Origin of the sequence: Myroides odoratimimus, from assembly GCF_001485415.1 — a bacterium.
GTDB lineage: Bacteria > Bacteroidota > Bacteroidia > Flavobacteriales > Flavobacteriaceae > Flavobacterium > Flavobacterium odoratimimum.
Genome location: NZ_BCMQ01000002.1, coordinates 115,344 through 173,014 on the forward strand (window position 1 = coordinate 115,344; position 57,671 = coordinate 173,014).

The 57,671-nt window shown below is 34.4% G+C and carries 50 protein-coding genes (2 of these 50 cut by a window edge); 19 read left to right on the forward strand and 31 right to left on the reverse strand.

From position 1 onward, the window contains the following. The 15 genes in view from MODO_RS02710 to flxA are tightly spaced (at most 14 nt apart) and all read right to left on the reverse strand, a layout consistent with a single transcriptional unit that may run on beyond the window. Window positions 1–326, reverse strand: the 5' portion of a protein-coding gene (locus MODO_RS02710) for an acyl-CoA thioesterase (protein WP_006257923.1). It extends 121 nt beyond the left edge of the window; the window shows 326 of its 447 coding nt (coding positions 1–326); the start codon lies at window positions 324–326; the stop codon falls past the left edge of the window. Continuing rightward, window positions 301–1,566, reverse strand: coding sequence for an ABC transporter permease (locus MODO_RS02715; protein WP_016361600.1), 1,266 nt, complete (start codon window positions 1,564–1,566; stop codon window positions 301–303). The genes MODO_RS02710 and MODO_RS02715 overlap by 26 nt, the downstream gene beginning before the upstream one ends. Before the next feature lie 7 nt (window positions 1,567–1,573). After that, the gene (locus tag MODO_RS02720) at window positions 1,574–2,326 is read right to left on the reverse strand and encodes an ABC transporter ATP-binding protein (protein ID WP_006257921.1); all 753 of its coding nucleotides are present in this window, start codon (window positions 2,324–2,326) and stop codon (window positions 1,574–1,576) included. Beyond that, on the reverse strand, window positions 2,326–3,321 hold the full coding sequence (gene darH, locus MODO_RS02725; RefSeq protein WP_006257920.1) for a BtrH-related acyltransferase DarH: 996 nt from the start codon (window positions 3,319–3,321) through the stop codon (window positions 2,326–2,328). Before darH ends, MODO_RS02720 begins: the two co-directional genes overlap by 1 nt. A gap of 3 nt (window positions 3,322–3,324) precedes the next feature. Then, a complete protein-coding gene (gene DarG / locus MODO_RS02730; RefSeq protein ID WP_006257919.1) occupies window positions 3,325–3,732 on the reverse strand; it encodes a flexirubin biosynthesis protein DarG in 408 nt (135 codons plus the stop codon). A gap of 3 nt (window positions 3,733–3,735) precedes the next feature. Beyond that, the gene (locus MODO_RS02735; protein ID WP_006257918.1) at window positions 3,736–4,194 is read right to left on the reverse strand and encodes a hotdog family protein; all 459 of its coding nucleotides are present in this window, start codon (window positions 4,192–4,194) and stop codon (window positions 3,736–3,738) included. Beyond that, complete coding sequence (locus MODO_RS02740; protein WP_006257917.1) at window positions 4,195–4,635, reverse strand: hotdog family protein; 441 nt, start codon at window positions 4,633–4,635, stop codon at window positions 4,195–4,197. Beyond that, window positions 4,636–5,769 carry a dialkylresorcinol biosynthesis protein DarB gene (gene darB / locus MODO_RS02745; RefSeq protein ID WP_006257916.1) on the reverse strand — a complete coding sequence of 378 codons (1,134 nt, stop codon included), beginning with the start codon at window positions 5,767–5,769 and terminating at the stop codon, window positions 4,636–4,638. Window positions 5,770–5,777: 8 nt separating this feature from the next. Next, window positions 5,778–6,683 (reverse strand): flavodoxin, encoded by a 906-nt coding sequence (locus MODO_RS02750; protein ID WP_006257915.1) that lies wholly within the window; start codon window positions 6,681–6,683, stop codon window positions 5,778–5,780. Beyond that, entirely contained in the window at window positions 6,683–7,567 is an 885-nt protein-coding gene (locus MODO_RS02755; protein WP_006257914.1) for a lysophospholipid acyltransferase family protein, read from the reverse strand. Before MODO_RS02755 ends, MODO_RS02750 begins: the two co-directional genes overlap by 1 nt. 5 nt (window positions 7,568–7,572) lie before the next feature. Next, window positions 7,573–7,821, reverse strand: coding sequence for a phosphopantetheine-binding protein (locus tag MODO_RS02760; RefSeq protein WP_006257913.1), 249 nt, complete (start codon window positions 7,819–7,821; stop codon window positions 7,573–7,575). 8 nt (window positions 7,822–7,829) lie between these two features. Then, entirely contained in the window at window positions 7,830–9,050 is a 1,221-nt protein-coding gene (locus MODO_RS02765; RefSeq protein ID WP_006257912.1) for a beta-ketoacyl-[acyl-carrier-protein] synthase family protein, read from the reverse strand. 3 nt (window positions 9,051–9,053) lie between these two features. Further along, window positions 9,054–9,785 carry a flexirubin biosynthesis SDR family reductase FlxB gene (flxB, locus tag MODO_RS02770; protein WP_006257911.1) on the reverse strand — a complete coding sequence of 244 codons (732 nt, stop codon included), beginning with the start codon at window positions 9,783–9,785 and terminating at the stop codon, window positions 9,054–9,056. Between the two features lie 14 nt (window positions 9,786–9,799). Beyond that, a complete protein-coding gene (locus MODO_RS02775) occupies window positions 9,800–10,909 on the reverse strand; it encodes a WG repeat-containing protein (RefSeq protein ID WP_006257910.1) in 1,110 nt (369 codons plus the stop codon). A 9-nt stretch (window positions 10,910–10,918) separates the two neighbouring features. Further along, on the reverse strand, window positions 10,919–12,436 hold the full coding sequence (flxA, locus tag MODO_RS02780) for a flexirubin biosynthesis tyrosine ammonia-lyase FlxA (protein ID WP_006257909.1): 1,518 nt from the start codon (window positions 12,434–12,436) through the stop codon (window positions 10,919–10,921). A 116-nt stretch (window positions 12,437–12,552) separates the two neighbouring features. Between flxA and MODO_RS02785 the strand changes: the two genes are divergently transcribed. The 6 genes from MODO_RS02785 (at window position 12,553) to MODO_RS02810 (ending at window position 23,876) form a co-directional block, all read left to right on the forward strand. Continuing rightward, window positions 12,553–13,803: an NAD(P)/FAD-dependent oxidoreductase gene (locus MODO_RS02785; RefSeq protein ID WP_006257908.1), complete on the forward strand. Its 1,251-nt coding sequence runs from the start codon at window positions 12,553–12,555 to the stop codon at window positions 13,801–13,803. A gap of 2,764 nt (window positions 13,804–16,567) precedes the next feature. Continuing rightward, on the forward strand, window positions 16,568–16,987 hold the full coding sequence (gene ybeY, locus MODO_RS02790) for an rRNA maturation RNase YbeY (protein ID WP_006257906.1): 420 nt from the start codon (window positions 16,568–16,570) through the stop codon (window positions 16,985–16,987). 42 nt (window positions 16,988–17,029) lie between these two features. Then, complete coding sequence (mnmG, locus tag MODO_RS02795; RefSeq protein WP_006257905.1) at window positions 17,030–18,907, forward strand: tRNA uridine-5-carboxymethylaminomethyl(34) synthesis enzyme MnmG; 1,878 nt, start codon at window positions 17,030–17,032, stop codon at window positions 18,905–18,907. 888 nt (window positions 18,908–19,795) lie between these two features. Beyond that, entirely contained in the window at window positions 19,796–20,644 is an 849-nt protein-coding gene (locus MODO_RS02800) for a class I SAM-dependent methyltransferase (protein WP_006257904.1), read from the forward strand. A gap of 268 nt (window positions 20,645–20,912) precedes the next feature. Further along, window positions 20,913–21,503, forward strand: a complete 591-nt coding sequence (locus tag MODO_RS02805) for an OmpH/Skp family outer membrane protein (RefSeq protein WP_006257903.1) — start codon at window positions 20,913–20,915, stop codon at window positions 21,501–21,503. A gap of 93 nt (window positions 21,504–21,596) precedes the next feature. Continuing rightward, window positions 21,597–23,876, forward strand: coding sequence for a helix-turn-helix domain-containing protein (locus tag MODO_RS02810; protein ID WP_006257902.1), 2,280 nt, complete (start codon window positions 21,597–21,599; stop codon window positions 23,874–23,876). A 243-nt stretch (window positions 23,877–24,119) separates the two neighbouring features. On the opposite strand, the gene MODO_RS02815 is transcribed toward MODO_RS02810, so the two are convergent. Further along, window positions 24,120–25,268 carry a DNA polymerase III subunit gene (locus tag MODO_RS02815; RefSeq protein WP_006257901.1) on the reverse strand — a complete coding sequence of 383 codons (1,149 nt, stop codon included), beginning with the start codon at window positions 25,266–25,268 and terminating at the stop codon, window positions 24,120–24,122. 522 nt (window positions 25,269–25,790) lie between these two features. Here MODO_RS02815 and MODO_RS02820 point away from each other — a divergent pair. The 3 genes from MODO_RS02820 to MODO_RS02830 are packed head-to-tail and all read left to right on the forward strand — an operon-like array spanning window position 25,791 to window position 29,553. Beyond that, window positions 25,791–26,981, forward strand: a complete 1,191-nt coding sequence (locus MODO_RS02820; RefSeq protein WP_006257900.1) for a phosphoglycerate kinase — start codon at window positions 25,791–25,793, stop codon at window positions 26,979–26,981. Between the two features lie 55 nt (window positions 26,982–27,036). Next, complete coding sequence (locus MODO_RS02825) at window positions 27,037–28,545, forward strand: lytic transglycosylase domain-containing protein (protein WP_006257899.1); 1,509 nt, start codon at window positions 27,037–27,039, stop codon at window positions 28,543–28,545. A gap of 12 nt (window positions 28,546–28,557) precedes the next feature. Beyond that, window positions 28,558–29,553 carry a DUF4837 family protein gene (locus MODO_RS02830; RefSeq protein WP_225581450.1) on the forward strand — a complete coding sequence of 332 codons (996 nt, stop codon included), beginning with the start codon at window positions 28,558–28,560 and terminating at the stop codon, window positions 29,551–29,553. A 43-nt stretch (window positions 29,554–29,596) separates the two neighbouring features. Here the strand turns inward: MODO_RS02830 and MODO_RS02835 are convergent, their stop codons facing one another. The 7 genes from MODO_RS02835 to MODO_RS02865 form a co-directional block, all read right to left on the reverse strand. Further along, window positions 29,597–31,579: a KUP/HAK/KT family potassium transporter gene (locus MODO_RS02835; protein ID WP_006257897.1), complete on the reverse strand. Its 1,983-nt coding sequence runs from the start codon at window positions 31,577–31,579 to the stop codon at window positions 29,597–29,599. A gap of 98 nt (window positions 31,580–31,677) precedes the next feature. Further along, window positions 31,678–32,547 carry a tyrosine-protein phosphatase gene (locus MODO_RS02840; RefSeq protein ID WP_006257896.1) on the reverse strand — a complete coding sequence of 290 codons (870 nt, stop codon included), beginning with the start codon at window positions 32,545–32,547 and terminating at the stop codon, window positions 31,678–31,680. Window positions 32,548–32,798: 251 nt separating this feature from the next. After that, complete coding sequence (gene rnpA / locus MODO_RS02845; RefSeq protein ID WP_006257895.1) at window positions 32,799–33,200, reverse strand: ribonuclease P protein component; 402 nt, start codon at window positions 33,198–33,200, stop codon at window positions 32,799–32,801. A gap of 70 nt (window positions 33,201–33,270) precedes the next feature. Next, a complete protein-coding gene (locus MODO_RS02850; RefSeq protein WP_006257894.1) occupies window positions 33,271–35,193 on the reverse strand; it encodes a M1 family metallopeptidase in 1,923 nt (640 codons plus the stop codon). 54 nt (window positions 35,194–35,247) lie between these two features. Further along, the gene (locus tag MODO_RS02855) at window positions 35,248–36,861 is read right to left on the reverse strand and encodes a S8 family peptidase (RefSeq protein WP_006257893.1); all 1,614 of its coding nucleotides are present in this window, start codon (window positions 36,859–36,861) and stop codon (window positions 35,248–35,250) included. A 76-nt stretch (window positions 36,862–36,937) separates the two neighbouring features. Then, entirely contained in the window at window positions 36,938–37,798 is an 861-nt protein-coding gene (locus MODO_RS02860) for an MBL fold metallo-hydrolase (protein WP_006257892.1), read from the reverse strand. 461 nt (window positions 37,799–38,259) lie between these two features. Further along, window positions 38,260–38,784, reverse strand: a complete 525-nt coding sequence (locus tag MODO_RS02865; protein ID WP_006257891.1) for a transposase — start codon at window positions 38,782–38,784, stop codon at window positions 38,260–38,262. Window positions 38,785–39,525: 741 nt separating this feature from the next. On the opposite strand from MODO_RS02865, the gene MODO_RS02870 reads away from it, so the two are divergent. The 4 genes from MODO_RS02870 to sufD all read left to right on the forward strand — a co-directional run bounded on the left by MODO_RS02870 (window position 39,526) and on the right by sufD (window position 43,599). Next, window positions 39,526–39,855 carry a HesB/IscA family protein gene (locus MODO_RS02870; protein ID WP_006257890.1) on the forward strand — a complete coding sequence of 110 codons (330 nt, stop codon included), beginning with the start codon at window positions 39,526–39,528 and terminating at the stop codon, window positions 39,853–39,855. Window positions 39,856–39,960: 105 nt separating this feature from the next. Further along, window positions 39,961–41,409, forward strand: a complete 1,449-nt coding sequence (sufB, locus tag MODO_RS02875; RefSeq protein ID WP_036471293.1) for a Fe-S cluster assembly protein SufB — start codon at window positions 39,961–39,963, stop codon at window positions 41,407–41,409. Window positions 41,410–41,473: 64 nt separating this feature from the next. Continuing rightward, window positions 41,474–42,226 carry a Fe-S cluster assembly ATPase SufC gene (gene sufC, locus MODO_RS02880; RefSeq protein ID WP_006257888.1) on the forward strand — a complete coding sequence of 251 codons (753 nt, stop codon included), beginning with the start codon at window positions 41,474–41,476 and terminating at the stop codon, window positions 42,224–42,226. Between the two features lie 53 nt (window positions 42,227–42,279). Next, window positions 42,280–43,599 carry a Fe-S cluster assembly protein SufD gene (gene sufD, locus MODO_RS02885; protein ID WP_006257887.1) on the forward strand — a complete coding sequence of 440 codons (1,320 nt, stop codon included), beginning with the start codon at window positions 42,280–42,282 and terminating at the stop codon, window positions 43,597–43,599. A 705-nt stretch (window positions 43,600–44,304) separates the two neighbouring features. On the opposite strand, the gene MODO_RS02890 is transcribed toward sufD, so the two are convergent. From MODO_RS02890 to MODO_RS02915, 6 genes are all read right to left on the reverse strand, one after another. Next, a complete protein-coding gene (locus tag MODO_RS02890; protein ID WP_006257886.1) occupies window positions 44,305–45,999 on the reverse strand; it encodes a ribonucleoside-diphosphate reductase subunit alpha in 1,695 nt (564 codons plus the stop codon). Window positions 46,000–46,038: 39 nt separating this feature from the next. After that, window positions 46,039–47,016 carry a ribonucleotide-diphosphate reductase subunit beta gene (locus MODO_RS02895; protein WP_006257885.1) on the reverse strand — a complete coding sequence of 326 codons (978 nt, stop codon included), beginning with the start codon at window positions 47,014–47,016 and terminating at the stop codon, window positions 46,039–46,041. Between the two features lie 436 nt (window positions 47,017–47,452). Continuing rightward, window positions 47,453–48,493, reverse strand: coding sequence for a hemin-degrading factor (locus MODO_RS02900; RefSeq protein WP_006257884.1), 1,041 nt, complete (start codon window positions 48,491–48,493; stop codon window positions 47,453–47,455). An 11-nt stretch (window positions 48,494–48,504) separates the two neighbouring features. Then, on the reverse strand, window positions 48,505–49,281 hold the full coding sequence (locus MODO_RS02905; RefSeq protein WP_006257883.1) for a heme ABC transporter ATP-binding protein: 777 nt from the start codon (window positions 49,279–49,281) through the stop codon (window positions 48,505–48,507). A gap of 2 nt (window positions 49,282–49,283) precedes the next feature. After that, window positions 49,284–50,315 carry a FecCD family ABC transporter permease gene (locus MODO_RS02910; protein ID WP_006257882.1) on the reverse strand — a complete coding sequence of 344 codons (1,032 nt, stop codon included), beginning with the start codon at window positions 50,313–50,315 and terminating at the stop codon, window positions 49,284–49,286. Window positions 50,316–50,321: 6 nt separating this feature from the next. Continuing rightward, complete coding sequence (locus MODO_RS02915) at window positions 50,322–51,179, reverse strand: heme/hemin ABC transporter substrate-binding protein (protein ID WP_006257881.1); 858 nt, start codon at window positions 51,177–51,179, stop codon at window positions 50,322–50,324. A 188-nt stretch (window positions 51,180–51,367) separates the two neighbouring features. On the opposite strand from MODO_RS02915, the gene MODO_RS02920 reads away from it, so the two are divergent. Genes MODO_RS02920 through MODO_RS02940 form a run of 5 tightly spaced genes read left to right on the forward strand, consistent with a single transcriptional unit; the run spans window position 51,368 to window position 54,789 of the window. Continuing rightward, on the forward strand, window positions 51,368–52,582 hold the full coding sequence (locus MODO_RS02920) for an aminotransferase class V-fold PLP-dependent enzyme (protein ID WP_006257880.1): 1,215 nt from the start codon (window positions 51,368–51,370) through the stop codon (window positions 52,580–52,582). Window positions 52,583–52,608: 26 nt separating this feature from the next. Next, window positions 52,609–53,028, forward strand: coding sequence for a SufE family protein (locus MODO_RS02925; RefSeq protein WP_006257879.1), 420 nt, complete (start codon window positions 52,609–52,611; stop codon window positions 53,026–53,028). Between the two features lie 11 nt (window positions 53,029–53,039). Further along, complete coding sequence (locus tag MODO_RS02930) at window positions 53,040–53,360, forward strand: iron-sulfur cluster assembly protein (protein WP_006257878.1); 321 nt, start codon at window positions 53,040–53,042, stop codon at window positions 53,358–53,360. A gap of 2 nt (window positions 53,361–53,362) precedes the next feature. After that, window positions 53,363–53,878: a DUF2480 family protein gene (locus MODO_RS02935; protein ID WP_006257877.1), complete on the forward strand. Its 516-nt coding sequence runs from the start codon at window positions 53,363–53,365 to the stop codon at window positions 53,876–53,878. A 56-nt stretch (window positions 53,879–53,934) separates the two neighbouring features. Further along, window positions 53,935–54,789 carry a DUF3078 domain-containing protein gene (locus tag MODO_RS02940; protein ID WP_006257876.1) on the forward strand — a complete coding sequence of 285 codons (855 nt, stop codon included), beginning with the start codon at window positions 53,935–53,937 and terminating at the stop codon, window positions 54,787–54,789. A gap of 47 nt (window positions 54,790–54,836) precedes the next feature. Here the strand turns inward: MODO_RS02940 and asnA are convergent, their stop codons facing one another. Further along, on the reverse strand, window positions 54,837–55,841 hold the full coding sequence (asnA, locus tag MODO_RS02945) for an aspartate--ammonia ligase (protein ID WP_006257875.1): 1,005 nt from the start codon (window positions 55,839–55,841) through the stop codon (window positions 54,837–54,839). 262 nt (window positions 55,842–56,103) lie between these two features. After that, window positions 56,104–57,336: a GTPase HflX gene (gene hflX, locus MODO_RS02950; RefSeq protein ID WP_006257874.1), complete on the reverse strand. Its 1,233-nt coding sequence runs from the start codon at window positions 57,334–57,336 to the stop codon at window positions 56,104–56,106. A gap of 238 nt (window positions 57,337–57,574) precedes the next feature. On the opposite strand from hflX, the gene MODO_RS02955 reads away from it, so the two are divergent. Next, window positions 57,575–57,671, forward strand: partial view of a hypothetical protein gene (locus MODO_RS02955; protein WP_006257873.1) — the start only. 1,271 nt of this gene lie beyond the right edge of the window; only the first 97 of its 1,368 coding nucleotides appear in the window; it begins with the start codon at window positions 57,575–57,577; its stop codon lies off the right edge, out of view.

Consider the following 57,671-nt stretch of genomic DNA (forward strand, 5'->3'; position numbering starts at 1 on the left):
TGATTAAATATCTTAAATCTGAATATAATCTTAGCCGCCTGTGTATTGATATAACTCGTTTCTATACGCAATACATCCCCATACTTTACTGTTAGCTTATGTGAACAAGATGAAGATACAATAGGTGTCACATACCCATTATCAATAGCGTCTAAGTACGATATCTTATACTTGCGACCGAATGCTTCTCGACCATCCTCAAAATAGGTTAGATAGTTTCCATGCCACACAATACCTAAAGCATCCGTCTCATTAAAACGAACCCTTACTTCTGTTATCTCCACTAACGGAGATACTTCGTTATAAAGATCTTTTTTTCTTATCATAAAACAGAGCAATTAAAAGTATTAATAATGAGAACAAAAGTAGCAAAATAATCATATAGCGTGCTTGCCATAAGCCTCCATCCCTTAGTAGGATAGTATAGTACCCTTCTAATGCCCAATTCATAGGTGAGGCACTAGCGATATACTGCATAAAACTTGGCATCGCAAATGTAGGTACCCATACACCACTCACTGCTGCAAGTATAACTACAAACGTAGCTCCAAAAGGAGAGGACTGCTCTTGTGTCTTAGCTATTGTCCCTAACAATACACCTAGGGACACTGCAGCTAATCCTGAAAACAGTGTAACAATAGTAAGTCCAAATAGAGTATTACTAAACTCAAATGAAGCTAAACCTATCATTGGGAAGAGATACTTTCCTACTAAAATGATGAGGTAAAACTGCAATAAACATATCGTTAAATAAGTAAATACCTTCCCCCCTAAAGTAATCATAGACGAGGTAGGCATTGTATATAATCTAATATTTGTTCCTTGATTTTTTTCTTTGACAATATTCATCGCTAAGGGTACGATGATAAAGAAAATAGCAAATAGACTCCATGCAGGTACATTGTGTTGTACTGCATTTGGGATTTTATTAAACTCCTCATCTTTAGGCGCTATCTCTTTGAAGCTAATTAAGCTCTCCTGAGCGAATAATTCTTGTGGTTCTGAACTCTCGCTCAACTGAGTTGCAAAAGCACTGTATATCGTCTTATTCTCTATCGTAGCAACTATCTTATCTATTGCTCCTTTAATCCCTTCCTTAAAAGAAGTCTGTAGAGCAGGGTCAAAGTATAATTTAACTTCCTTCGGTGTGAATGTCTCTTGCGTACTAAGCGAATCTCCATCCATAAAGTGTGCGACTACACGATTAACATTACTATCTATGCGTTCTGTTAAACTACTACTTAGATGCTCAGGAATTACGATAGCCAACTGATATTGCCCTTTAAGTACAGCTTCTCTTGCTCCTTGTTCTGTCAAAGGGCTATTGTTCATCTCACTAATAAACTCAAATGTACCAGACTGTTTTACTTCAGTGATTAGCTTATTAGATATCTCGCCTTTATCATTATCAACCAATAGAATTTCCATCTTTTGGTTAGTGATGTTCTCATAGGTGTTATTCTGAATTAAGGTAACTGTAATTACTAAAAATACAGGCATCACAAAGAGTATTGCCAATCCACCAAAGTCGCGAATCAACAACAAGAATTCCTTGCGTATGGTCATCCACAGTTTATACATCATCTCTTAAATTCGTTCCTGTTAGAGATAAAAAAGCTTGCTCTAAAGTCTCTGTATTGGTTTGTTCTTTTAATTCTTCACTGGTACCTAGTGCATAGATAGTTCCCTTGTCAATAATAGCAATCTCTGTACACAATTCTTCTACCTCAGCCAGGTGATGTGAAGTATATAATATTGTCGTTCCTCCTTGGTGCAATTGCTTTAAGAAGTCAACAATAACGAGTCTTGATTGTAAGTCTACACCTACTGTTGGTTCATCCAAAAACAAGATACTCGGTTTATGCAATATTCCTGCTATTAGATTAACACGTCGCTTCATTCCACCAGAGAATGTATCAACTCTTTTGTGTTTAAAAGCTTCTAGTCCTAAATAATCAAAGTAGTAATTAATTCTTTCTTTGAGTGCCTTCCCTTTAAGTCCGTACATACTCCCCAAGAAACACAAGTTCTCGTAAGCAGTGAGGGTAGGGTATAAGGCATACTCCTGAGGGACTACACCTATCTGTTGTTTGATAATACTAGCATGTGTACGATATGACAATTCATTAACTAGTAACTTACCTGATGTAGGTTTAATCAAACCACATAACATAGATATCAATGTGGTCTTCCCAGCACCATTAGGCCCTAAGAAACCAAAGAATGTTCCTTTATCAATACAAAGTGTCAAGTCCTTTACAGAAAAGAACTCACTCCCTTCATATTTCTTATAGAGGCATTCGATATCTATTATCTTCTGTTGCATTATATTGCTTTTTTCAATTTTTTAAAGAATTGTTCTTCTCTATCTGCTAAACTTAATAGTTCTTTAGATAGCGCGATATATACATCATCTCCATTCTTTCTCTTCTTGTATACCCGAGCAGCATTAACTGCAAAGTCACGCCAACTATCACCGATAGCAGTCATCTCTTGAGACAATTCTATTAATCTAGTATTGCTTATTTTGTTCCCTGCTTCTTGTAAAAAGGCAGCATAGATAAATCTAAAACCTCCTCCTCCAGTACCAATTTCTTCTTGCATACGCACCATTTGCGCTAAGTAATGATTTGCTTTAGCTCCACCGACCTTCTTAGGCCACTTCACAATAGCTCTTGCTACCATACGCATTCCCTTTACACCAACAATAGGTACAGGAGCAAGCATATCTGTACAAGTCTTTCTGATCGCTTTTTTGATTGCTTTTTCCCAATCTATGGATTGAGGTATTTCTATAGGATAATAGATTTGTCCTTTAGGAGCAAAAGCCCCTTGTGCAAAACGTACACGCTCTAACTCTTGTGGAGTTAACACTGTCGTACTTTCCATCACAGGGTCACTTACTAAGAACCTTTCATCCTCTTTGCCATAAACAACTAAGTTATGTGCATTAAAATGGAATCTATATTCATCAGGAAAATAAGGTAAGTGATATACACCTACTTGTAATCCACATGGAATCCCTTCTGTTATCTTTTGTTCTAAGACTTGTTGTGCCTTAGCTTTATTAGAAAACTTAATACGCTTTACCTTTAGCCCTAATCGCTTTGCCAAACGATTAAAGATTAGCCCTGGTAAAGGGCGATAACTAATTGCAGGTGCATGATTTACTTTGATAAAAGGTAAATACACATAAAACAGACCAGAACCTAAACCAAAAGCCATTGGTTCGCTAATCTTTATCCCTTGATTAGTTAACAAATTTGAAGCAACACCGTTTTCACAGTGTGCTGATTGATGATGTATAAAATCTACAGTCATAACTTATTCCTTTCCCTTAAATGCTTTTAATTCAGCTACTGTGATACCAAAAGCATCTGCATATCTCTGTAATATCGTATTGCTTAATTTATTAAACACAGTTGGTTTAAAATGTCTTTTGACTCTCCACTTCCACATTGATACATAAGCACATAATGTTTGCATATCCATTCTATTCACTTCCATGTAGTACACAATAGGACTGTAAACACCATCTATCACTTGATGTCTCGCTTCATTCACTCTTTCTTCTATTTGAGACAGGGTAGCTTCTTGTACTATTGTTTTAGTTTCCCAACCTGAGCTTAATGCTGTCACATATTCTCCATCATCATTCACAGCATAGCACAGCTCCTTAATATCATTTTCTTTTAGACTACTCTTGTCTTGTGGTACATCAGACTCTTTCATAAGCTATTGTTTTTGTAGAAATAGATTGAGTTCAGCACTCATAATCTCATCCTCTCCTAATAAAGTACTAACCTGCATCACACAGATGACAGTATCTCCTCCATCTATTTTAGAAACCAAAGATCCCTTAGTAATAATCATTTCTCCGACCTTAGGTAGTTTATCTATCTTCACTTTTTTTATCGAACTAATAAAGCCTAGTACACTGACGTTCTCTCTTTCATTATCATTCTCATCAAAGAAAAATGACTGACCAACTATAGCAGCGCAAGTCTGAGCTGCATTCTCTATTAGTGCTACCTCTTGGAGTTCTCCTTTAGTGACGAATAAGTTATCTTCCTTTATTAAAAAAGTAGTACTTACCGTTTTACTCCCTATTTCACTAATGATATCTACCATAAGCATCGGTTCGCGATGAGGTAGATAATTTTGAATACTTACAGATCGAGTAGAACGTCCCATCTATTCTTCTTTAGCTAATACAGTCTTCATCGAACCTGAAGCAATTACTACTCCTTCACAATACGTAACTAATTCTACTAAGGTCACTCCCATAAATTCTTGTAGAATATCAACCTTTGTATATATTGTATCACCTACTTTAGGTAAGTTATGTATATCTATCTTCTTGATAGACCCAATATAGCCAACTGGTGCAGGCTCATTACGCAAATGAAACTGATACCCTGTATGCAGTGCTACAGACTGAGCCATATGTTCAATTATTCCTACCTCTCTCAGCACATCGCTATTTACACACAGATTATGTTCATCTATTGTTAGTCCAGCAGTTATACTAGTCTCAGTATATTCATACAAAGCATCTACCATAACTATTGGTTCACGTTGAGGTATCAACTGTTTGACTAAGTTGCGATCTATTATATCTACTAATTTATCCATCTATACCACTTTTAGATAAGCATATGCATAAGAGAATCTTCCACTCTCTGGAACGGACAACATAATGCGATCACCTGATTTTAATTTACCTGAATTCATCAGTTCTTCTAACATTAGATAAATCGAAGCTGACCCAACGTTACCAACACGCTTAAGGTTCATAAACCATTTGTCTTTTGTTATTTCTATACCTGCTTCAACAAATTTAGTATATAAATTATCTACAAAATAATGTGATGACACATGTGGCAAAAAATAGTCTATTTCGCCTGTTTTGACATCATATTTTTCCATTGCACGTTTCATACTATCCACACCTCTTTCCAATATATTGTCATTTAGTATCTTCACATCTTGTTTTAAAGAGAATACAGATTCAGTCAACCATTCACTAGAAGAATAATCACTCCAAGGTTTGATAGAACCATCTTCTTGTTTATCTCCTCCAGCATACATACACGCTTCTAATTCATAAGCGTATGAGTAAGCATCCATCCACAATACTTCTAGAGAAGTAGTATCTCTAGGCTTATCCTCTAATAATAAAGCTGCCGCTCCATCAGATAACATCCAGCGCAAAAAGTCTTTTTTAAATGCGATAATAGGAGTCTGTTCCAGTTCCTTTAGATTGTCTATCTCAGCTTCAAAGCGGTCTGCTTTCATCCATGAAGACACACGTTCAGATCCTGTACAAACAGCATTCTTAGAATTACCAGACTTCACTGACATATAACCAAATTTCAATGCACTCATCCCAGAACAACACACCCCAGAAGCAGAGTTTAGTTCTACTGATTTTGTTTTCATTAGACCATGTACCATAGCTGCATGAGAAGGCAACAAATGATCAGGTGTAGAAGTACCACATGACAATACCTCAATATCCCTTAAGGTAAATTGATTATCACATAATCCTTTTATTGATTCAAATGTCAAATCACTATTGTTATGTGTTACATAGCCATTACTATCAATAGCATAATAACGTTGTTCAATTCCATTGTTACGCAATACAATACGTCTCGCTTTTGATTCTTTATTGTCTATCTTACCTAATTTGGCTTCCATCTGATCATTATCAACAGCTTCATTAGGCAAAAACTTTGCACTTTTTGTTATATATACTTTATTCATAATAGTAACTAATCTATTCCTTGAAAATACTTTTCGTCCTTTTTTATCTTCCAATATTTCAATGGATATAACAAGAGGTGAATCATATGCACGATAGGTGAAATCAACCATATCGCGATAAATAAATAATAATTAAATATCTTTAATAATGTCTTTCTATTTTTACTCTTATAGATTAACGCTGACCATACCTTAAATATTCTATTGGCTTTCTTATCCATAGATACTAAAAAATGCCTAACTTCTACAGCCCCTATATTTACTAGCTCTGTCTGCATACCTTGATAATTTTCTTTAAAAAGATAATTTTTTATAACCGTTCCAAAACGGTTGCTATTCATTATCTCTTCATTTGATATACCTGGTTTAGGCAAAAAGCCCCAGACTCTGCGTTGCTTACCACTAAACATCCAATCGACAATCGTAATAACACTTACCAAATTAATATGTCTATCTACAAGTGCTATATTACCAACCAACTGTCCATTGACATCCTTCAATAGTTTTTTCATCTTTTCTTGTGCCATAACCCACATATTACGGCTACCACTCACTGTCACTACAGGAGTATTAGCAAAAATATGCTGTGCATATTCACTCTTTAAAAATGAATTAATCGGAATAGATGGGGAGAGATACCACACTTGATACCCTAATATGATTAAATCATACTTAGTGTTTAATATTTCATCAACAGGAGCAATTACAGGTTGTGCTATCTGTCTAAAAGATTCTGGAAAAACATTAAAGAAATCTTCTTTGTTCCAAGGAAATAAAAAGTCTTGTTCTAACTGTATTTTACAATACGTAATTTCTACATTATCATCTAACTGAATAGGCTCAGTAAGTCTGTCTAAGACACGCTTAAGCTGTCCTGACTGAGAATAATATAAAACAAGTACTTTTTTTTTCATTATTTCTTACTATCTGTATCCCAAAAATCATAGTAATTAAACCACTGTAATGGATACTTCTTTACAATCTGAGTAACACTGTCACAATATGATTTTAATAGATGCTGCGCATCTCTATGTTTTACCTCTGCACGTCTAGTGTACAAATGGTAGTGTAAATTAGCTTCCTTCATCACATATACATACGCAACAGGTACCTTCATACGAGAAGCTATACTAAATGGACCAGCTGGAAATACAGCTTGTTCACCTAAGAATTCCTCTGTCAAGACCTTTGTCCCTGGAAAATATCTATCTCCAGTAAAACAAATAATCTCGTTATTAGACAAACAATTATTAATCTCAAAAATGTGAGACATATCATCTTTGACAATAATAAAATTAAGGTTTGTCTTAATAGATATACTCTCAAAATACTCTTTGATAAATGAGTGCTCTCTATCCGTTGTTACCAAATTTATTTGACATTCAAAATCTATATCTGCAAAGAAATATTCTGCAACCTCAAAATTCCCCACATGAGCACTAATCAGAATTGCCCCTTTTTTTTCTTCTAATAATTGCTTTAATATTTCTATGCCATCAAATTCGTAAGTAAAACGGTTGCGTAAACCTAAAGAGATAGCTGTTTTATCAATAAGTACCTGTCCAAATCTAAAATAACTCATATACATCATCATTACAGATTTCACTATTGAATATCTATGCCTATGATGTAAATAATAGTATAATGACTTATTTGACTTCCATGCTGTTATTAAATAATAAAAAGCTACAAATACTAGAACACTATAAGCTGTTCTAATACCGAGCTTCTTTATACAAAAAACAAATATTCTATATCCTAAAAGTGTCCCTTTAGATTTACCTTGCCATTGTGTCATTTTAATTACTTAGCTGCAACTTTTGTTTCTATAAGTGTATAAAAATCTTGAAATGTTACAATATTTGCAAAATCAGCTTCTACTAACTTTACCCCAAAATTTGACTCTATTAACACAACTAAGTCTACGTAATCTAAACTATCTAAATCAAGACTTTCTTTCAAGTTATTATCATTTGCAATAACATCCTCATCTACTTCAAATTCTTCTATTAAAATTTGATTAATCTTTTCTAAAATCTCTTCGTGATTCATTTCTTACTTTATATTTTTTTAACTACTAATGCTGAATTTGTTCCACCAAATCCAAAAGAATTAGACAAATATATATCAAATTTTTTATCTAAAGTTTGGTTAATTATATTTAATCTACTCGAGTCTTCATCTGGATTTTTAAAATTCAGGTTAGGAGCAATAAAATCGTTATTCATCATTAACGTAGAATACACAATTTCTGAAGCACCTGCCATCCAACATTCATGTCCTGTAAGAGACTTTGTAGAACTCACAGCAGGAGAATATCCTTTAAATACTTCATGGATTGCTTTAGCCTCATTAGCATCTCCTAGTGGAGTAGAAGTAGCATGTGCATTCACATATCCTATTTCATCTATAGCAACTCCTGATTGTACTATAGCTCTATGCATAGCTGTAGCTGGTCCTTCTACGTTAGGTGTAGAAATATGACCTCCATTAGAAGAAAAGCTATATCCCATAACCTCTCCTAGAATAGTAGCTCCTCGCTTCATAGCTGATTCATAACTTTCTAAAATTACTGTCGCACCACCACCACTAGGTACCAAACCATTACGACTACTATCAAATGGTCTAGAAGCCTTATCTGGTGCTACTCCTTCTTCTGCAAACACTCCTAATCCATCAAAACTAGCCATAGCATAAGGGTTAATCTCCTGTGCACCTCCACATATAACGATGTCTTGTAGCCCTCCTTTGATCATTAAGTATCCTAAACCAATAGCATGTGATCCACTAGCACATGCTGCACTAATAGTCATGTTAATACCTTTTAGTTTAAAGATAGTTGATAGATTCATTGTCACTGTAGAATTCATAGATTTGAATATAGCGCCAGAACCTATTAAGGCAGTATCTTTCTTCTCTCTAAAAATATCTGTTGCTTCTATAACAGCCCTAGATACACTGTCATTTCCATAAAGAATACCTACCTCATTCTGCTCTAAATACGCATCTGTAATACCTGCATTCTTCAGTGCTTCCACTGTAGCTACATAAGCATACTCTGTCTCTTCTCCAATAGAAATACGCTGTCTCCTACTCAATTCATTCTTAAGATCTGGACGAGGCACCATACCTGTATAGGCAGATCTAAATCCCTTATTATGACGCTCCTGATCATAAATAATACCTGACTTACCTGTATACAATGATTGCTTTACTTCATCTAAGTTTAATCCTAGACAAGAGTAAATTCCCATACCTGTAATTACTACTCTATTATCCATATACTAAGAATATATACCTCCATTAATATTAATCACTTCTCCTGTGATATAACCTGCCTTATCAGAAGCTAAAAAACCTACTAAATCAGCTACTTCCTCTGCTTTTCCGAAGCGATTAGCAGGAATCATCTTCACTAATTCCTTTTGATCTAATTCAGCAGTCATATCAGACTCTATAAACCCAGGTGCCACAGCATTCACAGTTATATTTCTCTTTGCTACCTCTTGTGCTAATGCTTTAGTAGCTCCTATCACACCAGCCTTAGCAGCAGAGTAGTTTGTCTGTCCTGCTGTACCTTTTACACCTGATACAGATACAATATTAATTACACGGCCATATCTATTGCGCAACATCTTTTGCATAAAGAATTGCGTTACATTATAGAATCCATTTAAACTTGTTTGCAGTACTTTATTCCAATCTTCTAAAGGCATCCACATAAATAGACCATCACTAGTAATCCCCGCATTATTAACAATAACTTCTATTACAGCTGCAGGATTAGCCTCTACCCATTGTGTTAATACACTAACTACATTCTCATGATTACTAACATCAAACTTAATAATCTCTCCTGTTGATCCTAATTTATTTACTTCAGCTAAGGTCTCTAATGCCTTTTCTTCATTAGACTGATAATTAATTAATATATGATACTTTTTATCTGCTGCTAGACGCAAACATATTGCTCTACCTATTCCTCTTGATCCACCTGTAACTATAGCAGTTTTCATACTTTTAATAACTTTTATTTACTAAATAATTCTAAGTTGTCATACCATTTATTGCCTAACAACTCTCCTTGGGTATTGATATAGCCCCATTTACCCTTATATTTTACACGAGCTAGTCCATTAATAAATCCACTACCTCTCTTTCGATAAACATAGTTTCTAGCATTTATCTCATATTTAAAAGGGATTAACTCTTTACCCTCTTTATCTATAAAGCCCCACTTTTTATTGTAGCGAGCAGCAGCTAATCCTTCTGTTCCAAAAGCTAATACATAATCATACTTAAATGGTATTACTACCTCATTTTTAGTATTAACATAGCCCCATTCACCATTTACTCTAGCAGAGATTAATCCTTCAGATAATTCCCCCATGTTTTCATACATAAATGGGATAACCTCATGTCCGAGACTATTTATCATACCTACTAACTTTTCTTTTTTAGCAATGATATAATCCATATTCTCTATCGAAATAATCTTAGTTACTTCAGGTAATTCTATCTTCTGTTCATTGTTCCACAAATAAAATATCTCATTTTCTTTTACCCAAGTTATCCCATTGTGATATTCACCAACAGCATCATACATACACGATACTATAATATTACCTTTTGCATCGATTATACCCCATTTACCTTGAGATAATGCTTTAAAATATTCATCATTTAAATACATTATTTTCTCATAAGTAGGCGGTACTATGACTACTCCTTCCTGATTAATTAACCCTACTTTTTCTCCTGGTTTATAAAACGCTACTCCACCTTTAAAGTTATAAGTCTTTCCTAACGTTTTAAATGGTTGATTCTTCTTATCGATATAAAACCAATCTTTGTCATTCAACACCATCGCTATTCCATAATTAAAGTCTTTTACCTTATCATAAGAAGGCGATATAACCCATTCCCCTTTTTCATTAATAAACCCCCATTTATTTTTTTCAAAAACAGCAGCAAGTCCTTCATTAAAGCTTCTAGCTTCTTTAAACCTTGGTGGGATAACATGTACTCCCTTTTCATTAAGAAAACCTATCTTCCCCTTCTCCTTAAACAAGGCTAATCCTTGACTAAAACTACATATAGTAAGTAGTGATATACAGCATGTCAAAATAAACCTATTCATAGACAGATATTATTGTTTTAAATAATCTTTCACTTTTTGTAGATATGGATACATTACTACATCCTCAGCAAATGTTGGGATGATGTTACGTACTTCTTTATACCACTCTTGTGTTGGTAAAGATAAGTTATCTTTACAATTCAATGCATCTATTGCTTGAGCCAAAGTAATCATTTGAATAGATAATACTTCGAAGCTATTTTCTATCACCTTATCACATAATACAGCTGCATTAGTCCCCATACTTACGATATCCTGATTATCATTATTATTAGGAATACTGTGTACATACATAGAGGTAGATAATGTCTGACACTCTGCTGTAGTAGAAGTAGCAGTAAACTGTACTCCCTGCATCCCGAAGTTAAACCCAAGTTTACCCAGGTTTACGAATGGTGGTAACAGCTCATTAATCTTAGCATTCAAAAGATAGTTAAGTTGTCTCTCTGATAACATTGTCAATCTCGTCATCACTAACTTTAGTTTATCCATCTCTAACGAGACATAATCTCCGTGGAAGTTTCCTCCGTGATATACTTGTTTAGTCTCCATATCTACGATAGGATTATCATTAGCAGAGTTTATCTCGTTCTCTAATACTTTTTTTACCTCTTGTATGGTATCATACACAGGACCTAAGATCTGTGGTACACATCGGATAGAGTAGTACTCTTGTACTTTATCCTTGAAGATACTTTCTTGATTCTCTCCAGTATATAAATGTTCGGCTCTTTTTCGCGCCATTTTACTACTCACTAATGTATCTCGCATTGCCTTTGCGATATACTGTTGACCTTTGTGCTTTTTAGCTTGGTTAAGTTCTACAGAATAGTGGTCATCATACGCACTTACAAGCTCATTAATAGCACAAGACATCTTAATAGACCAATCTAATAATCTATTTGCATTTTGCCAATTCAGAATACCTATACCAGTCATAACAGAAGTACCATTCATAAGTGATATCCCTTCTCTAATGCGTATCTCTATTGGTTGTAGTCCTTCTAGTTCAAAGACTTCTTTTGTATCTCTTCTCTCTCCTTTATAGAATACTTCCCCTTCTCCAATTAATACTAATGCTAAATGCGCCAACTGTACCAAATCTCCACTAGCACCTACGCTACCATGAGCGAAAATCAATGGTGTAATATGACGATCTAATAACTCCTTCATCAAGGTAATAACAGTCAGGTTAACTCCTGAATATCCTAATGACAATGTATTCAAACGAGCTAATATAGCCGCTCTAACTTGTGCTACTGATAATGGTGTTCCGATACCTGAAGCATGACTTCTTATTAAATTATACTGTAGCTGAATACATTCCTCCTCTTGTATTCTATATTGAGCCATAGGGCCAAAACCAGTATTCACGCCATAGATTACTTTATTCTTTGAATAATCAAGTAAAAACGAGAAACTATTCTCTACACGTGTTACTAACTCTTTAGATAAAACTATTTCATTTTTATCATTTAGTATAGTTATAAAATTTTCTAAGGTTAAGAAGTCTTTTAAGATATTCATTATAAGTCTATTAATATTTTTTAATTAAATGCTTTCAAGAATTGAATATTGTCAATAACTTTGATAGTCATAATTTTAAGGCAAATTTAATACTATTAACAAAATAACAATATAAAATGTTAATTGAAAATGTAGATGTTCTAGTTATCGGTGCTGGACCATCTGGTAGTGTAGCTGCAAGTTACCTTCACAAGATGGGTATTAGTGTGAAAGTAGTAGAGAAAACTAAGTTTCCTCGAATAGTTGTAGGAGAGAGCCTTATCCCCAGAGTGATGGATCACTTCGCAGAAGCAGATCTATTCCCTTCTCTAGACAGTATGGGGTTCCAAAAAAAACCTGGTGCTCGTTTTATACGTGGTAAGGAGATTTGTATTTTTGACTTTAGCGATAAGTTTTCAGAAGGATGGGACTGGACTTGGCAAATCCCTCGTGCTGATTTTGACTTGGCTATTGCTAACGAAATGATTAAAAAAGGGGTTGATCTTGAATTCGAATCTGAAGTAACCCATATAGAATTTAAAGGCACAGACTCTATCACTACAGTGATTGACAAAAACAAACAAGAAAAACAAATACATGCCAAATTCTTAATTGATGCTAGTGGTTATGGTCGTGTATTACCACGTTTACTCAAGTTAGATGCGGCTTCGAAACTGAGCCCACATTCTGCAATATTTAGCCATATCAGAGATGTGAGGAGACCGGAAGGAGTAGAGGGTACACAAATCTCTTTTGACATTCTAGAAACAAAAGTGTGGCTATGGGTAATTCCATTCTCAAATGGTAATACTAGTGTAGGTATCGTAGGCCCTACAGACTTCATAGAATCATTATCGAATAACAATTCGACTAAAGAAGCACTAGAAAAAGCAATCACATTATCTGATTTCTATATAAAACGCTTTGGTGATTTACCATTCGAATTCGATCCAATTAAATTAGCCAACTATTCTATCAGTGTACAAAAAATGTTTGATGATGGCTATGTATTGACTGGTAATAGTACAGAATTCTTAGATCCTGTATTCTCTTCAGGAGTGTGTTTTGCAACAGAATCTGGTATGTTAGCAGCCAAACTAGCTATAAGACAAATCAAAGGAGAAAAAGTAGATTGGCAAGCTGAATATAGCGACCACATGAATAAAGGTATAGATGTATTCACAACCTATATTCAAGAATGGTATACGGGTAATCTACAAGAACTATTCTTCCACCAACCCGAAAATCCAGATGTAAAAAGGAAGATATGCTCTGTACTAGCAGGGTATGTATGGGATGATCAAAACCCTTTCGTTAAGAAACACAACAGTGTAATACGCAATATGGCACACCTTATCAAAATGGAAAAGGAAAGCAAAAACGTTTAAAATAATAGATAAAAAATAGCCGCTCTGTACAGAGTGGCTATTTTTTTGTGCCTATATATAGGTACACTAGAATCATTATTATAATCATATTTGATCAAAATGCCCTCTAATGGAGTGAATAGCGCTAATTGGTCAAAATGACTCTAAATGAAGTATATAAATAGTTATAACTAACTAAAACATAATAATATACACATTATCTTTTTTATTTTGTTCGGATAGTGTTCGGTAGTACCCAGTATTTACTTGGGATAGGAGGTGTTTTACCGAATCGTACTAAATCTCTACCCGAACAATCTACTAACTAAATACACTACATTTTCATCTACTAGAATTTAAAAAATCAAGAATATTCTTAATCCTAAATAGGCAAAATAATACCTTATTTTAAGGTCAAAAAAATGCGTTTTTTACTCTCAAAAAACACATCAAAAACTAGATCAAAATACAGTACCGAAATCTCTAAAAAAAGAGCAAAAAATACAGCTATAAAAGCTTGCTTAAAACTCAAAATAGAGAGCATATTTCAATAAAAAAATTATCTATTCGATAAAGAAATAAGAGGTAAAAACAATACAAAAATCTTAAAAAGACACTTCATTCTACCCCCCGTCATGGCTAAAAAAACTCCTGTCCATACCTCAAAAATGAGTACGTAATCTCTCCAATCTTACCCCAAATTCCACTAACCAACTAACCCAAATAATAACCTCGGGACACTTAATTTTGAACTCAAAAATACAATCGAAACTCTGTTTACATCCTCAATTAGGGGTATAAAAGGTGCTAAAACTCAGATAGTAACTAAGTTTACTATATTTCCTAATGTATTATAATACAGCGATTTATCTTCATACACCCCATTGTTAATAAGAAACAGTATAACACTGATATTAAACAAAGTAAGAACTAACAATTTGTGTTGATAACTGTAAAAAGTTTGAAAAAAGTATTTTTTGTTTATTTCAAAAAAATTACAATACAGCTCATGCACACATATTTGCAAATTTATTTTCTAAAACATATTGTGTGGATATTAAGATCAAAAGTATAGGTTGTGAACAGTTTTACACACCCTCATTTATCTAAAAATAACTGTTGATAACGAAAAAGTCTCTTGTTAATAACCAATCTAAACTATTTGTTTTAAATGATTTGGGAATTAACAACCTGTTGATAAGTATTAATAATTGATTTTATAGAATTTATAGAGAAAAGTTATTGTACATATTAACAGACAATACTATACTATTAGTTTATTTTAAAATTTTAAAAAATCTATTTCTATATATTATAGTTGTTAATAACGTTGATAAGTGTTTTTGTTTTTCATATTTGGTGTTATGTATTGTTGAGTGTGAAATATTGAAATTATAAGGCGTTGTTTTTTAAAGGAGACTTTAGAAGGATGACGGTTAAAATTTTCGAAGCCTCTGAGGTTTGCTTATAAATTTTTGATAGGGTAGTAGGTCGCTATATGAAAAATATAGACGGTTGGTTTTTTTGAAAAGTAGAAATGTTCCACGAGGAACATTCCGAAACATCGCCTTGTATTTTGCGTATATTTTCTGACAGTGGAAGTGAGGTAAAATATCTAAATTATGAGAGGTTGTTTTTAGTAAAATTTGGCTCTGATTTTTTAGTGTTTTTTGTATCGTTTTTAAGACTGTTTCTTGCCTATTTTTTTGCTGTGATTTTTAGGTTCGATTAGAGGGATTATTTTAGAATTTTATTTCTCTATTTTTTATTAGCAGGATCATATTTTTTGACTGAGAAATTTAAGAGGTAGGTTGTTTTCATATTGTTTAAAATCTCTGGTGATGTAATCCGATTTATTGATCCAGGTGATATTTATATTTTTCTTTAAAAGAGAAAATCTTAGTCTTTTTTGATTTTGTGTTTTTTTCTCCTTGAGTCTTTATTGATGAAATGCTAATTGTTCCTCGTGGAACATTTTTGAAGGTTTTTATATTTTTCTTTTTTCATTGGATTGATTTTAGACTTTACTCATTTTTTCTCATTGGTTGAGAAAAATTTGTCAAGTAGTATTTTTTTGTTTTTGCTAGTTAATAAAAATGCTTCTAGATTTTGATATTTGAGCTTGAGATTATTTTTCTTCAAAATATGAGTTTGTGGGGAGTATATTTTTTAAGAGAATTAAATTTCGTTGTTTTTGGTACATTTTTTCAACGCGCTGAGAATCGCGTATATTTTTTTTTCTGACGATTGGTACGTTTTATCGAAAATATGGAAAGGAGAGATTTTGAGCTTTTTTATTATTTTAGTTTCCTCATTGTTCTTCTTTTTTATTTTGACCTTGGATAAAAAAAGTGAAGCGTTGAGATTGTCATATTTTGTTTTTTGTTTCAAGTGAAAAAAAATAGAGTAGTGGTAGTGTGTTGTTTTTGTATCACTAGATATTTTTTCTAATTGTTATAGATCTAAGTAGGTGTTTCGTTTTCTATTTGCGTAACTTTGGAACTTGATAAGTCTGTATATTTTATACAGATCTTTTTTTACAAGAAAACAACGCTGTATAATTTCGATATATTATTTTATTGAAGTGTTAGTATTAAATATCAAAAGCTAAGCGGGTTGTTTTAGAATGGAGAAGGCTTTTTAAGTCTATTTTTAGGCATTAAAGCCTAAAGGATTAACTATCTGTGTTTTTAGTTTGTAAAATTGATATTTTAAGGGCTTTTTAAGTCTATTTTTTATTTTTCCGTGTACCTTTGCAACAATTATTTTTTAATAGAGAAAAAGAATGATATTTTTTAACTATGAAACTGATTTTCAATTAGTTGATGAGACTAAATACGAAGATTGGATTGAAGAGATAGTGACTTCAGAAGGATTGATCCCTGGGGATATCAGTTATATATTTTGTGACGATGCTTACTTACATGAGATTAATGTTAAGTATTTAGATCATGATACTTTGACAGATATTATCAGTTTTGATTATTGTGAAGGAAAGATTGTCTCAGGTGACATCTTTTTATCTATAGAGAGAGTACGTGATAATGCTAAGGACTTTAATGTTGATTTTGACGTTGAGTTACTAAGAGTTATGTCTCATGGTGTCTTACATTATTGTGGTTATAAGGATAAATCTCCTGAGGATGAACGCTTAATGCGTAGTAAAGAAGAAGAGAAAATGACTATGTTCCACGTGGAACAATAGTGTTTTTTCAAGTATTTTAATTTAAATGTTTCACGTGGAACAATGAGTATATTCGCTGATAAATATGATGTAATAGTAGTAGGTGGTGGGCACGCTGGTTCAGAAGCTGCTGCTGCTGCTGCAAATATGGGTTCTAAAACTTTATTGATTACAATGAGTTTGCAGAACATCGCTCAGATGTCTTGTAATCCTGCAATGGGAGGTATCGCAAAAGGGCAAATCGTAAGAGAGATAGATGCATTAGGAGGTTACTCTGGTATTGTATCTGATAAGACTGCGATCCAGTTTAAGATGCTTAATAAGTCTAAAGGACCTGCTATGTGGTCTCCTCGAGTGCAGTCTGACCGTATGCGTTTCTCTGAGACTTGGAGGCTTATGTTAGAGGGAACACCTAACCTTGATTTTTATCAAGATATGGTGAAATCTTTGATTATTAAGAATCATAAGATTGAAGGTGTAGTAACTAATCTTGGGTTAGAAATAAAGGCTAAGACTGTTATCTTAACTAATGGTACCTTCTTAAATGGGCTTATCCACATCGGAGAAAAACAGTTCGGTGGTGGTAGAGCTGGAGAGGGGGCTGCTTATGGAATAACAGAAGACCTAGTGAAAGCTGGTTTTACTTCTGGCAGAATGAAAACAGGTACACCTCCTAGGGTAGATGGTCGATCATTAGACTATAGTAAGATGGAAGTACAAGGTGGAGATATTAACCCTTCTAAGTTTTCTTACCTAGATGTGACACAACCATTAGTTCAACAAAGAGACTGTTTTATGACGTATACTTCTCCTGAAGTACACGATTTATTAAGAGAAGGATTTGATCGTTCTCCGATGTTTACAGGTAGAATTAAGAGTATAGGACCACGTTATTGTCCATCTATAGAAGATAAGATTAACCGTTTTGCTGATAAAGATAGACACCAAATATTCGTAGAACCTGAGGGGTGGAATACTTGTGAGATCTATGTAAATGGATTCTCTACTTCACTACCAGAAGACGTACAGTTTAAAGCTCTTCGTTCGGTAGCTGGGTTTGAGAATGCTAAGATATTTAGACCTGGGTATGCTATCGAGTACGATTATTTTCCACCTACGCAGTTAAAGCATACGCTTGAAACTAAGCTTGTAGAAGGACTATATTTCGCTGGGCAAATCAATGGTACTACAGGTTATGAAGAGGCAGCTGCACAAGGGCTAATGGCTGGTATGAATGCTGCTTTAAAAGTAAGAGAAGAAGGAGAATTAATCCTTAGAAGAGATGAAGCATATATAGGTGTATTGATAGATGATTTGATCACGAAGGGGACAGAAGAGCCTTATAGAATGTTTACATCTCGTGCGGAATACCGTACTTTATTACGTCAAGATAATGCTGATTTTAGATTAACACCGAAGTCTTATGAACTAGGCTTAGCGTCTGAAGAACGTATGAGAAGAATGGAACATAAGCAGACTGAAGCAGAAAACTTCGTTCAATTCTTTAAAGAAACAAGTGTGAAAACAGAGGAGGCTAATCCTATTTTAGAAGAGAAAGGATCGTCTCTAATGAGTCAACCTGATAAGATGTTTAAGGTATTCTCTCGTCCACAAATCGAGTTAGAAGATATCCTTAAATTCGAAAAGGTAAAAACTTATATAGACGAGCATGATCTAGATCAGGAGATCATAGAGCAAGCTGAAATCCAAGTGAAATACTCAGGGTATATAGAGAAAGAAAAGAACAATGCTGATAAACTTAATAGGTTAGAGGATGTAAGAATCCCTGCTAATTTCGATTATGATAAGATAGTATCTCTATCGTTTGAGTCACGTGAGAAGCTTAAAAATATTAAGCCTATTACGATATCTCAAGCTTCTCGTATCAGTGGTGTAACGCCTACAGATATCTCTATCTTGTTAATCCATATGGGTAGATAAGCAGGTTTAGCAGGCTTGAAAAAATATAGAAGGCTGGTATGTTCCACGTGGAACATACCAGCCTTTTTTTATGGATGGAACTGTATAGAATAATATAGAAGTAGTGTAGTAGGTACATATATTAGAGCATAGAGTAGGTAGACGTATAGTGTATCATATGTAAAGTTCAGAGTACTTATTTTGGCGTTATTATTAGCGGTTAAGGATATGGTATCCTCTCTATAGTTATTGTGTTTTGTATTGTAAAGGATAGTCTAATACTCTTGAATTTTTACTTTATAAGAGGTATTGAGTAGATAGTATTTGATGCTTTAGTTTTTACTTTCTTTTAAAGGAGAGGATGAGTTTATACCTTAATACTATATTAGAAAGTACTCTTATCTATATGCTTATTTACTTTCATAGTGATTATATAATTTTACTACACAGTACTAATTTGAGTAGATAAAAGAAAGTAGAATATTCGTAAGAGTTTATATTTATGTATAGTTATCTGGGTTGTCTTCTATCATTTTTTATTTAGAGAATAGGGGATAATATTATGTAATGAGTTAGTACTTTATGGGGGTATTATGATTGGCTATTTTAAAGAAGAAAAATGAAGTTTAATGAAAGGAAGGAACGAAGCTTTCTAGTTATCTACTTTATATTTTTAGTTAGAGTAATTGTTTAGGTTATCTATTTTAGTTTAGTACTTTTTGTTTTTTAAGTGAATTTTTAAGGGTTGTTATTCGACGTTAAATAATAACTTTAAGTAACATTTTTAGACTTAGGTTTTCTCTCTTTTTATTTTAAAATTCCCCTTAACTAAGTCATTATTTTTTTGTGGTTTTAGAATCATACCCGATATATGTTGTTTATATTTGTGTGGCTTTTAAAACTTCATTGATGGAAATTAATGCAACTATTAAATATATAGAAGTAGAAGATCATTCTGTTTCTAAAGAGAAATTTGAACTTTATTTAGATGAGAAGTTTCAGTTATTAAAAACTGAACCAGTTCCTGATTTGGATAAATTAGATAGTTATTATGAAAGCCCTGAATACATTTCTCATACAGATAGTAAAAAGACTTTCTTCGATAAAGTATATCAAACGATCAAATCAAAAGCTATACAGAATAAGTACAAAATACTTGAAGATATTAAAAGTGATCAAGGTGTACTTTTAGACATAGGATGTGGAACAGGGGAGTTTCTATTAGAAGGGAAAAGTAGAGGTTGGTCTGTTTTGGGCTTTGAACCAAATAATGGAGCTCGACAATTAAGCTTAAATAAAGGAATCACCTTAGTAGATTCTCTAGATGATATAGAAGATCATTCTGTAGATGTTATTACGATGTGGCATGTGTTAGAACATATACCTGATTTAGATAAACAGATAATGATGCTTCAACGTATATTAAAAAAAGAAGGAACACTGATTGTCGCTGTACCTAATTATAATTCTTACGACGCTAAGTATTATGGTGAATATTGGGCAGCTTATGATGTACCTCGTCACCTTTGGCATTTTTCTCAAAAGTCAATTCCATTACTTTTTAATCTTTACCAATTTGAATTAGTAGAAACATATCCAATGTTGTTCGATAGTTTTTATGTTTCACTTTTATCTGAACAATATAAAACAGGAAAGAAGAATTGGTTTAAAGCTTTTCGTGTTGGATTAAAATCAAATATTGAAGCAAGAGCAAATTTAGAGTACTCTTCACTGATTTATTACTTAAAAAAGAACTAAGCTACTTTTTAGTAGGATAAGATGTTTTTTTAGCTCTTTAGAAGTACTATTTCTTATTTTAAAGCGATTTAAGCGAGTTTCTACTTAGTAGTGATGTCTTTGTATTCCTTTTTTGAGATAATAGTTATTTTAGTGGTTTAAAAAAGGTGTTATGTATTAGGTTTATCTATATAGTTGAATGTATTTGATAGATTTTTATTATATCTTAATTATTTTTATTTAACTGTAAAAAGTTTATTACATTTACAACAGGTTTAAAAAAGCGAAAATGAAAAAAACTATTTTAATGCTAGGTATAGCTGGATTATTATTTTCATGTAATAATAATGCAACTCCTGCTACTGAATTCAAAACTGCTTATGTAGATTCTGCTAAGTTGATGAAGGAGTATGAAGAGATGAAGGATATGGAATCAAAATATAAGATCCAATCTGAAGAAAAAGGAAAAAGCTTAGAAGCTGAAGTTGCTAAGTTCCAACAAGAGGTTCAAAACTTCCAAGCTAATGCTCGTCAAAAAGGACAAGCATGGGCTGAGCAAACTGCTGCTAACCTTCAAAGAAAAGAGCAAGAATTACAGTTTAAACAACAAACTTTAATGCAAGCTTTACAAAAAGAGAGCGGTGAGGAAATGGAAGCTGTAGTGAAAAAAGTAAAAGAACATATCGCTGAGTATGCTAAAAAGAATAACTTAGACTATGTATTCAATACTGAGGATGCATCTACTGTTATCTATAGTAAAGACGGTAATGATGTTACTGAAATCATGATCAAAGAATTAAATGCTAAATATAAAGGTAGTGCTACTCCTGCTAAATTAGAGGAAACAAAACCTGCAGAAAGCAAAGAAGATAAAAAGTAATATCTTTGAATTACTTTAGAGAAAGCCCTTGTTTTAACAGGGGCTTTTTTCGTTTAGTACAGTTTTATTATCGTATTTTGTAAAAAAAAAGGAATGACTAATTTTTCAGAAGAAGCAGAATACGTTTTAAAGTTTATCAATGAGACGAATAGATCTCTTTTTTTGACAGGAAAGGCTGGTACTGGTAAAACTACCTTGTTAAAAGAAATTATTAATACTACACATAAGAATGCAGTAATAGTAGCTCCTACTGGGATAGCGGCTTTGAACGCAGGTGGAGTGACTATACATTCTTTTTTTCATTTGCCTTTTGCTGCTTTTGTTCCTGATACTAAGAATCCTCCTATTTTTACTGATACAATCAAGTTTGAAAATCGCGTATCGCTAAGGCGTCATATGCTGATGAGTAATGCTCGTAGAGCGTTGTTCTTAAACATGGATTTGTTGATTATAGACGAGGTCAGTATGTTGCGTGCAGATGTACTAGATGCGATGAACTTTATGTTACAGACTGTGCGTAAAAGTCAACAACCTTTTGGTGGAGTACAGGTTCTTTTTATAGGAGATTTATTACAGTTGCCACCCGTAGTCAAGAACCAAGAATGGGATGTGTTGAAGCGCTATTATGACGGGGTATATTTCTTCCATTCAGAAGTTGTTAGACAGTATCCTCCCTTGTATATCGAGTTAGAGAAAGTGTATAGACAGTCGGATCAAGTGTTTATTAACTTGCTAAATAATCTTCGCAATAATCGTGTATCTAGAGAGGATCTGGCACTCTTAAATCAGTATACCAACCCTAACTTTAATATAAAAGATAATCCTGGTTATATCACTCTAAGTACACATAATGCTAAGGCGGACAAGATTAATGAAGACGCACTTAGAGGATTGTTTACGAAGGAGTTTAGTTTTATGCCTGAAGTCGTGGGAGATTTTCCTGAAAAGATATATCCTATCGAGGCTAAAATGACGCTTAAAGAAGGTGCTCAGGTTATTTTTATTAAGAATGATATCTCTCCTGAGAAGCGATTCTACAACGGTAAAATGGGAATGGTGAAGACCTTGACTAAGCATGAGATATTCATAGAGTTTGAAAATAAAGAAGTCATTGAAGTAGAACGATACGAGTGGCAGAATATAAAATATACGGTTGACCCTAATACTAAGGAAATCGTAGAAGAGGTCTTAGGTACCTTTAGTCATTATCCGCTTAAGCTAGCATGGGCTATTACAGTGCATAAGAGTCAAGGGCTTACCTTTGATAAAGCTGTTTTAGACGTATCTAAGGTGTTTTTACCTGGGCAGGCTTATGTTGCCTTATCTAGACTTCGTTCGTTAGAAGGATTAGTTTTATTATCACCTATACAGATGAACGGCTTAGTCAATGATGAGGATGTAATGAGCTATGCAGAGAATAAGGCTGGTGCAGAAGAATTAAATCTGCAATTAAAGATAGAGACAAAGAACTTTCTTCGAAACTATCTGATACAGACCTATTCTTGGTTTAACCTTAGTACACAATGGCATACGCACCTTTATAGTTATAATGCCGAGGCGGAGAGAAGTAAGAAAAGTGCATTTATGGGCTGGGCTCAGCGTATGACAAATCACTTAGATGAAATGGTTGTTCACTCAGAGAAATTTGTCAATCAGTTAAGAGCGTTGTTTGAAGAAGAACCTTTCAGATTTGAGTTTACTAAAGAACGTGTACTTAAAGCGTATGATTACTTTTTCCCTCGTTTAGATCATATGGTTTTTGAGTTATTGTTCACTATAGCACAGGTAAAAACTGCGAAGAAATCAAAGGCGTTCTATGAAGAATTAGTACCGTTAGAAGAGTCGTTATTGAAGACGGTTATTCAGATGAAGAAGGCTTCTATTATGTTGAAGTTAATAGAAGAGGATAAGAAGATATGTAAGGAGAATCTGCGCTCACTAGAGATCAGCGAGTATAAGATTAACCATTTAGTCAATATCGCTAATCTGATAAGAAGTACTAAACTAGGAGTAGAAGAGGAGGAAGATATAGAAGTGTATTCTTCTAGTCCGAAGACGAAGTCGAAAGAGAAAAAGAAGTCTACGTTTGTCATTACCCTAGAGATGTGGAAAGAGAAGATGAGTATAGAAGATATTGCATTAACTAGAAAACTGACTACGACTACGATTTATTCTCATATCGGTAAGTTGATTATGGATGGGCATATTACCTTAGAGGAAGTATTGCCAAAAGAACGTATAGAGGAGTTAACCGCTTTATTTGAAAAGAGTAAGGGAATGACATTATCTGAGATTAAAGTGAATGCAGAAGAGGACTTCTCATGGGAAGAATTAAAGTTGTATCAACGTGCAATGGCTCAGAAAGAGGAGTAAGGTATATACTGAAGTAAACATACTGTCATTAGAGAATGAATCAAGTGTGGGGCTTATTTGCTTTTGCTTTGCTAGGGGAGTGCTTGCAGTATTCTAGCACATTCCTTCGACAAAACACCTGTTTTGCCTAGGATTCTCCAAGGAAAGTCCTAGGAATCTGCAAGAAAGTGCAAGCTAAAGCTATACTCTTCTAAATAGAAACAATAAAAAAACGGTCGTATTCATCGAATGCGACCGTTTTTATTACTTCTTATGTATTAACCGTGTTAGCTTTATAGATAGATCTGTGAAGATCATTTTAGCATTACCATTTCGTTCTATATGGTAGATAGCATCACCTAGCTCTTGGTATATTTCATTTATATTTTCTCCGTTGACAAAGGGAGCAAAGTTTTCTAGTTTAAACTTATCTACTGTCGTTTTATAATACACTAGTTCTGGAGTTTGATAGTTTAACAGCAGAGCCTGTCTGAATAGTTCTATACAGAACTCTATAAACTGTTTTTGCTGTTCACGCCCTAAAGCAGCTAGTTCCTCACTCCATTCTATTAATTCTTGAATTACTGCAGCATTTCCCTTGGCTCTAAAGGCTGCTCGTACCCATTGTACAAACCATTTCTCATAAGGTAAGGCATTCGCTTTATTATGCAGTAAGCTCAGTGCTTTATTATAACTTCCTTGCGATTGATTAGCGATCATGATGGCTTCCTGTGGATCACATTGCTCACGTTGTATTAAAGCTTCTTGTATTTCGATAGCGTTAAGCGGAGGAAACTTTAGTACTTGACATCTCGAGAGGATAGTCTGTAGAATATTCTTCTCGTTCTCTGCGATTAGGATAAACACTGTTTTAGCAGGTGGTTCTTCTAATAGCTTTAGTAGTTTATTAGAAGCCTCAGTATTTAGCTTATCTGCCATCCAAATGATCATAATCTTATAACCACCTTCAAAGGATTTTAAGGCAAGTTTCTTCAGTACTTCACTCGCTTCATCTACTCCTATTTGTCCTTGTTTATTCTGAATATCAATGTGGGTGTACCAATCGAAAAGGTTTCCGTATTTATTTGTTTTTAAAAAACTACGCCATTGTTCTGCGAATAGATCACTAGTAGCATTCCTTTTTACAGCTTCTGTCGTAGCTACAGGATACACAAAGTGTAAGTCTGGGTGAGCAAGATTGTTGAATTTGATATTACAGGCATCATTTCCTCCTGTGTTTTCATTACCCGTATTTTTGCATAGTAAATACTGTGCGTAGGCGATAGCCATAGGTAAAGTACCTGTACCTTCTCCACCAATAAATAACTGTGCATGAGGTACACGACCTGATGCAGCTGACTGTATCAAATGATTCTTTAAAAAGGATTGCCCTATAATATCTGAAAATTGCATAAGGCAAAGATAAATTAATTATCAAGTGTTTAAAATAATCAGATTCATAATTGTACAACTATTTTATTTCTGTTTAGAGAATATTTACCTTCACAAAATAAGGTTTGTTCTATAACAATGTATTGTAATGATACAGCTTATTATGGGGTACTAAATCTATGAAGTGATGATTAAGTCAATGTGTTTTGCGTTTAGTTTTGTGTTAGGAGTATCTATTTTGTTTGTTATTTAGAGTTTTTTAGACAAGTTCTAGTCTATAACTGTTCTAAAATTAAAAATAGTTTAAATATTTATTTGCCCTTATTATTTTGTATTTCTGTCTGTAAATACTATAATATTGAATAATAAATATATGTAAAGTGTAATATATTTATTAATAACTCTGTTTATTGGTGTATTTATAAAAGACTAATGAGTGTAATATGTTAAAATTTTCGTTTAACAATATAATAATCAGGTAGTCTGATATCGAAAAAGATTTATATTTGTGTAACTTATCGTAAAATATATAAAAAAGTAAAGATGAAATCTATTGATAGTTTTGATTTTAAAGATCAAAAGGTGTTGGTTAGAGTTGACTTTAATGTTCCCCTAGATGAGAATTTTAATGTTACAGATACAAATAGAATAGAGGCTGCAAAACCTACTATTGAAAAAATAGTAAAAGAGGGTGGTGTAGCTATCTTAATGTCTCACTTAGGAAGACCTAAGGGAGAGCGCAATGACAAGTATTCACTACGTCATATCGTTGCAAAAACAGAAGAGATTTTAGGACATAAAGTTACTTTTGTGAACGACTGTGTAGGAAGTACAGTTAAGGAAGCTATCGCAGCTAGTAAAGCTGGAGATATCATCTTATTAGAGAATCTACGTTTCTACGCAGAGGAAGAAAAAGGTGATGAAGGGTTCTCAAAACAATTAGCTGAGTTAGCTGATTTTTATGTGAATGATGCTTTTGGTACTGCACATAGAGCACATGCTTCTACTACTATCGTAGCGAAGTACTTTGCTGATAAAAAATGCTTTGGTTATTTATTAGCTAAAGAGATAGAGAGTTTAAATAAGGTATTGAATAGTACTGATAAGCCTGTTACAGCTGTATTAGGTGGTTCTAAAGTATCTTCTAAAATTACGATTATCGAGAATATCTTAGATAAGATAGATCACATGATTATCGGTGGAGGGATGACTTTTACGTTTATTAAAGCTCTAGGTGGTAAGATCGGTAATTCTATCTGCGAAGATGATAAGCTAGATTTAGCTTTAGATATTTTGAAAAAAGCGAAAGAGAAGAATGTACAAGTACACTTACCTGTGGATATTTTGGCTGCTGATGCATTCGCTGCTGATGCGAATGTACAAGTGGTAGCTGCTAATGAAATTCCTGAAGGATGGCAAGGTTTAGATGTAGGTCCTAAGACATTAGAGAGCTTAAAACCTGTGGTAGCTGAGTCAAAAATCATCTTGTGGAATGGTCCTTTAGGAGTATTCGAGATGGAGAAATTCGCGAATGGTACGATCGAGTTAGGTAACTTCATTGCTGAAGCTACTAAAAATGGTACTTTTTCATTAGTAGGAGGTGGAGACTCTGTAGCTGCTGTAAAACAGTTCGGTCTAGCGCCTAAGATGAGTTATGTTTCTACTGGAGGTGGAGCAATGTTGGAAATGTTGGAAGGTCAAGTATTACCAGGAATTAAAGCAATACAAGAATAATAGTAGGTCCCTATGTTTATATACCAAGCATAGGGATTTTATAATACATAGCGCGATGAATTACAAAGTATTAACTTTATTAGCATGCGGTCTTTTTTCGTACTCAGTCATGGGACAGAATGAGCCTAGTACGCTTACAGAAGTAGCAAAGAAAGAAATGAGCCCAGAGGTGTATCTGGACTCTATTAAAAAGACATTCGTTAACCATGCTAGTAGTGCCTCTATAGAGAAGCGCTGGTTGAATGAGTTATTGAACCAAGATTTATTTAATGAGCTAGAGAACGAGTTAGCTGATGCAAACTTTGACGAAGGAGATGTTCGTTTTGATGAATTACCTACTGAGCTTTTAAAAGAACGTTTAAAAAGATTAAATGAGAAAACACCTTTTAATGTTGAATACAATGAAACATTAGAGCGAGTGATTAAATCATTTTTAAAGAATAGAAAACGTTCTTTTGAGAGGTTATTAGGCTTATCAGAATACTATTTCCCGATGTTTGAGGAGCAATTAGCAAAACAAAATGTTCCTTTAGAGGTTAAGTATTTATCTATAGTAGAATCTGCACTTAATCCTGTAGCTCGTTCTAGAGTGGGAGCTACTGGTCTATGGCAATTCATGTATCCTACAGGTAAACAATATAATCTAGAAGTTACTTCTTATATAGACGATCGTATAGATCCATTAAAGTCATCTGAGGCAGCTGCTAAGTTTTTGTCAGACTTGTATGGTATGTTTGGTGATTGGGATTTAGTATTAGCATCATATAACGCTGGACCAGGTAACGTGAGTAAAGCGATTCGTCGTTCTAATGGATATACGAATTACTGGAATATTAGACCAAATCTTCCACGTGAAACACAAAACTATTTGCCTGCATTCTACGCTACTATGTATATTTTTGAATATGCAAAAGAGCATGGTATCACGTCTAAAAATGCACCTATAAAGGTAGTGGAGACTGATACAATAGCGATTAAGAAAACAATGTCTTTTGACCAAATCGCTAATTTATTAGATGTCTCTAAAGAAGAAATAGAGTTCTTAAACCCAACTTATAAGTTACAAGTGATTCCTTATGATAGTGGTAAGTTGAACTTCTTAAGACTACCTATAAAGAAAATAGGTTTAATGGCCTCTAATGAAGAAAAGATGTATGCTTATGTAGATTTTTTAGATTCTAAAAAGGAACAACCAAACTATGCTGTAGTTGCAGAATCTATAGTAGAAAGTAGCTCTGTTAATCCGCGTTATCACACGATACGCAAGGGTGAGAGTGTAGGTACTATTGCTAATAAATACGGTATTTCGGTTGCACAATTAAAGAAATTAAATAATCTAAAAGGAAATCTAATCTACCCTGGTAAGAAATTAGTAGTAGGTAAAAAAGCGGTGGCTCAAGCGTCAGGTGGTACTAAGAATAATTTCTATACTGTGCAGAGAGGAGATTCTTTATCCTCTATAAGTAAGAAGTTTGCTGGAGTGACTGTGTCTAAATTAAAGTCCTTAAATAATATGAAGGACTCAGATGACATTCGTCCAGGTATGAAGTTAAGACTTAATTAGAAGAAGATAAGAGTGAGGTATATTGGTTATGTATTGTTAGTATTGTTTGCACTCGTTGGGTGTAGAGACAGGTCTGCTAAGAATAGATCTAATAATCCTATGGATGAACCTCACCAGATACTTATAGTCATTAATGATAGACTATGGTATGGTAGTGTAGGGGATAGTATAAGAGAACATCTGGCTGTACCTATAGAAGGAATTACACCACCAGAGTCTACTTTTTCTTTAGAACAGATCTCACCTAATCTATTTTCTTCACGTACGAAGAATAGAAGAAATATAATCGTCTTTTCGGATAACTATAGTAACAATAGTTTTCTGTTTGAGAAAGATAAGTATACTGCTGGTCAGATGTACTTTACAGTAAGTGGAGATTCTAGAAAGGGACTAATAAGCGAGTTTAAGAAGAATTCAGACTCGATTGTGAGTTCTATTTTGCGCTCTGAGTTTGATGTCGTTGCAAAGCGTATTCTTGAAGGGAAGATAGTTGATATTGATTATTTTCAAGACAAGTTTCAAGTAAGCCTTAATTTGCCTACTACGTATAAGTTGGTTGGAAGTAATTACCACTTTGTATGGTTTAAAAAGAATATTGCTTCAGGTAATAGTAATATTCTGATTTACGATGTACCAATAGATAGAATTGAGAATACAGATGATACTATTCTAAATAACTTATTAGCAGTGAAGGATTCAGTGAATGGTAAGTACATACATTCTATAGAAGATAATTCGTATCTAAGGCTCAATGAAGGGTTTATTCCTAATAATAAAGAGTTTGTAAGACAAGGAAGAAAGGTCTATGAGTTCACTGGAGATTGGGACATGCATAATAGCTTTATGAGTGGTCCTTATATGAGTTATGTGTTCCGTGATGAATCAGCTAGTAGGTATCTGTTTATAGAAGGGTTAGTATATAATCCAGCTATGGGTAAGAGAGGTATCTTAATGGAAGTAGAATCAATCGTCAACTCATTAAAGTTTAATGAGAGCGAAACAAATTAAATAGAAGTAAAAAGGCGTTCATCACTGAACGCCTTTTTATGTTTTAATACCTTCTGTGTAGAGGTAATTCTTCTATAGGATTTATCACCATTGGGAATCGCTCTACGGTTACAGCACTACTGTCAAGCCCAAAGGCCTTTTCTTCTGACAAGGCTAACTTTTTAAGCCATTCATATAGTGTAAGTATGATTGTTTCATGAGCAGGTAGCTCATTATCATAAGACAGTTCTTTCTCTATCAATACATATTCAAAGTCTGTATAGATATTGTTTTTTTGTAAAGAGGTGTATTTACTGATTACATCTACTTCTCCTGTTTCTGTTAACTCTTTGAGTACTTGTTTCATGAGTACACTGATCTTTTGGTCATTTCTAAAACCTAGATAAAAGTCAACACGGATAATATTATCAGCACCTATCTTCTGTATTTTGTATTCTAAGTTATAAGGTTGATCACTTACATTGACATGTATAAACCAATAGTTATCTGCTCTTTTAGGTCTACGTTGTGTGATAGAATACAATGCTTTATATTCTATTTTAGAGCATGTATTGGAGTTGGTTAGATAGATTAGATTAGAAGCAAATTTAGGAATGCTTGTATCTCCACTGATATCTAGAAGAATGTCTTTATACTGTTCTATATTGACAAACTCAGTATAGTTCTTTCTTATCTTCTTCGCTAGGTAGTTTATAATCATCGTACCTGCTAGTAAAGACGCTATGATAACAGTAACATAACCACCATGAGTGAACTTCTGAACGTTAGCAATAAAGAATGAGACTTCTAAACTTAGGTATATTAATTCGACTAATACGATTACAACAATATGTACACGTTTTAGGTACATATAATAACCTAGTAAGATTGTAGTCATAATCATACATAAGGTAATCGCTAGTCCATATGCAGCTTCCATATTACCCGACTCTTCGAAGTGCAAGACTACGAATACACAGCCTAAGAATAGTAACCAGTTGATAGAAGGAATATATAGTTGACCTTTTACATTGGTTGGGAATTTTACTTTTACTTTTGGCCATAAGTTAAGTCTTATCGCTTCATTGATTAGTGTAAAGGATCCGCTTATTAGGGCTTGTGATGCGATTACAGCCGCTATTGTTGCAATGGCTATACCAAATGGTAAGAACCACTCAGGCATAACTAAAAAGAAAGGGTTTGCGGGGTTTTGATTATCTGGTGATAGTTGTAGTAGTGTTTGGTTAGAAAAGTTGATTAAATAAGCTCCTTGTCCAAAATAACACAACACTAGCATCGCTTTTACAAATGCCCAAGTGATGCGTATATTTTTTATCCCACAATGTCCTAGATCGCTATAAAGTGCTTCTGCACCTGTAGTACATAGAAAGACAAATCCCAATACAAAATATCCTTCTGAGTGTATAGAAAGTAAATGAACTGCATAATAAGGATTTAAAGCCTTTAGTACTGTAAGGTTATCCATTAAGTGAAATAGACCAATTATCCCTATCATTAAGAACCACAAAGTCATCATAGGGCCAAAGAATTTGCCAATAGCCTTGGTACCAAATTGTTGGATGACAAAGAGAATAAAGATAATCCCTATCACTATCGGAATAGTCTGTAGGTTTGGTTCATATATTCTAAGTCCTTCTATAGCTGATGATATTGAGATAGGAGGGGTGATAATACCATCGGCTAATAGTGCACTACCTCCAATAATAGCAGGAATGATTAACCAACGTTTCTTCAACCTCTTGACTAAAGTATAGAGTGAGAATATACCTCCTTCACCATTATTATCTGCCTTTAGGGTTAGAAAAACATACTTAATGGTCGTCTGTAAGGTTAAGGTCCAAAAAACGCATGAAATAGCTCCTAAGACAATATCCTCTCGGATAATCTCTTTTCCTATGATGGCTTTCATTACATAAAGTGGGGATGTACCAATGTCTCCATAGATAATACCTAAGGTCACCAGTAGTGTTCCTAAGGTTATTTTATTCAATTGAGAACTGTGGCCATGTGATGACTGTGCTTGCATAAAAGTGTCGGATTTAAACTTGTAATTTGTAACGATATGGTTACTAATAAGCTAATAGTCAGAATAGGAATATATACCACTCCATGGCTAGTCTTAGTTTAGTAAAGATATTTTGCTTTTAATAAAGCGATATCCACTTCTAATATTTCTGTTAGGTACTGTTCTACAGAATTATAATATTCTTCTATAGTATTCAATGCTTTTGCTAAGAATTGTTCTTGTACTGTGAATAGGGTTAGAAGTGTTTCGGCTTGTTGTGTTTCTAGATTAAATTGTTGTTGTATCTGTTGTATATCGAGATTGACATATTGATTAGTCAATAGGTAATCTTCTATCACTGTATGTTGATTCACGCCTAGAGCAGATAGGAGTAGAGCAGCAGCGAAGCCTGTTCTATCTTTACCTGCAGTACAGTTAAACATTAGTGGAGCCTCAGAACATTCTACCTCTCTAAAGAAAGCTTTGTATTGACTTTGGTTGTGGAGTACCAGTTGTTCATTGATATCCACTAAGAGTTTAGTAGCTAGGTTTATATCTCCCTTTTGTACGATCTGCATGACCTGATTCTTACTAAGATTACCAGGAGTGATCGGTAGAAGTACTTCATTAGTTACTGTTTTTGGTAACAGTGTTTTCTGCTCTTCACTTTCTTCTTCACTTCTAAAGTCTACTATTGTAGTCAGCGGAAGTGAGCTAAGGTAGTTTAAATCTACGTCAGTTAGGTTACTCAATTGTCCTGAGCGGAATAAGCACCCCCATTTGACTGTTTTGTTGTCCTCTGTTTGATATCCGCCTAGATCTCTGAAGTTAGACTGACCTTCTAAAGGTAGTTGGCGCAATCTGTTATTAGCTACTTCAAGAGCTTGGTGTGTAGTATTAAGGTCTAGAGTGCTTTTGTTAGGGGTAGAGATGTGTTCTACATCACTATCTGTTTCAATTAAACAATTTCCTTTTTCTAAATTTTGCATAGAGCTATCACTATTTTAAAGCCTGAACAAACTCAGGTATATTTATAACAATGCTTTTCTGAACTCTTACATGTAAGTAGCATTAGATGCTAGATATTGTAAAAATGATCAACTCAATCAAGAATAAATAATACCTTTAAACAATAAAAAGATACTTATTTATTAGTATTTAATGATTAATAATCAGAAAACTATTAAGTTAAGTGTATTTTTAATATAGTGCAAATATAAGGGGTAAAAAAGACAAACTATTAAGAGTTGTCTTCTTTTTTTTCTGTTGTAGCGTCTATGAATTTCTCGAAAAGCTTAATCATCTTCTCGTTTACATCTTTGAATGTTAATCTATCTTTAGATTGATAGAATAGCATCATTGCATAAGGCTTATCTATATTTTCTAGTAGTAAGTGTTTATTCTGCCTATATGCTTCGCGTAATAATCTTTTAAAATAGTTTCTATCTACCGCCTTTTTAAAATGGCGTTTAGATACAGACACTCCTACTTTTAGAGGGAGGTCTTCTTGATTAGCTATCTGTACGTATACCATTCTCAAAGGGTATTTACTCACAGTTTTGCCTGTTGTAAATAACTCTTCGATTACAGCCTTGCTTTTTAGCTTTTCCTTTTTAGGATAATTGTATTTTTTTTGTTCCATATAGCCTGCAAAGGTAGCAAAGGAATATGAAATATTTATAAATAAAATAGGCCGCTACTGCGGCCTATTTCTATTTTGTATAAATACTATTTTCTTGATTTACATCAGCCATAAACTGGCTTGGGTCGATTACTATTTTCTTAATAGCACCTTTTGGTTTATTGATTGTGAACTTATATTCTGGTTGAGCCCATCCCCATCCATCTAACACTGTTCTTTCGTATTGTACGTACTGGTTAGGTTTGATCCAGTGCATTGAAGTATAAGGAATGTAGAATGTTTCTATAGAACCATCTTCGTATTCTACTAAGATATCTAGAGGCATACCCATTCTTCCCATTCTACCTAAAGTAACTAAAGTTTGGTTTTTCTGTACCTCTTCTACGAATAGGATAGAGTAGTCTATCGTGTTGTTCGTCTGTGTCCAGTCGATTAAATATTGGTCTAATACAGCACCAGATACTTTCTCAGCTACACGCTTGAAGTCATTAGGAGTAGGGTGAGTGAACTTGTATTCATTATAGTACGTTCTCAGTGTAGTCATCATATTATCCCACCCGATTAAGTAAGCTAATTGAGTTAAGAAGATAGACCCTCTGCTGTATGCAGAAGTAGAATAAGCTCTATTGGTCAAGTAATGATCTGCATGTGTGCTTAATGGCTCTTGCATTCCCTTAGACACTAAGCTATAGTAGCTCTTATAAGTAGATCCGAACGGGTTCACATCTTCTTGTTGGTCTTTAGGTAAGATCTTTAGCATCGCTAGGTCAGAGATAAATGAAGTAAACCCTTCATCCATCCATTCGTGTTTCGTCTCATTAGTAGCTAAAGCATGTTGGAACCAACTGTGCGCTAACTCATGAGCTGTCACTCCTGCTAAGCTTGGGAATGATCTCTCGCCTGTGATTAGGGTACACATAGAGTATTCCATACCTCCATCACCACCTTGTATTACAGAGTATTGGTTATAAGGATAAGGACCTACATTCTCATTGAAGAATTTCATTAACTCTGCTGTTACAGGCTGTAGTTTTTTCCAGTTATCTATAATAGCAGGATTGTTTTTATATAAGAAGTGAAGTTTCACTCCATCAGGTCCATCATACGTATCGTGTATGAAGTTAGGGTCTGCTCCCCATGTAAAGTCTAGTACATTCTCAGCTTTAAAGTGCCATGTAAGCTCTTTACCTTTTTTGATAGAATTATCATCGATACCAGCATCTTGGTATCCATATCCTACCTCATTATTATTTACGATATTACCTGTACCACCCAAGATATAGTTTTTATCTAACGTAATTTTTACGTCGAAGTCACCCCATACACTGTGGAACTCTCTACCTAGATACTGCTCAGCATGCCATCCTTCGAAGTCATATTCAGCGATCTTAGGGAACCATTGAGACATAGACAGTGCTACACCCTCTTTAGAGTTTCTACCAGCTCTACGGATCATTACAGGAGCTTGTCCATCGAAGTTCATTGTGAATACAGTAGATGACTTAGGAGCGATAGGTTTTTTTAGAGTCACCTCTAGTATAGTACCTACTTCTTTCGTCTCTAAAGCCTCACCATCTTGCATCATTTTAGATACCTTTAAGTATCCTATTTCGTTGTCTTTTAGCTTTGTGATTCTACTTTCAAATACTTTTCTACCTCTCACTGTTTTAGTATCTACCATACGAGAGTCAGGATCAGCGATATTTGATAATAGCGCATCCATATCACTATTGGGTTGGAATGCGTTGTAGTAAAGGTGGAAGTATACTGCTTTTAAAGTATCAGGTGAATTGTTTGTGTAAGTTAACTTTTGAGTACCTGTGTATTGGTACTTTTTCACGTCCATCTTCACGTCCATTTTATAGTCAACATGTTGTTGCCAATAACCTGGATTAGGGTTGTTTTGAGCGATTGCGTCTATTAGGGCAATAGAGCAGATAGCTAGAGTTAGTAATATTTTTTTCATAATGTGTTTGAAATCAAAACTCCACATATATTATGCATAAATGTGGAGCTTTTTATATTAAGGGTTACTTAGTTACAAGTTTTATTTTTTAGCTTTTGATAATTTCTCAGCTAATAATAATGCATTGTACGCATTTACAAACTTACCAGAAGTAGAGATAGATTGGAAATTTCTGATTTCTTTTTTCTCACCTACTACTACGTCGAAGTTTACTGCTACACCTGAGTCCATGATGATTTTCTTCACTTCTCCAGCTGTAAACTCTGGGTAATAAGCTCTCACTAATGCTGCAACACCTGCTACGTTAGGAGAAGCCATAGAAGTACCTTGTAAGTACTCATAACTATTCGTTGGTACAGTAGCATAAATTTTCACTCCAGGAGCGAATACGTCTACATCATAATCACCATAGTTAGAGAAACGAGCCACCATATTTTTACCAAACTCTGGGTTAAGAGCTCCTACTACTAAGAAGTTGTTAGAGATCTCTGGTCCCATCTTTACGTTATCGTTAGGGTAGCGCTCTACACCTCCAGGGATGTTTAAGTCCATAGCATCATTACCTGCAGCTACTACGATAAGTACGTCTTTCTCTTCTGCATATTTAATAGCGTCACGTACCCACTGACTGTTTTCTTCATAGTATTTACCGAAGCTTCCGTTGATTACTTTAGCACCGTTATCTACTGCATATCTGATACCTAATGCGATATCTTTATCATACTCATCTCCATCAGGTACAGCTCTTACAGCCATGATCTCTGCTACGTCAGATGCTACACCGTCTCCACCTAAGTTATTACCACGAGTCTGAGCGATAATACCAGCTACGTGAGTACCATGTTTAGCCTCTTCTCTTACAGGTCCGATCACGTTGTTATCACCATAGATTCTATCATTGATATCTGTATGATCATCACCTACTATCTTTCTACCGTCGAACTCTAAGTTTAAGTGGTGTTTCGCTTTACTTTCTACACTGTTTTTGTAAGCTTCTAACCAAGACAACTCTCTTCCACCAGCTAAGATATTATACATAACATTTTTAGAGTGGATGATTTCTTCAGTCGCGTCTAATGGAATGCTGTTTAAGTCATCCATTGTGTAGTCCTTCTTATCTAGGTATTTTGCGATACGCTCATTTGCACGCAATAACATATCTACACGTAGTTTGCTCTCTTGGTTGCTTTTTACCTCTTCGTCGTATTCCTTCACAGCTCTTTTATACTGATCAGAACCATCATCACCTCTACGGATCACACGTACCATCTCTACATTTTCGTGTACAGACTGTCCTAAGAAGTTCCACCCGTGGATGTCATCGATGTATCCATTATTATCATCATCGATACCATTACCCGCTATTTCATTAGGGTTTGTCCAAACTTGAGTCTTTAAATCATCGTGATCAATCTCAACACCTGAATCCACAACTCCTACAATTACTTTCTTAGGTAATTTCTTTCCTTTAAGAATTTCTTCATACGCTCTGTCAACAGACATTCCAGGAACAGTATCATTAATGATGTCTAAATGACTCCATCTGCGTAATTGTTCTTCTGTAAGTTTTGTTGTTCTCTTCGGTAGATTATCTACACCCGAGATCGGTGTATTGGTAATCGTACTCGTTGTACCACAGCTAGTTAAAGCTAATGCTAAAGCAGCTGATAGGTATAAAGGTTTAATCAATCGCATTATAGTTAAATTTAAATTATCAATGTTATTCGTGCTAAAAATATAAATAAGTTACATCTTGAAAGTGTACTTAACACTAAATTAAGATTTCATTAGCTTTTAAATTCTCATTTAGTCTCACTCCTTTTTCAGTATGTTGCACAGTGATGATTTCATTATGAGCATCGTGTTCTAAGAACAAATACCAATTCTCATCAGCTGCCATCTTTAAGAATTTCTCTTTTTCGTCTAGTGTTAGCAGGGGTCTTGTATCGTATCCCATTACATAAGGAAGTGGGATATGTCCTACTGTAGGCAGTAGATCGGCTACATAAGCTATCTTTTTGCCTTTATAGTTCAGTATAGGGATCATTTGTTTCTCAGTATGTCCATCTGCGAAGAAGATATCAAAGCCTAATTCGGAGTTGTGCAGTATGTTTCCTTGAGCCTTTGGGATGAAGTGAAGTGCACCGCTATCCTGTATAGGAAGGATGTTCTCTGATAAGAAAGAAGCCTTCTCTCTCGCATTCGGTTTAGTTGCCCATTCCCAGTGATTCTCATTCGTCCAGTACTTCGCGTTTTTAAAAGCGTTTACATATCCTGTCTTATCACTATTCCAGTTTACAGCACCTCCTACGTGATCGAAGTGTAAGTGTGTCAAAAATACATCTGTGATATCATCTCTGTGAAAGCCATGCTTAGCTAGAGACTTATCTATGCTATGGTCACCCCATAGATTATAATAACCAAAGAATTTATCAGATTGTTTATTTCCCATACCCGTATCGATAAGGATCAGTCTGTTGCCCTCTTCGATAAGGAGTAGTCTAGCCCCTAAGTCGATGAGGTTATTAGCATCAGCAGGGTTGGTTTTGTTCCAAATCACTTTGGGAACAACGCCAAACATAGCACCACCGTCTAGTTTAAAGTTGCCACTTTCTATAGCGTATAGTTTCATAATTGTTTTAGTTTATTTGAGTTAGGTGCAAATTACTAAAATTATTTCTCCTAGTCTCTCTTTTTTGCAAAAGTCTGTCACTGACCTTGGTATAGCAGAGGATCTAATCGGTTATCTAAGGAAGTGATACTAGTATATAGATGCTTCGGGTAGAGATTTAGTACGGTTCGGTAAAAGGGTACTTATCCCAAGTAAACACTGCTTATTACCGAACAGCTTCCGAACAATTTTTGAATAAAACGATATAAAGTGCTTATTAATAGTTGGTTATGCTTAAATGAAATGACCAAAGCAAGGCAATCTCTCCAATATTAACCAAAAAGGGCAAAAGAGGGCGATAGTTAATGAAGAATTTAGAATTGTATTGTAATTAAAGTAGAGACGGATTATTATCCGTGTCCAGAAAGTAGCCATATCAATGTACACACTGATTATCATCCGTGTCAAACAAAATAACAATATCAAAACTCATTATAAAACCTGTCCTTATTCCAACGTGAAGGATTAGTATGAATATAATTAGCAATATTATTATATGCAGAAGCTGCTCTGATTATATGGTCATGATATCCATCTTGCCAAAAGAACGCTATACCAAGACTTTTAGCATCTTTCTTTACTCCAACTTTAAACCCCTTTATTATATTTCCTAAACTTCCAGATACGCTTTTAAATTCCTTGTTATTATCAATTTTCTTAGTATTATAATTACCTCTATTAATATGCAAGATACCATGCACATGATTTGGCATTACAATAAATGCATCCAAAACAACAAATGGGTAATAATGAGGGATACTGAACCAACAATTTAAAACACATTTCCCTAAATCATTTAAGTACATCTTATCTTGAAATATATACCCAAAATAATGTTTCATATCTCTTGTACAAATAGTAATAAAATATGTCCCATCATTTGTATAGTCCCACCATTTAGCTCTATTTGAAGACCTATTATACACGCCTTTAAACTTCTTATTCATAATTTTTTTTATGATTAAACATAGCAAAAAGCAATCCTTACTGATATGTATATTAAATGTTTACAATTTATTAATATTGATTTATATCTATCCTTTTCGTGTTTAATGTAGTTTTTTAAATTCTTTGGGTGACACGGATAATAATCCGTCTCTACTTTGATATTGATTGGGTTTGTTTGACTTGGATGATGATTTGTTTATTTGACTTGGATGATGATTTGTTTATTTGACACGGATGATAATCCGTCTCTACTTTATTGACGATACAATTAACTGACCTACTTTTTGGACACGAATGATCTGTCTCTACATTGATTGGGGTTGTTTGATATGGGGGGAGGGGGACTTCTTCTTTTTAATGGATATTTAGAGATAGAGATTTGTTATTTTTCGCTTTTATATTTTATTGATAAAGGATAACTTTGTCTTTTTGAAAAAATATTGCCTTGATTTGTTCAATACATTCTTTTAAATGTCCTTGAATAGTATAATTAAAGGTACAATATTTGCAATAAAGTATTTTAGTAGAGCAAAATAATCGAATTAAGTGATTAGTTTTCAGTAGGTTTTTTACTAAAGTAGTTAGGAAAGAATATCAAAAAAGGAGTTCTAACGATAGTTTTTATCGATATTAGTATTAAAACTTCTAATCGTTATAAATATGTTAGTTAGTACAAGAAACCATTTTTTTATAATACCTTTGTAAATCAAATTTTAGAACTAATCTATTTTAAAAAAGGTATGATAAAAGTTTCAGATATAGCGAGTAAACGCGTGGCCCTTTTGATGGAAGATGAAGGGTTTAACCATACTACAGATTATGTACGTGTAGGAGTGACTAGCGGAGGATGTTCCGGACTTTCGTATCAATTAAAATTTGATCACGAGATAGGAGAAGACGATAAGGTTTTCGAAGACAATGGTGTAAGAATCGCTGTGGATAAGAAAAGCTTTTTGTACCTAGTAGGAACGACTTTAGAGTATTCTGGAGGATTGAACGGTAAAGGTTTTTATTTCAACAATCCAAATGCAAGTAGAACTTGCGGATGTGGAGAAAGCTTTTCATTATAAGACCTCAAGGTAGAAAGGCGGATGTACGTCTGTCTTTCTTTCCTTTTGATAATTAGTTTAATAAAAGAAGCGTACGAGAAAGTAGTGGCTTTTAAGTATAAATATATGAGTAAGTATACAGAAGAAGATTTAAAGAAAGAATTAGAAACCAAGGAGTATGAGTATGGATTCTATACAGATATAGAGTCAGAGACATTTCCTGTTGGGTTAAATGAAGATATTGTTAGAGCGATCTCTGCTAAGAAAGGTGAGCCTGAGTGGATGACTGATTGGAGATTAGAAGCATTCCGTATTTGGGAATCGATGGTGGAGCCAGAATGGGCTAATGTGAACTATACTAAACCTGATTTTCAAGCTATATCTTACTACTCTGCACCTAAGAAGAAGGATGAGTATAAGAGCTTAGATGAGGTGGATCCAGAACTGATAGAGACTTTTAATAAACTTGGTATTTCGCTTAACGAACAGAAGCGTCTTACTGGTGTAGCGATGGATATCGTGATGGACTCTGTGTCTGTAGCGACTACATTTAAAGATACTCTAGCTGAGAAAGGTATTATATTCTGTTCTATCTCTGAGGCGATCAAGACTCACCCAGAGTTAGTGAAGAAATATTTAGGTACTGTGGTACCACAGACAGATAACTTCTATGCGGCGCTGAACTCTGCAGTATTCTCTGATGGTTCATTCTGTTATATTCCTAAGGGTGTTCGTTGTCCTATGGAGTTGTCTACATACTTCCGTATTAACCAAGCTGGTACAGGTCAGTTTGAGCGTACATTAGTGATCGCTGATGAGGGTAGTTATGTTTCTTACTTAGAGGGATGTACGGCACCATCACGTGACGAGAACCAATTACACGCTGCTGTAGTAGAGCTTATCGCTATGGATGATGCTGAGATTAAGTATTCTACTGTTCAGAACTGGTTCCCTGGAGACAGTGAAGGAAAAGGTGGAGTATTTAACTTCGTGACTAAACGTGGTCTATGTGAGAAGAATGCTAAAATCTCGTGGACACAAGTAGAGACAGGATCTGCTGTGACATGGAAGTACCCATCATGTATATTAAAAGGGGATAACTCTATCGGAGAGTTTTACTCTATCGCTGTGACGAATAATTTCCAACAAGCGGATACAGGTACTAAGATGATACACTTAGGTAAGAATACGAAGTCTACTATTATTTCGAAAGGTATATCTGCTGGTAAATCTCAAAATAGTTATAGAGGATTGGTTCATATGGGACCTAGAGCTGAGAATGCTCGTAACTTCTCTCAATGTGACTCTTTATTAATGGGTAATGAGTGTGGTGCTCATACATTCCCTTATATCGAGGCTAAGAATACTACTGCTCAGATTGAGCATGAGGCAACAACTAGTAAGATTGGTGAAGACCAAATCTTCTATTGTAACCAACGTGGTATTCCTACAGAAAAAGCGATTGCACTTATCGTTAATGGATTCTCTAAAGATGTGTTGAATAAGTTGCCAATGGAGTTCGCTGTAGAAGCACAAAAATTATTAGAGATTTCTTTAGAAGGAAGTGTAGGTTAATCTACGCCTAAACTAAAGAGTTCAAAAAATCAGATTACCTCAACAAAATTAAATAAGACAATTTATGTTACAGATAAAAAATTTACACGCAAGTGTTGAAGATAAAGAAATATTAAAAGGAATTAACTTAGAAGTAAAAGCTGGTGAAGTACACGCTATCATGGGACCTAACGGTGCTGGTAAGAGTACATTATCATCTGTGATCACTGGTAATGAAGCATTCGAAGTTACTGAAGGAGAGATTCTTTTAGAAGGAGAAGAGTTAGGAGAATTAGGACCAGAAGAAAGAGCTCATAAAGGGGTGTTCTTATCGTTCCAATATCCTGTAGAGATTCCTGGTGTTTCTGTAACTAACTTTATGAAAACAGCAATCAACGAATCACGTAAAGCACAAGGATTAGAAGAAATGCCTGCGAACGAGATGTTGAAAAAAATCAAGGAGAAAGCGGAGTTATTAGAGATCGATAGAAAGTTCTTATCTCGTTCTCTTAACGAAGGATTCTCTGGTGGTGAGAAAAAACGTAATGAGATCTTCCAGATGGCTATGTTAGAGCCTAAGTTAGCTATCCTAGATGAGACTGACTCAGGACTAGATATCGATGCTCTACGTATCGTAGCTAATGGAGTGAACAAACTAAAAAGTGAAGATAACGCAGTAGTGTTAATTACGCACTACCAACGTTTATTAGACTATATCGTGCCAGATTTCGTACACGTATTATACGATGGTAAAATCGTTAAGACAGGAGGTAAAGAATTGGCATTGGAATTAGAAGAAAAAGGATACGATTGGATCAAAGCTTCTTTAGAGAAGTAAGAATACTAGATTTCAAGAATCAATCATTTTAATCTAATTGCAAAGAAAGAATTATGGAGCTTAAAGATAAATTAATTACGTCTTTTGTGGCTTTTGAACAAGGTTTAAAAGGTGAACATGAAGGTTTACACGATATTCGTTTAGAAGCATTAAAGACATTCGAAGATAAAGGATTTCCTACTAAGAAAGTAGAAGCGTGGAAGTACACTTCATTGAATTCAATTTTAAAGAATGAATTTCGCGTATTACAGAAAGAGGAGACAGCGATAGAGTATAAAGATGTAAAGAAATACTTCTTAAGTGATTCTGACACGTATAAATTGGTGTTTATCAATGGAGTGTTCAGTTCTCATTTATCATCTACTACTCATGATGGTTTAGACGTATGTTTAATGTCATCTGCACTGACTAAGCCTAAATATAAAATGGTGATCGATGCCTTTTATAACAATACGGCTGATAAGACAGATAGTATGACGGCGTTAAACACAGCTTTTGCTACTGAGGGAGCATTTATTAATATTCCTAAGAGTAAAGTAGTGGCTAAGCCGATAGAGATTATATACTTCTCTACGGTAGCGGATAAAGCTCTGTTAGTACAACCTCGTAACTTAGTAGTAGTAGGAGAGAATGCTCATGTACAGATCGTAGAAAGACATCAGAACTTGACTAACTCTACTGTACTTACTAATGCTGTAACTGAGATCGTAGCGCATAAACGTGCTATCGTAGATTTCTATAAGTTACAGAATGATAATGAAGAAGCTACACTAGTAGACAATACATATATTACTCAGAAGCAAGAGAGTAGAGTTTCTGTTCATACTTTCTCATTCGGAGGTAAGTTGATTAGAAATAACTTAAACTTCTATCAAGACGGAGAGCGCATTGATAGTACGTTAAAAGGTGTGACACTAATCAGTGATAAACAACACGTGGATCACTACACATTAGTATCTCATAACCAACCTAACTGTGAGAGCCACCAGAACTACAAAGGTATCTATGATGGTAATTCTACAGGAGTATTTAATGGTAAGATCTATGTAGATAAAATAGCACAGAAAACAGATGGTTTCCAACAGAGTAATAATATCTTACTAAGTGAAAAAGCTAATATCTATGCTAAACCACAGTTAGAAATCTTCGCTGATGATGTGAAGTGTTCGCATGGATGTACTATAGGGCAGCTTAATGAAGATGCGATGTTCTATATGCGTCAAAGAGGAATTCCTAAGAAAGAAGCAAAAGCATTACTAATGTATGCTTTCACAGATGAAGTAATGGAGTCTGTAAAAGTACCTGAGTTAAAATCTAAGGTAGCAAAAGTAATTGCTGGTAAATTAGGAGTATCTATGGGATTTGAAATTTAATTTCACGTTTTTTATACTTGGTCAAATATAAAAGAGACTGCCTTAGGCAGTCTCTTTTTGCATTTATTAAATGCTATGGTCATATTGGTTAGGTATGATAATAAAAACGACCTAGCTATTGGGGGAGCTAGGTCGCTTAAGAAAAAGAAAGTTTGTTGTTTTTGTTGTACAAAGTATATTTCATATATCGTGCCAAAAAATGTAACGTGCTGTGTTTTAGTGTTTGAGGGTATAAAGTGTTGTTTTTTTAACTATATTTTAAGAGATTACTAGTATTCGTATTTTTATACTGCAATTAAATGTCAGTATAGCTGAATTGCTATTGTGTATTGCTGCTAGTGAGTAAATAAGAAAAGGGTATTGCACAGAGCGTGTTTAGAGGTGTTAATATGCTGTTTTTCGACAATTACTTATATAGTTGCTTTTAGTAAGAGATATTGGCTTAAAAGGTACTATATGATGCTGTGGTATGTGTCCCACTTTATGCGACCATAATAGGCTAGAAGTATGCATATACAATCATAAAAGTCAGTGTAGAGAATAAAGAAAGTATGAAGTGATAGTTTTGTCTACAGAATTATAGTTCATACGTTCTTTGACATACTGTATACTACGATGAGGTAGAAGAGTAGGGATATAAAAAGAGAGAACCCTCTGTGTGAAGATTCTCTCTTTATAGATTATAAGATAATTTAGATTGAGTTCTTAAGATTCGCAACTGCTACAAGTCACTAGGTTAGTTACCATCTCTTTAGAGACACTCTGACTACGCTGGTAGTACAATGTTTTAACTCCTAGTTTCCACGCTTCGATCATTAGGTTGTTTACTTCCTTGATCGGTAGAGCAGAAGGGATGTTTAGATTTAAGCTTTGTGCTTGGTCTACGTACTTCTGTCTTACAGCAGCTTGTTGTATGATTTCAAGTTGACTGATTTCTTTGAATGTCTTGAATACTGCTTTTTCTTCTTCAGTAAGACCTTCTATCTGCTGTACACTACCACCGTTAAGCATGATAGTTCTCCATGTTTCTTCGTTGTCTAGACCTTTTTCTTCTAGTAACTTCGTTAAGTATTTATTCTTACGCATGAAGTTTCCTTTAGATAGTCCTGCTTTGTAATAGTTACTACTAAAAGGTTCTATACCTGGAGAAGTCTGTCCTAAGATAGCAGATGATGATGTAGTAGGAGCGATAGCCATAGTAGTCGTGTTACGTCTACCATATCCTTTCATGATTTCTGGTTCACCATAGATGCGTGCTAATTCTTGAGACGCTTTGTCCGCTTTAGCACTGATATTATCGAATATTTGATTCGTAAGCATTTTAGCTTGTAGTCCTTCGAATGGGATCATATTCTTCTGTAAGTATGAGTGCCATCCTAGTACTCCTAAACCTAATGCTCTATGGCGTTTAGCAAAACGATTAGCAGCAGCTAAATAGTAGTTTCCTTCTGTTTTTTCTATAAACTCTTGAAGTACTGCGTCTAAGAAGTAGATCGCTAGTTTAACAGCTTCTGTGTCTTTCCACTCGTCGTATAACTCTAGGTTCATAGAAGATAAACAACAGATGAACGATTCGTCATCAGATGAAGGCAACATGATTTCAGAACAAAGGTTACTTGCGTTTACACGCATATTTAGGTCTTTGTACACTTGTGGTTTATGTCCATTCACGTTATCAGAGAAGAATAAGTATGGCATACCTTTTTGTTGACGACTCTCTAGTACTTTAGCCCATAACTGTCTCTTCTCTCTATCCCCGTCTATCATCTCTTGCATCCAGTAGTCTGGTATACATACTCCATAGAATAGGTTCTGAATAGGGTTACCGATGTTTTTTATATTTAAGAATTCTTCACAGTCAGGATGGTCTATGTCTAGGTATGCTGCAAAAGCACCTCTACGTACCCCTCCTTGTGATATGGTGTCCATCGCTGTATCGAACAACTTCATAAAGCTTACAGCGCCGCTACTCTTACCATTATCTGTTACAGCACTTCCTCTCTCACGAAGCGCTCCAAAGTAACCTGATGTACCACCACCAATTTTGGTTTGCATAATTACTTCACCAAGTTTGTGTGTGATTCCCTCTATACCATCTGGAATATGTACGTTAAAACAAGAAATAGGCAGACCTCTCTCTGTACCCATATTAGCCCAGATAGGAGAGCTCAGACTCATCCATCCACGTTCTATCATCTCTTGGAATGATTCTTTTAATTCGGGTTTATACAGTCTTCTGGCAGCAGCTGATGCGATACGGTCGATAGCACCTTCTACTGTTTCTCCTTTAAGCAAGTATCCTCTATTAAGGATTTGTTCACTTTCGGAGTTTTTCCACCAAAGTTTTTCTGTTAGGTTATCGTTGTCTTCTGTCAATAATGGTAATGAGAAATTGTTCATAGAATTCTTTTAGATTTTTTTGATAGTGAATTTTTTGGTTTAGAATAGGTCGTCTGCAGAGAAACTCTTATCGTGCTTAGTATAGTCAACAGGTCTCTTAGCGAAGAAATCATCTAAACTGTTTGCGAACACTTCTTCTTCGAACCAAGCCATTGGTTTGTATTGTTCGTGGGTGATATTAAATACCTTTTTAAGGCCGATCTTTTGCATACTTTCGTCTACTCTGAACTTCATGAAGTTTAATAGATCTGCTTTGTTTACCGTTTCTATTTCTCCTGTGCTGAATATCCAGTCTAGGATTCTGCTTTCAATCTCGATAGATTTATGGATTACTTCATTCACATGATTGATTAACTCATCATCAAAGAAGTCTGGGAACTCGTCTCTAATCACATTAACGATATAAATACCTGCGTTAGCATGTACTTGCTCGTCTACTGATGTCCATGCAATGATGTTGCTCACATTCTTCATTAGTCCTTTAAAACGAGTAAAAGATAAGATGATGGCGAACTGGCTGAACAGAGATACGTTCTCAATCAATAAAGAGAATAAGATAAGAGATACTACATACTTTTTGCGGTCAGTATAGTTACCAGAGTTCTCTAATACTTCTGATAAGTATTCAACTCTTTCTTTAATAACAGGTACAGTTAATAAGTTCTCGAACTCGTCATTATATCCTAATACATCTAATAATCTAGAATATGCTTCTGAGTGTCTAAACTCACATTCTGCAAATGTACTTCCTAGTCCATTAAATTCTGGTTTAGGGAAGTGTAAGTATAAGTTTCCCCAAAAGGTCTTAACCGCAACTTCTATCTGCGCAATAGCTAATAAACTGTGCTTGATAGCTAGTTGTTCTTCTTTCGTTAAGTGTGAGTGGAAATCTTGTGTATCAGCTGTGAAGTCAACTTCACTATGTACCCAAAATGATTTATTAATTGCATCTGTGAATTGGTAAATTCCAGGATACTCAAACGGTTTGTAGTTTACTCTTTTATCAAAAATCGACATAGCTTAATTTTATTAGATTATATAATTAGGATAACCTTCTTCTAGTTAAAACGTCAAGTGAGTGTACTTTTTAAAAGTGATGAACACTTGTGAACACTGCGATAGCCTTGTGTGTAAGTAGATAAGATTGACGAAGTTATCTTAGCTAATTTACTGTTTACTAATAACTAAATCAATATAAAATGTTTGAAAATCATAATTAGTTATTAAACATCTGTTGATAACTATTATTTGTTGAAATGTTGTGATTGTCGATTTTATGGTGATATCATTTAAGAGTAGGTTTATTGTGATGATATTGTCTTAATGCCATTTTGTTATTCCTAGTTTTTACAGAATAGTCTTAAAAAATATGTAATTTTCTATTTCTGTTGAATAGAAGGGCACCTACTGAAAATAAAAAAAGTGGAAGGTATGCCTTCCACTTTTTAGTATATTAAGCTAGTTTAGCAACTAGTTCTCTCCATTGTTCTAATTCAGGTATTCCTGGTTTTCTCTTACCAAAGAACTGGACGATGATTTCGCCAATCTCGTTGAATACTTCTACAGAAGTTACGATACCATCTTCTGTTGGTTTGCGCACTATCCATGTCTGTGCTATTTTATCCATATCTAGGTGCATATTGAAGTCTGGGTCTAGTACATTGTACCAGTTCTGATGCCACATCGTTCTTTTTACTTCACCTGTGTGAATCTGGATATTACCTCTATTCCCTACAAAGACCATAATAGGTGTCTGAGCTTCTGAAGCACCTTCTAACAAGGTTACGATAGCATCTTTAGTAATCTGCTTAGCGTAGTACTCATCTGGAGCTAATCTTAATGCTTGGGTACGAGTTAGGTTGTATTTCTTTAATAGTGAAAAGAAGTTATGTGTATCTTTTAGTTCTTTCCACTCTGTTCTGAATCCTTCTACATCTATCTCTTCATCTAATCTTTCGTCTAGATTATGTAAGTAAGGTTCTGTTGTTTCTTCAGTTGATTGGTTCTCTGAAGTATATTTTTTTACTAACGCATGGAATGCTTCTTCGTTGCTCTGAGGTACTAAATAAATCTTGTGAATAGCTTCACCGTCTTTACCAAAGAACTGTAAACTCATTCTGTCTTTGTCTCCTGCTTTCTCTACTACTGCGAATACTTTCTTCCAGTGGCTTAAGAATATTCTTAGATCAATATCAGGATTAACGAATAAACCAGCGTGAGGGCTACTAAAATCAGGGTTAGCATACACACCTTTTCTCTCATGTACACATTCGTCATTACGTGTAAGTGCCATTACTTTTCCTAAAGTTTCTACTTCAGATAGTATGGCTTCAAATTCAGGTTTTAATCTTGTAACAGATTCTCCTATTTGTGTAGCAAGCAGTTCCATTTCACTAGCGTTAAGTTCTTTGGCTGCATTGCGTATTCTAATATGTGGATTGGTCACCTTTAGAGCGTCCCAACGTTCTTTTAATGTTTGTGTGCTTGTACTCATAATTATTGTTTTTAGATACCAAATATTATTAAAGGATTATTGCTAACAGGGTTTTTAGTTACTACACATGGGAAGTTATATACCTCAGAGATGATCTCTTGAGTTAATACTTCTGCAGGTGTGTCATAGATTACTTTTTTCCCTTTTTGTAGCAAGAGTATTTTATCAGCATACTGTGCTGCTAAATTTAGATCATGTATTACTACGATAGCTGTATTTCCTTTAGACGTAAATTCTTTAATGATATCCATGATACGATGCTGATGTAGTACATCTAGATTGTTCAATGGTTCGTCTAAGAATAACAGCTTATTCTCAACATTATTGTTTAACTGTGATAATACTCTAGCTAAGTGGACACGTTGTTTCTCTCCACCAGACAGATGATTATACTCTCTGTGCTGTAGTGGACAGATGTCGATACAGTCCATACTCTGCTGTACTGCAGTCTTGTCTTCTTCTGTAGGGATGTGGTCAAAGTAAGGATATCTACCCATCATCACTACGTCTTCTACGTTTAAGGGGATATCTCCATTGTGATGTTGTGAAAACTTAGCTTTGTGCTTTGGTAGTTCTTTCGTACACCATTTAGGGTATTCACATGATTTCAATAAAACCTTGTTTCCTTTTTCGTGTAATTCGTCAGCAAGTATACTTAAGAATGTAGACTTACCAGCTCCATTAGGACCTAATATCGCAATAAACTCACCTTCTTTACATTCGAAATCTATATCGTTGATGATATAATTTCCTTTTGCTAAATAGTTTATTTTAAAAGCTTCAATCATAATTAGAGTGATTTTTTAAACTTGATTAATATAGCAATAAATACTGGTGCTCCCATAATCGAAGTAAGAATACCTATCGGAATCTCTGAAGGCGGCACTAGTGTTCTGCTTATTGTATCTGCAACTAATAATAATATACTACCACATAGTGTAGACAGGGGTAGGATAAAGTAATAGTTCGATTTAAAAACAAGTCTAAGTATATATGGAACTATTAATCCTACGAATCCTATAGTTCCAGTGAATGCTACTATGGTACCTACCATAAGGGCAGATAATAGTACTATTTTTTTCTTTGTTTTCTCTACTGGTATTCCTAAGTGGGTAGCATCTCGTTCTCCTAGCATCATAGCATTTAAAGCTTTTCCCTTGTTGATTAACAAGGTTATAGATACTAGTATTACTACTGCAAGGATACTAACTTTAGTCCAAGTCGCTCCTGCTAAGCTACCTAAGGTCCAGAATGTCAGGTTTCTTAACTCTTCGTCGCTTGATAGATAAGTAAGCAAGCCTGTCGCAGCACCTGTTAGGGAAGTAATAGCTACTCCTGATAATAGTAAGACACTGATATTCGTCTTACCTGCTGTGGTGGACATTTTATACACAAAAGTCATCGTGATGATGGCTCCTATAAAGCTCATGATACTCAGTAGTGAGTAGTGTACAGCTTCTGGGATCAAGGATTTAATGTGAGATCCTAAAACAATAGTAACTGCTGCAAATAATACAGAGCCAGCTGTAATACCTATAAGGTCAGGTGAGGCAAGGGGATTCTTAAACATCCCTTGAAGTGTTGTTCCGGCAAGAGATAGTCCAGCGCCAGTTAAGATTGCCATTAGAACTCTGGGAAGTCGGACATCAAAAAATACATAATAGTCGCTTGGATTTACCTCTTGCTTAGTGAACAATATTTGGTATAAAGTCTGAAATGATCCAGACTCAAATTGATAAACTCCTATGAATATAGACGCAATGGCTATTACAATTAAGATAACAGATAATACTATTGCGTAAAAAGAGAGTTTGGTTTTCATTATAATTTATTCAGATAGTAATTGATTTAATTCTTTCGCTGCTTGACCTACTCTTGGACCGAATCCACTTAATAATAAGCCATCCATTGCAATTACTTTTTTGTTTTTACCAGCATTCGTTTTGTTGATACCGTCGATTTTTAATACTCCATCGATACCTCCCATACTTTGTAATCCTGTTGTGAACATTAGGATATAGTCTGGGTTACTGTTTAGTAATGATTCTGGTGTAAGAGGTTTGAAATCTTCAAATTCTGTTACAGCATTTTGTCCTCCTGCTAGACCTACTATATTGTTTACTGGTGTTTTGTCTCCTGCTACAAGAAGTGTTGCAGCTCCACGAGCATAGATGAACAATACCTTAGGTTTGTTTTCAAATGAAGGAAGATCTTGTAAATCTTGATCTATTTTGTCTAGAAGTGGTTGGTAGTTTTCATTGTTTAATGATTTAGCTACTGTTTTTATTAATGTTTTTGTTCCTTCTAAAGAGAACTCTTGTTTAATAACTTCTAAGCGTATTTTTGTTTTTTCTAATTGACTTTTAAAGTCATCATTAAGGTCTTTTTCTGTAGCATATATAATCGTTGGTTTTAACGCCATAATGCTTTCGATAGATATTTTAGAAGTATGTCCTAGATCTTGAGCTGTTGTTTTAATGTTCTCAGGATAAGTACTAGTTACATCTACTGCTATTATATTTTCTTTTTCTCCAAGAGCAACAAGTGTTTCTGTAATTGCTCCATTTAGAGAAATAATTCTTTCTTTTACTTGAGTCGTTTCAACTGGTGTAGACTCTTGTTCTTTTTTAGAATTACAGCTCATCATTGCTGTAACGATTAGGAATAAAGCTGTTAGTTTTTTCATTTGAGTTGTTTATTTGAAATAGTTCTAAATTATGGCAAAAATAGAATCTTTTTTACGCGTTACAAAACATATTTAGATTAATTTTAAATTAATATTTAGTAGGCTAAAGTATAGTTATCCTTATCTTTGCTTTTACATTTGCATACTAAAGAAGTATGACGAGTATTTTTAATTAAATGAAAAGTAATATGTTAGATATAAAGGAGGTACGTAAGAATTTTCCAATTCTTACTCAATCAGTAAATGGCAAGCCTTTAGTTTATTTTGACAACGCAGCTACTGCACAAAAGCCAAAAGTGGTAGAGGATGCAATTGTTAAATATTACGAAACTATCAATGCAAATATTCATAGAGGTGTGCATACACTAAGCCAATTGGCTACTGATGCGTATGAAGAAGCTCGTAAAAAAGTACAAGCTCATGTGAATGCTAAGCATGATTATGAAGTACTGTTTACTGCAGGGACTACGTTTGGAATAAACTTGGTGGCAAGTGGTTTTGGTAGTTTACTTAAGGAAGGTGATGAGGTGCTTATTTCAGCTATGGAGCACCATTCTAATATTGTGCCATGGCAGTTCGCTTGTGAACGTTCAGGAGCTACATTGAAAGTTATTCCAATGAATCAGGATGGTGATTTAATTATGGAAGAATTTGACAAGCTATTAAACTCTAATACAAAAGTAGTAGCTGTAACCCATATTTCTAATGCGCTTGGTACTATCAACCCAATTAAGGAAATTATAGCTAAAGCTCATCAAGTGGGAGCTGCTGTATTAATTGATGGTGCTCAAGCAACACCGCATATTAAACCTGATGTACAAGACCTTGATTGTGATTTCTATGTTTTTTCAGGACATAAGGTGTGTGGACCAACAGGTACTGGAGTTCTTTATGGAAAAGAAGAATGGTTAAACAAACTACCACCTTATCAAGGAGGAGGAGAGATGATCAAGACTGTTACTTTTGAAAAGACTACGTATGCATGTCTACCACATAAATTTGAAGCAGGTACGCCGAATATTGCTGGAGGGATTGTGTTAGGAGTTGCTTTAGATTATCTAAATGGAATAGGGTTTGATAAAATAGCAGCCTATGAACATGAACTTTTAGAGTATGGAACAAAACGTTTATCTGAAATAGAAGGACTTAAAATATACGGAACTGCTAAAGAGAAGACCTCTGTGATTTCTTTTAATCTAGAAGGTATTCATCCTTATGATGTTGGAGTTATCGTTGATAAACTTGGTGTAGCTGTGCGTACAGGGCATCATTGTACACAACCTATTATGGACTTTTTTGGCATTCCAGGTACGATTAGAGCTTCATTTGCTTTCTATAATACAAAAGAAGAGATCGATGTATTGGTAGAAGCAGTGAAGAAAGCACAAATGATGTTATCATAATAAGTAAATAAAGAAAATATAACGATATGACAATTAAAGAAATTCAAGAAGAGATAATTGACGATTTTTCAATGTTCGACGATTGGATGCAACGTTATGAATATATTATAGAATTAGGGAAAACCCTTCCGTTAATCGATCCTCAGTATCAAGTAGAAGAGAACTTGATTAAAGGATGTCAATCACAAGTGTGGTTGTATGCAGAATTACAAGATGGTAAGGTCGTTTTTACGGCAAATAGTGATGCTATTTTGACTAAAGGAATTATTGCTATTTTGATTCGAGTGTTTTCAGGACAGAGAACAGAAGATATTCTAAATGCAGATATGTCTTTTATTGACGAGATAGGTCTAAAAGAACATTTGTCTCCGACTAGAGCGAATGGATTAGTTTCAATGATCAAACAAATTAAAATGTATGCTTTAGCTTATCAAGCTAAACAATAAATTTATAGAATATGGAAGAAGTAGATGTACAACAATTAGGGGAGAATATAGTTAAGGTTCTTAAAACTATATATGACCCAGAGATTCCTGTAGATATATATGAGTTAGGATTGATTTATGATGTTTTTGTTAATGAAAATTACGACGTTAAGATTTTAATGACATTAACTTCACCTAACTGTCCTGTAGCAGAGACTTTACCAATGGAAGTAGAGGAGAAGGTAAGATCAATAGACAATGTAAAAAGTGTTGAGATTGAATTAACTTTTGAGCCATCTTGGACAAAAGATTTAATGAGTGAAGAGGCTAAATTAGAGTTAGGAATGCTTTAATTATGGAGGGAGAAATTGTAAATAAGGTTGCTAATAGCGCTCTTAAAGTTTTTGACTTAGAAGAGTTGTATCCTACGAATCCTCGTATGGATATAGATATAGCACAATGGTTATACGAAGGATTTGTTCTTAGAGAGAAAGAATTCAGAGCTTCATTAAAAGAAGTAGATTGGTCTATTTATGAGAATGCCTATGTAGGACTTTTCTGTTCTACAGACGCTATTCTTCCAGGATGGGCATATATGCTTTTGACCAGTCATCTTCAACCAGTTGCGAAACGTATATTTTTAGGTGATAGAGCACATTTGGAAAAATCTATTTATCAGGAATTATTATTTTCTTTAGATTATTCTCAATATGCAGATTTACCAGTAATTATTAAAGGTTGTTCAAAGAAAGAAATCCCAGAGGAGGCGTATGTTTTAGCAACACAATTAATGATGAATCATGCACGTTCAGTGATGTTTGGAGAAGCATGTTCTGCAGTACCTGTGTATAAACGTACAATTAAAAAGTAGTTCATTCTTTGCTATTTTAACTTATTGTTATTATTTTTGATTAAAATTTTAACAATATGAAGAGACTTTTATTAGGAGTGTGCGCTTTCTTAGCAGTGTATTCAGCTCAGGCTCAGGAAACTGAGGCTAATACAGCAACAGAAGCTGTTAGCCCATGGACAAGAACGGGTAATTTTACTTTTTTACTTAACCAATCTAGCTTCTCAAATTGGCAAGCAGGTGGAGATAATAACGTATCTGGAAGTTTTAAAGTGAATTACGATTTCAATTACAAACAAGGTGATTGGAACTGGGATAATAAAATAATTGCTAGTTATGGTCTTACTAAGTTAAAAGGGCAAGATCAGAAAAAAACGGATGATAGATTAGAGTTTAACTCTTTACTAGGTAAAAAAGCTCAAGGTAATTGGTTCTATTCTGCATTCTTGAATTTCAAGACTCAGATGGATCGAGGGATAGATAAAGATGGAGTATACAACTCACACTTTATGTCTCCAGCTTACTTACAAGTAGGACCTGGTATGTTGTGGAAAAAGAGTGATAATTTGAAAGTGAATATAGCACCAGCTACTTCGCGTTTCATTTTTGTTCATGACCACTTTACAGAGTTTGGTGATGCTTTTGGTGTTGAAAAAGGTAAATCAATGAAATACCAACTGGGGATGTCTGTTAATGGATACTACAAATTCGACATTATGGAGAATGTATCTGTTGAGAATATCTTAAACTTATATTCTAACTATCTGAAAAAACCAGAGAATGTGGTAATTGATTATCAGTTGAATGTAGTGATGAAGATTAATAAATATCTTTCTACAAACTTTACATTCCAAACAATCTATGATGACTTAGCTTATAAAGGCTTCCAAGTTAGAGAAATGGTTGGAGTAGGAGTAAACTACAACTTCTAAGAGAATATATATAAAGAAAAGGTTGGCATCTGCCAACCTTTTCTTTATTATAATAGGTTAATCCCTTTTAGTTCAGCTTCTTTTCTTACTTGTTCTGGCCAGATACTCGCTTGTACTTCTCCAATATGCTTTTTGCGTAATAAAAACATACAAATTCTCGACTGACCAAGACCTCCACCTATACAAAGAGGTAACTTGTCCTCAAGTAATAAGCTGTGATATAACAATGATTTTTTATCTAAAGCTCCTGCTAACTCTAATTGATGTTCTAAAGCTTCTTTGTCTACTCTAATTCCCATAGAAGATAGTTCTAATGATTTACCATGAACAGGGTTCCAAACTAGTAAATCTCCATTTAGTCCTTTATAACCATCTTCTGTAGGAGTAGTCCAATCATCATAGTCAGCAGATCGGCTATCATGCGGAATGCCATTAGATAGCTTTCCTCCAATTCCTATAATAAAAATAGCTCCATATTCTTTCGCTATTGCATGTTCTCTTTCTTTTGGAGCAAGAGTAGGGTATAGTTGTAAAAGTTGCTCAGAATGGATAAAAGACAGTTTTTTAGGTAGGATAGGTTCTATTCCTAGTTCTTCATATATTCTGTGTTCTGTGTCTAGCAATGTTTGATAGATCGAACGTACTATATTTTTCAAATAACTTAATGTTCTATCTGCTTTTTCAATACGTAACTCCCAGTCCCATTGATCTACATAGATAGAGTGTATAGGACTACTATCTTCGTCAGGACGAAGAGCTTTCATATCTGTTAGAATTCCCTCATGAGCATCTAACTCTAGCTCTTGTAGTCTTATTCTTTTCCATTTTGCTAATGAGTGAACTACTACACCGCGATTGTTATTTAGAAATTTTACAGGGAATGACACTGGACGCTCTATACCGTTTAAATCATCATTAATACCTGTGCCTTCATTTACGATCATAGGTGATGATATAGGGTATAGGTTAAGTGCGTCACATAGTCCTTTAGAGAATTGTTCTTTGACTAATGCAATGGATTTTTCTGTTTGTAAAATTTCTTTTTTGCTCATGATTTTTTGTTTTTGAATTTGTTTTAAAATAAAAAAGGCTCCTCAGAGAGGAGCCTTTAAACGGATAATGAAATAATATATAATTAACTTAAATCAATGCCAATAGGATTCCTCTTCGAGTCGTAGAAACGATTCAAATTATTATTAGAGAAATTATTGTTCATTGATAAATACATATAATCAGCTTTTTAGCAATACTGTAAAAATAGAAAAAATATTATTATCTAATCTTCTTTTACTAATTAATTTATAAACAAATATTTTATTCTTCTTCTGAAGATTCAATTAAATGGTCATAATCTGGGAATAAAAAGTTGTTGTAAGGGAAACGTGTAATGTGGATTTCACGTACTGCTTCGTAAACTTTCTTTCTAAACTCTTCAAAGTTTTCTTTGTTTGTTGCTGAGATAAAAATAGCATTGTTTTCACCTACTTTATTCATCCAAGTCTTCTTCCATTCTTCTATTGAATAGTGTTTAGAAGTGCGTTCTGTCATTAGATCGTCTTCTTCGATTCTCTCAGGTTGATAAGCATCTATTTTGTTAAATATCATAATAGTAGGCTTGTCATTACTCTTGATATCTTTAAGGATCTCATTTACAGATTCGATGTGATCTACGAAGTCATGATGAGAAATATCTACCACGTGTAATAATAGATCTGCTTCTCTTACTTCATCTAAGGTACTTTTAAATGACTCGACTAACTGAGTAGGTAGTTTACGAATAAACCCTACAGTATCTGACAATAAGAATGGCAAGTTACCAATTACGATTTTACGTACAGTAGTATCTAGCGTTGCAAACAACTTATTCTCTACGAATACTTCACTTTTACCTACAGCATTCATTAGTGTAGACTTACCCACGTTAGTATATCCTACTAAGGCTACTCGTACCATTGCTCCACGGTTTCCTCTTTGAGAAGCCATTTGCTTATCGATTACCTTTAATTTATCTCTTAAAAGGGTAATACGGTCACGTACGATACGTCTATCTGTTTCTATCTCTGTCTCTCCAGGACCTCTCATTCCGATACCTCCACGTTGTCTTTCTAAGTGCGTCCACATACCAGATAGTCTAGGTAATAAATACTGGAATTGTGCTAGCTCTACTTGAGTTCTTGCATACGAAGTTTGTGCTCTTTGCGCAAAGATGTCTAGGATTAGGTTAGTACGATCTAGTACTTTACAGTCTAGCTCCCTAGAAATATTCTTTTGTTGAGCAGGCGATAGTTCATCATCGAATATCACGGTATGAATATCGTTCTCTACAATATAATTATGAATTTCTTGCATCTTCCCAGTACCAACAAAGGTCTTAGGGTTCGGCTTGTCCATTTTCTGTGTAAAACGCTTATATACTTGTCCTCCTGCAGTAAATGTCAAAAACTCTAATTCGTCTAAATACTCATTTAGCTTTGATTCATCTTGATCTTGTGTAATGATTCCAACGATTACAGAACGTTCAAAATTTATTTCTTCTCTATCAATCATATAAACTATATTATAGTGCAAAATTACTAAAATTGTAAGACTAAATAAGTAGATACTTTAAAATACTGTCTTTTAATTTGTTATCACTACCCTTAAAACGTGGAATATTATGAAAACATTTACTCTTTTTATGAAATCAAATAACTTTTACTCTTTGTTTTTCAGTATCTTGCTATAGATTGTTATGGTACATTTTTTGCCATTATAGAAGAAGTGATAACATTTTATACTTTTTGAAATGAAAACAATACAATATATATTTTTAGTTATTTTTTCTCTTACTGAGGCTTTAAGTTTTGGTCAGAGAGCTGTCGTAACAGCTAATAACTATGACA

Excerpts from the sequence above, each read along its gene's own strand:
- MODO_RS02715 (WP_016361600.1), bottom strand. The coding sequence starts at position 1,566 with ATGACCATACGCAAGGAATTCTTGTTGTTGATTCGCGACTTTGGTGGA.
- MODO_RS02720 (WP_006257921.1), bottom strand. The coding sequence starts at position 2,326 with ATGCAACAGAAGATAATAGATATCGAATGCCTCTATAAGAAATATGAA.
- darH (WP_006257920.1), bottom strand. The coding sequence starts at position 3,321 with ATGACTGTAGATTTTATACATCATCAATCAGCACACTGTGAAAACGGT.
- DarG (WP_006257919.1), bottom strand. The coding sequence starts at position 3,732 with ATGAAAGAGTCTGATGTACCACAAGACAAGAGTAGTCTAAAAGAAAAT.
- MODO_RS02735 (WP_006257918.1), bottom strand. The coding sequence starts at position 4,194 with ATGGGACGTTCTACTCGATCTGTAAGTATTCAAAATTATCTACCTCAT.
- MODO_RS02740 (WP_006257917.1), bottom strand. The coding sequence starts at position 4,635 with ATGGATAAATTAGTAGATATAATAGATCGCAACTTAGTCAAACAGTTG.
- darB (WP_006257916.1), bottom strand. The coding sequence starts at position 5,769 with ATGAATAAAGTATATATAACAAAAAGTGCAAAGTTTTTGCCTAATGAA.
- MODO_RS02750 (WP_006257915.1), bottom strand. The coding sequence starts at position 6,683 with ATGAAAAAAAAAGTACTTGTTTTATATTATTCTCAGTCAGGACAGCTT.
- MODO_RS02755 (WP_006257914.1), bottom strand. The coding sequence starts at position 7,567 with ATGACACAATGGCAAGGTAAATCTAAAGGGACACTTTTAGGATATAGA.
- MODO_RS02760 (WP_006257913.1), bottom strand. The coding sequence starts at position 7,821 with ATGAATCACGAAGAGATTTTAGAAAAGATTAATCAAATTTTAATAGAA.
- MODO_RS02765 (WP_006257912.1), bottom strand. The coding sequence starts at position 9,050 with ATGGATAATAGAGTAGTAATTACAGGTATGGGAATTTACTCTTGTCTA.
- flxB (WP_006257911.1), bottom strand. The coding sequence starts at position 9,785 with ATGAAAACTGCTATAGTTACAGGTGGATCAAGAGGAATAGGTAGAGCA.
- MODO_RS02775 (WP_006257910.1), bottom strand. The coding sequence starts at position 10,909 with ATGAATAGGTTTATTTTGACATGCTGTATATCACTACTTACTATATGT.
- flxA (WP_006257909.1), bottom strand. The coding sequence starts at position 12,436 with ATGAATATCTTAAAAGACTTCTTAACCTTAGAAAATTTTATAACTATA.
- MODO_RS02785 (WP_006257908.1), top strand. The coding sequence starts at position 12,553 with ATGTTAATTGAAAATGTAGATGTTCTAGTTATCGGTGCTGGACCATCT.
- ybeY (WP_006257906.1), top strand. The coding sequence starts at position 16,568 with ATGATATTTTTTAACTATGAAACTGATTTTCAATTAGTTGATGAGACT.
- mnmG (WP_006257905.1), top strand. The coding sequence starts at position 17,030 with ATGAGTATATTCGCTGATAAATATGATGTAATAGTAGTAGGTGGTGGG.
- MODO_RS02800 (WP_006257904.1), top strand. The coding sequence starts at position 19,796 with ATGGAAATTAATGCAACTATTAAATATATAGAAGTAGAAGATCATTCT.
- MODO_RS02805 (WP_006257903.1), top strand. The coding sequence starts at position 20,913 with ATGAAAAAAACTATTTTAATGCTAGGTATAGCTGGATTATTATTTTCA.
- MODO_RS02810 (WP_006257902.1), top strand. The coding sequence starts at position 21,597 with ATGACTAATTTTTCAGAAGAAGCAGAATACGTTTTAAAGTTTATCAAT.
- MODO_RS02815 (WP_006257901.1), bottom strand. The coding sequence starts at position 25,268 with ATGCAATTTTCAGATATTATAGGGCAATCCTTTTTAAAGAATCATTTG.
- MODO_RS02820 (WP_006257900.1), top strand. The coding sequence starts at position 25,791 with ATGAAATCTATTGATAGTTTTGATTTTAAAGATCAAAAGGTGTTGGTT.
- MODO_RS02825 (WP_006257899.1), top strand. The coding sequence starts at position 27,037 with ATGAATTACAAAGTATTAACTTTATTAGCATGCGGTCTTTTTTCGTAC.
- MODO_RS02835 (WP_006257897.1), bottom strand. The coding sequence starts at position 31,579 with ATGCAAGCACAGTCATCACATGGCCACAGTTCTCAATTGAATAAAATA.
- MODO_RS02840 (WP_006257896.1), bottom strand. The coding sequence starts at position 32,547 with ATGCAAAATTTAGAAAAAGGAAATTGTTTAATTGAAACAGATAGTGAT.
- rnpA (WP_006257895.1), bottom strand. The coding sequence starts at position 33,200 with ATGGAACAAAAAAAATACAATTATCCTAAAAAGGAAAAGCTAAAAAGC.
- MODO_RS02850 (WP_006257894.1), bottom strand. The coding sequence starts at position 35,193 with ATGTGGAGTTTTGATTTCAAACACATTATGAAAAAAATATTACTAACT.
- MODO_RS02855 (WP_006257893.1), bottom strand. The coding sequence starts at position 36,861 with ATGCGATTGATTAAACCTTTATACCTATCAGCTGCTTTAGCATTAGCT.
- MODO_RS02860 (WP_006257892.1), bottom strand. The coding sequence starts at position 37,798 with ATGAAACTATACGCTATAGAAAGTGGCAACTTTAAACTAGACGGTGGT.
- MODO_RS02865 (WP_006257891.1), bottom strand. The coding sequence starts at position 38,784 with ATGAATAAGAAGTTTAAAGGCGTGTATAATAGGTCTTCAAATAGAGCT.
- MODO_RS02870 (WP_006257890.1), top strand. The coding sequence starts at position 39,526 with ATGATAAAAGTTTCAGATATAGCGAGTAAACGCGTGGCCCTTTTGATG.
- sufB (WP_036471293.1), top strand. The coding sequence starts at position 39,961 with ATGAGTAAGTATACAGAAGAAGATTTAAAGAAAGAATTAGAAACCAAG.
- sufC (WP_006257888.1), top strand. The coding sequence starts at position 41,474 with ATGTTACAGATAAAAAATTTACACGCAAGTGTTGAAGATAAAGAAATA.
- sufD (WP_006257887.1), top strand. The coding sequence starts at position 42,280 with ATGGAGCTTAAAGATAAATTAATTACGTCTTTTGTGGCTTTTGAACAA.
- MODO_RS02890 (WP_006257886.1), bottom strand. The coding sequence starts at position 45,999 with ATGAACAATTTCTCATTACCATTATTGACAGAAGACAACGATAACCTA.
- MODO_RS02895 (WP_006257885.1), bottom strand. The coding sequence starts at position 47,016 with ATGTCGATTTTTGATAAAAGAGTAAACTACAAACCGTTTGAGTATCCT.
- MODO_RS02900 (WP_006257884.1), bottom strand. The coding sequence starts at position 48,493 with ATGAGTACAAGCACACAAACATTAAAAGAACGTTGGGACGCTCTAAAG.
- MODO_RS02905 (WP_006257883.1), bottom strand. The coding sequence starts at position 49,281 with ATGATTGAAGCTTTTAAAATAAACTATTTAGCAAAAGGAAATTATATC.
- MODO_RS02910 (WP_006257882.1), bottom strand. The coding sequence starts at position 50,315 with ATGAAAACCAAACTCTCTTTTTACGCAATAGTATTATCTGTTATCTTA.
- MODO_RS02915 (WP_006257881.1), bottom strand. The coding sequence starts at position 51,179 with ATGAAAAAACTAACAGCTTTATTCCTAATCGTTACAGCAATGATGAGC.
- MODO_RS02920 (WP_006257880.1), top strand. The coding sequence starts at position 51,368 with ATGTTAGATATAAAGGAGGTACGTAAGAATTTTCCAATTCTTACTCAA.
- MODO_RS02925 (WP_006257879.1), top strand. The coding sequence starts at position 52,609 with ATGACAATTAAAGAAATTCAAGAAGAGATAATTGACGATTTTTCAATG.
- MODO_RS02930 (WP_006257878.1), top strand. The coding sequence starts at position 53,040 with ATGGAAGAAGTAGATGTACAACAATTAGGGGAGAATATAGTTAAGGTT.
- MODO_RS02935 (WP_006257877.1), top strand. The coding sequence starts at position 53,363 with ATGGAGGGAGAAATTGTAAATAAGGTTGCTAATAGCGCTCTTAAAGTT.
- MODO_RS02940 (WP_006257876.1), top strand. The coding sequence starts at position 53,935 with ATGAAGAGACTTTTATTAGGAGTGTGCGCTTTCTTAGCAGTGTATTCA.
- asnA (WP_006257875.1), bottom strand. The coding sequence starts at position 55,841 with ATGAGCAAAAAAGAAATTTTACAAACAGAAAAATCCATTGCATTAGTC.
- hflX (WP_006257874.1), bottom strand. The coding sequence starts at position 57,336 with ATGATTGATAGAGAAGAAATAAATTTTGAACGTTCTGTAATCGTTGGA.